The 54,843-nt window shown below is 69.7% G+C and carries 51 protein-coding genes and 4 riboswitches (2 of these 55 running past the window's edge); of the genes, 19 read left to right on the top strand and 32 right to left on the bottom strand.

Translation table 11 applies throughout. From position 1 onward, the window contains the following. Window positions 1-71, bottom strand: partial view of a GntR family transcriptional regulator gene (locus tag ACHAAJ_RS09090; RefSeq protein WP_435727766.1) — the 5' end (the start) only. 286 nt of this gene lie to the left of the window's left edge; only the first 71 of its 357 coding nucleotides appear in the window; the start codon lies at window positions 69-71; the stop codon falls past the left edge of the window. Next, a complete protein-coding gene (locus tag ACHAAJ_RS09085) occupies window positions 68-1,054 on the bottom strand; it encodes a hypothetical protein (protein WP_435727765.1) in 987 nt (328 codons plus the stop codon). Before ACHAAJ_RS09085 ends, ACHAAJ_RS09090 begins: the two co-directional genes overlap by 4 nt. Before the next feature lie 293 nt (window positions 1,055-1,347). On the opposite strand from ACHAAJ_RS09085, the gene ACHAAJ_RS09080 reads away from it, so the two are divergent. Next, a complete protein-coding gene (locus ACHAAJ_RS09080; protein WP_435727764.1) occupies window positions 1,348-2,670 on the top strand; it encodes an ATP-binding protein in 1,323 nt (440 codons plus the stop codon). A gap of 7 nt (window positions 2,671-2,677) precedes the next feature. On the opposite strand, the gene ACHAAJ_RS09075 is transcribed toward ACHAAJ_RS09080, so the two are convergent. Next, the gene (locus ACHAAJ_RS09075; RefSeq protein WP_435727768.1) at window positions 2,678-3,088 is read right to left on the bottom strand and encodes a YchJ family protein; all 411 of its coding nucleotides are present in this window, start codon (window positions 3,086-3,088) and stop codon (window positions 2,678-2,680) included. After that, window positions 3,085-3,213, bottom strand: a complete 129-nt coding sequence (locus tag ACHAAJ_RS09070) for a hypothetical protein (RefSeq protein ID WP_435727769.1) — start codon at window positions 3,211-3,213, stop codon at window positions 3,085-3,087. The genes ACHAAJ_RS09075 and ACHAAJ_RS09070 overlap by 4 nt, the downstream gene beginning before the upstream one ends. A gap of 178 nt (window positions 3,214-3,391) precedes the next feature. Here ACHAAJ_RS09070 and purS point away from each other — a divergent pair, with 178 nt between their 5' ends. Genes purS through purL form a run of 3 tightly spaced genes read left to right on the top strand, consistent with a single transcriptional unit; the run spans window position 3,392 to window position 6,695 of the window. Continuing rightward, entirely contained in the window at window positions 3,392-3,643 is a 252-nt protein-coding gene (gene purS / locus ACHAAJ_RS09065; RefSeq protein WP_435727763.1) for a phosphoribosylformylglycinamidine synthase subunit PurS, read from the top strand. Further along, complete coding sequence (gene purQ / locus ACHAAJ_RS09060; RefSeq protein ID WP_435727762.1) at window positions 3,643-4,398, top strand: phosphoribosylformylglycinamidine synthase subunit PurQ; 756 nt, start codon at window positions 3,643-3,645, stop codon at window positions 4,396-4,398. The genes purS and purQ overlap by 1 nt, the downstream gene beginning before the upstream one ends. Beyond that, complete coding sequence (purL, locus tag ACHAAJ_RS09055; RefSeq protein ID WP_435727761.1) at window positions 4,395-6,695, top strand: phosphoribosylformylglycinamidine synthase subunit PurL; 2,301 nt, start codon at window positions 4,395-4,397, stop codon at window positions 6,693-6,695. The genes purQ and purL overlap by 4 nt, the downstream gene beginning before the upstream one ends. A gap of 404 nt (window positions 6,696-7,099) precedes the next feature. Here purL and ACHAAJ_RS09050 read toward each other — a convergent pair whose 3' ends face one another. From ACHAAJ_RS09050 to ACHAAJ_RS09040, 3 genes are read right to left on the bottom strand one after another with little or no spacing between them, the layout of a single operon-like run. After that, window positions 7,100-7,798: a TetR/AcrR family transcriptional regulator gene (locus tag ACHAAJ_RS09050; protein WP_435727760.1), complete on the bottom strand. Its 699-nt coding sequence runs from the start codon at window positions 7,796-7,798 to the stop codon at window positions 7,100-7,102. Window positions 7,799-7,829: 31 nt separating this feature from the next. After that, window positions 7,830-8,738 carry an SDR family oxidoreductase gene (locus ACHAAJ_RS09045; protein ID WP_435727759.1) on the bottom strand — a complete coding sequence of 303 codons (909 nt, stop codon included), beginning with the start codon at window positions 8,736-8,738 and terminating at the stop codon, window positions 7,830-7,832. Window positions 8,739-8,747: 9 nt separating this feature from the next. Beyond that, complete coding sequence (locus ACHAAJ_RS09040; protein WP_435727758.1) at window positions 8,748-9,653, bottom strand: oxygenase MpaB family protein; 906 nt, start codon at window positions 9,651-9,653, stop codon at window positions 8,748-8,750. 50 nt (window positions 9,654-9,703) lie between these two features. On the opposite strand from ACHAAJ_RS09040, the gene ACHAAJ_RS09035 reads away from it, so the two are divergent. Next, entirely contained in the window at window positions 9,704-10,744 is a 1,041-nt protein-coding gene (locus ACHAAJ_RS09035; RefSeq protein WP_435727757.1) for a hypothetical protein, read from the top strand. A 7-nt stretch (window positions 10,745-10,751) separates the two neighbouring features. Here the strand turns inward: ACHAAJ_RS09035 and ACHAAJ_RS09030 are convergent, their stop codons facing one another. Together ACHAAJ_RS09030 and ACHAAJ_RS09025 are read right to left on the bottom strand one after the other, a co-directional pair. Then, a complete protein-coding gene (locus ACHAAJ_RS09030; RefSeq protein WP_435727756.1) occupies window positions 10,752-11,084 on the bottom strand; it encodes a putative quinol monooxygenase in 333 nt (110 codons plus the stop codon). Next, the gene (locus ACHAAJ_RS09025; protein WP_435727755.1) at window positions 11,081-11,395 is read right to left on the bottom strand and encodes an MmcQ/YjbR family DNA-binding protein; all 315 of its coding nucleotides are present in this window, start codon (window positions 11,393-11,395) and stop codon (window positions 11,081-11,083) included. Before ACHAAJ_RS09025 ends, ACHAAJ_RS09030 begins: the two co-directional genes overlap by 4 nt. Before the next feature lie 23 nt (window positions 11,396-11,418). Between ACHAAJ_RS09025 and ACHAAJ_RS09020 the strand changes: the two genes are divergently transcribed. Beyond that, window positions 11,419-12,222: a DUF1206 domain-containing protein gene (locus tag ACHAAJ_RS09020; RefSeq protein WP_435727754.1), complete on the top strand. Its 804-nt coding sequence runs from the start codon at window positions 11,419-11,421 to the stop codon at window positions 12,220-12,222. Here ACHAAJ_RS09020 and ACHAAJ_RS09015 read toward each other — a convergent pair. Genes ACHAAJ_RS09015 through ACHAAJ_RS09000 form a run of 4 tightly spaced genes read right to left on the bottom strand, consistent with a single transcriptional unit; the run spans window position 12,219 to window position 15,902 of the window. Further along, window positions 12,219-12,650, bottom strand: a complete 432-nt coding sequence (locus tag ACHAAJ_RS09015; RefSeq protein WP_435727753.1) for a CoA-binding protein — start codon at window positions 12,648-12,650, stop codon at window positions 12,219-12,221. The genes ACHAAJ_RS09020 and ACHAAJ_RS09015 overlap by 4 nt on opposite strands. 53 nt (window positions 12,651-12,703) lie before the next feature. After that, entirely contained in the window at window positions 12,704-13,591 is an 888-nt protein-coding gene (locus tag ACHAAJ_RS09010) for a carbohydrate ABC transporter permease (RefSeq protein WP_435727752.1), read from the bottom strand. 2 nt (window positions 13,592-13,593) lie between these two features. After that, the gene (locus tag ACHAAJ_RS09005; RefSeq protein WP_435727751.1) at window positions 13,594-14,535 is read right to left on the bottom strand and encodes a carbohydrate ABC transporter permease; all 942 of its coding nucleotides are present in this window, start codon (window positions 14,533-14,535) and stop codon (window positions 13,594-13,596) included. Then, window positions 14,532-15,902 carry an ABC transporter substrate-binding protein gene (locus ACHAAJ_RS09000; RefSeq protein WP_435727750.1) on the bottom strand — a complete coding sequence of 457 codons (1,371 nt, stop codon included), beginning with the start codon at window positions 15,900-15,902 and terminating at the stop codon, window positions 14,532-14,534. Before ACHAAJ_RS09000 ends, ACHAAJ_RS09005 begins: the two co-directional genes overlap by 4 nt. 166 nt (window positions 15,903-16,068) lie before the next feature. Here ACHAAJ_RS09000 and ACHAAJ_RS08995 point away from each other — a divergent pair, with 166 nt between their 5' ends. Together ACHAAJ_RS08995 and xylB are read left to right on the top strand one after the other, a co-directional pair. After that, window positions 16,069-17,025 carry a sugar-binding transcriptional regulator gene (locus tag ACHAAJ_RS08995; RefSeq protein WP_435727749.1) on the top strand — a complete coding sequence of 319 codons (957 nt, stop codon included), beginning with the start codon at window positions 16,069-16,071 and terminating at the stop codon, window positions 17,023-17,025. Further along, on the top strand, window positions 17,022-18,425 hold the full coding sequence (gene xylB / locus ACHAAJ_RS08990; protein WP_435727748.1) for a xylulokinase: 1,404 nt from the start codon (window positions 17,022-17,024) through the stop codon (window positions 18,423-18,425). The genes ACHAAJ_RS08995 and xylB overlap by 4 nt, the downstream gene beginning before the upstream one ends. 12 nt (window positions 18,426-18,437) lie before the next feature. On the opposite strand, the gene ACHAAJ_RS08985 is transcribed toward xylB, so the two are convergent. The 8 genes from ACHAAJ_RS08985 to ACHAAJ_RS08950 all read right to left on the bottom strand — a co-directional run bounded on the left by ACHAAJ_RS08985 (window position 18,438) and on the right by ACHAAJ_RS08950 (window position 29,754). After that, window positions 18,438-19,922 (bottom strand): mannitol dehydrogenase family protein, encoded by a 1,485-nt coding sequence (locus ACHAAJ_RS08985; protein WP_435727747.1) that lies wholly within the window; start codon window positions 19,920-19,922, stop codon window positions 18,438-18,440. A gap of 95 nt (window positions 19,923-20,017) precedes the next feature. Continuing rightward, window positions 20,018-21,451 carry an NtaA/DmoA family FMN-dependent monooxygenase gene (locus ACHAAJ_RS08980; protein WP_435727746.1) on the bottom strand — a complete coding sequence of 478 codons (1,434 nt, stop codon included), beginning with the start codon at window positions 21,449-21,451 and terminating at the stop codon, window positions 20,018-20,020. A gap of 2 nt (window positions 21,452-21,453) precedes the next feature. Next, entirely contained in the window at window positions 21,454-22,704 is a 1,251-nt protein-coding gene (locus ACHAAJ_RS08975; protein WP_435727745.1) for an acyl-CoA dehydrogenase family protein, read from the bottom strand. A 29-nt stretch (window positions 22,705-22,733) separates the two neighbouring features. Beyond that, on the bottom strand, window positions 22,734-24,365 hold the full coding sequence (gene nikE / locus ACHAAJ_RS08970; RefSeq protein ID WP_435727744.1) for a nickel ABC transporter ATP-binding protein NikE: 1,632 nt from the start codon (window positions 24,363-24,365) through the stop codon (window positions 22,734-22,736). A 15-nt stretch (window positions 24,366-24,380) separates the two neighbouring features. Beyond that, complete coding sequence (locus ACHAAJ_RS08965) at window positions 24,381-25,292, bottom strand: ABC transporter permease (protein ID WP_435727743.1); 912 nt, start codon at window positions 25,290-25,292, stop codon at window positions 24,381-24,383. Between the two features lie 17 nt (window positions 25,293-25,309). After that, window positions 25,310-26,269, bottom strand: coding sequence for an ABC transporter permease (locus ACHAAJ_RS08960; protein ID WP_435727742.1), 960 nt, complete (start codon window positions 26,267-26,269; stop codon window positions 25,310-25,312). A 6-nt stretch (window positions 26,270-26,275) separates the two neighbouring features. Further along, window positions 26,276-27,931, bottom strand: a complete 1,656-nt coding sequence (locus tag ACHAAJ_RS08955) for an ABC transporter substrate-binding protein (RefSeq protein WP_435727741.1) — start codon at window positions 27,929-27,931, stop codon at window positions 26,276-26,278. Window positions 27,932-28,024: 93 nt separating this feature from the next. Then, a riboswitch (SAM riboswitch) is annotated at window positions 28,025-28,114 on the bottom strand. A gap of 383 nt (window positions 28,115-28,497) precedes the next feature. Further along, window positions 28,498-29,754: an acyl-CoA dehydrogenase family protein gene (locus ACHAAJ_RS08950; RefSeq protein ID WP_435727740.1), complete on the bottom strand. Its 1,257-nt coding sequence runs from the start codon at window positions 29,752-29,754 to the stop codon at window positions 28,498-28,500. A gap of 8 nt (window positions 29,755-29,762) precedes the next feature. Further along, window positions 29,763-29,860, bottom strand: a riboswitch (SAM riboswitch). A gap of 225 nt (window positions 29,861-30,085) precedes the next feature. After that, window positions 30,086-30,176, top strand: a riboswitch (SAM riboswitch). Between the two features lie 5 nt (window positions 30,177-30,181). Between ACHAAJ_RS08950 and ACHAAJ_RS08945 the strand changes: the two genes are divergently transcribed. From ACHAAJ_RS08945 to ACHAAJ_RS08915, 7 genes are all read left to right on the top strand, one after another. Beyond that, window positions 30,182-31,012: an ABC transporter ATP-binding protein gene (locus ACHAAJ_RS08945; protein WP_435727739.1), complete on the top strand. Its 831-nt coding sequence runs from the start codon at window positions 30,182-30,184 to the stop codon at window positions 31,010-31,012. Between the two features lie 77 nt (window positions 31,013-31,089). Next, on the top strand, window positions 31,090-32,130 hold the full coding sequence (locus ACHAAJ_RS08940) for an aliphatic sulfonate ABC transporter substrate-binding protein (protein ID WP_435727738.1): 1,041 nt from the start codon (window positions 31,090-31,092) through the stop codon (window positions 32,128-32,130). Continuing rightward, window positions 32,130-32,972 (top strand): ABC transporter permease, encoded by an 843-nt coding sequence (locus ACHAAJ_RS08935; protein ID WP_435727737.1) that lies wholly within the window; start codon window positions 32,130-32,132, stop codon window positions 32,970-32,972. The genes ACHAAJ_RS08940 and ACHAAJ_RS08935 overlap by 1 nt, the downstream gene beginning before the upstream one ends. Before the next feature lie 145 nt (window positions 32,973-33,117). Further along, window positions 33,118-35,073 carry an acetate--CoA ligase gene (acs, locus tag ACHAAJ_RS08930; protein WP_435727736.1) on the top strand — a complete coding sequence of 652 codons (1,956 nt, stop codon included), beginning with the start codon at window positions 33,118-33,120 and terminating at the stop codon, window positions 35,071-35,073. A 581-nt stretch (window positions 35,074-35,654) separates the two neighbouring features. Beyond that, a complete protein-coding gene (locus tag ACHAAJ_RS08925; protein ID WP_435727735.1) occupies window positions 35,655-36,392 on the top strand; it encodes an ArsR/SmtB family transcription factor in 738 nt (245 codons plus the stop codon). A gap of 101 nt (window positions 36,393-36,493) precedes the next feature. Then, window positions 36,494-37,585, top strand: coding sequence for a YihY/virulence factor BrkB family protein (locus ACHAAJ_RS08920; RefSeq protein ID WP_435727734.1), 1,092 nt, complete (start codon window positions 36,494-36,496; stop codon window positions 37,583-37,585). A gap of 77 nt (window positions 37,586-37,662) precedes the next feature. After that, window positions 37,663-38,028: a lipopolysaccharide assembly protein LapA domain-containing protein gene (locus ACHAAJ_RS08915; RefSeq protein WP_435727733.1), complete on the top strand. Its 366-nt coding sequence runs from the start codon at window positions 37,663-37,665 to the stop codon at window positions 38,026-38,028. Here ACHAAJ_RS08915 and ACHAAJ_RS08910 read toward each other — a convergent pair. Then, window positions 38,025-38,642 carry a histidine phosphatase family protein gene (locus tag ACHAAJ_RS08910; RefSeq protein WP_435727732.1) on the bottom strand — a complete coding sequence of 206 codons (618 nt, stop codon included), beginning with the start codon at window positions 38,640-38,642 and terminating at the stop codon, window positions 38,025-38,027. The two genes, ACHAAJ_RS08915 and ACHAAJ_RS08910, sit on opposite strands and share 4 nt — an antisense overlap. Before the next feature lie 113 nt (window positions 38,643-38,755). Next, window positions 38,756-38,847: riboswitch (SAM riboswitch) on the top strand. Window positions 38,848-38,903: 56 nt separating this feature from the next. On the opposite strand from ACHAAJ_RS08910, the gene sfnG reads away from it, so the two are divergent. From sfnG to ACHAAJ_RS08895, 3 genes are read left to right on the top strand one after another with little or no spacing between them, the layout of a single operon-like run. Beyond that, on the top strand, window positions 38,904-40,100 hold the full coding sequence (gene sfnG, locus ACHAAJ_RS08905; protein WP_435727731.1) for a dimethylsulfone monooxygenase SfnG: 1,197 nt from the start codon (window positions 38,904-38,906) through the stop codon (window positions 40,098-40,100). Further along, on the top strand, window positions 40,100-41,473 hold the full coding sequence (locus ACHAAJ_RS08900; protein WP_435727730.1) for an O-acetylhomoserine aminocarboxypropyltransferase/cysteine synthase family protein: 1,374 nt from the start codon (window positions 40,100-40,102) through the stop codon (window positions 41,471-41,473). Before sfnG ends, ACHAAJ_RS08900 begins: the two co-directional genes overlap by 1 nt. Further along, window positions 41,470-41,970 (top strand): CoA-binding protein, encoded by a 501-nt coding sequence (locus ACHAAJ_RS08895; RefSeq protein ID WP_435727729.1) that lies wholly within the window; start codon window positions 41,470-41,472, stop codon window positions 41,968-41,970. Before ACHAAJ_RS08900 ends, ACHAAJ_RS08895 begins: the two co-directional genes overlap by 4 nt. A gap of 80 nt (window positions 41,971-42,050) precedes the next feature. On the opposite strand, the gene ACHAAJ_RS08890 is transcribed toward ACHAAJ_RS08895, so the two are convergent. The 3 genes from ACHAAJ_RS08890 to ACHAAJ_RS08880 all read right to left on the bottom strand — a co-directional run bounded on the left by ACHAAJ_RS08890 (window position 42,051) and on the right by ACHAAJ_RS08880 (window position 44,513). Beyond that, complete coding sequence (locus tag ACHAAJ_RS08890; RefSeq protein ID WP_435727728.1) at window positions 42,051-42,971, bottom strand: hypothetical protein; 921 nt, start codon at window positions 42,969-42,971, stop codon at window positions 42,051-42,053. Beyond that, entirely contained in the window at window positions 42,958-43,488 is a 531-nt protein-coding gene (locus ACHAAJ_RS08885) for an RNA polymerase sigma factor (RefSeq protein WP_435727727.1), read from the bottom strand. Before ACHAAJ_RS08885 ends, ACHAAJ_RS08890 begins: the two co-directional genes overlap by 14 nt. 239 nt (window positions 43,489-43,727) lie before the next feature. Then, window positions 43,728-44,513: a carbon-nitrogen hydrolase family protein gene (locus ACHAAJ_RS08880; RefSeq protein ID WP_435727726.1), complete on the bottom strand. Its 786-nt coding sequence runs from the start codon at window positions 44,511-44,513 to the stop codon at window positions 43,728-43,730. A 69-nt stretch (window positions 44,514-44,582) separates the two neighbouring features. On the opposite strand from ACHAAJ_RS08880, the gene ACHAAJ_RS08875 reads away from it, so the two are divergent. Continuing rightward, window positions 44,583-46,163 (top strand): FAD-dependent monooxygenase, encoded by a 1,581-nt coding sequence (locus ACHAAJ_RS08875; RefSeq protein WP_435727725.1) that lies wholly within the window; start codon window positions 44,583-44,585, stop codon window positions 46,161-46,163. On the opposite strand, the gene ACHAAJ_RS08870 is transcribed toward ACHAAJ_RS08875, so the two are convergent. The 7 genes from ACHAAJ_RS08870 to ACHAAJ_RS08840 form a co-directional block, all read right to left on the bottom strand. Next, a complete protein-coding gene (locus ACHAAJ_RS08870; protein WP_435727724.1) occupies window positions 46,117-48,624 on the bottom strand; it encodes an excinuclease ABC subunit UvrA in 2,508 nt (835 codons plus the stop codon). The two genes, ACHAAJ_RS08875 and ACHAAJ_RS08870, sit on opposite strands and share 47 nt — an antisense overlap. 38 nt (window positions 48,625-48,662) lie before the next feature. Then, on the bottom strand, window positions 48,663-49,952 hold the full coding sequence (locus ACHAAJ_RS08865) for an adenylosuccinate synthase (protein ID WP_435727723.1): 1,290 nt from the start codon (window positions 49,950-49,952) through the stop codon (window positions 48,663-48,665). Between the two features lie 206 nt (window positions 49,953-50,158). Beyond that, window positions 50,159-51,586, bottom strand: coding sequence for an SLC13 family permease (locus ACHAAJ_RS08860; protein WP_435727722.1), 1,428 nt, complete (start codon window positions 51,584-51,586; stop codon window positions 50,159-50,161). 105 nt (window positions 51,587-51,691) lie between these two features. Further along, complete coding sequence (gene bioD, locus ACHAAJ_RS08855; RefSeq protein ID WP_435727721.1) at window positions 51,692-52,417, bottom strand: dethiobiotin synthase; 726 nt, start codon at window positions 52,415-52,417, stop codon at window positions 51,692-51,694. Beyond that, window positions 52,414-53,508 (bottom strand): cytochrome P450, encoded by a 1,095-nt coding sequence (locus ACHAAJ_RS08850; protein WP_435727720.1) that lies wholly within the window; start codon window positions 53,506-53,508, stop codon window positions 52,414-52,416. Before ACHAAJ_RS08850 ends, bioD begins: the two co-directional genes overlap by 4 nt. Further along, window positions 53,505-54,680 (bottom strand): aminotransferase class I/II-fold pyridoxal phosphate-dependent enzyme, encoded by a 1,176-nt coding sequence (locus ACHAAJ_RS08845; protein ID WP_435727719.1) that lies wholly within the window; start codon window positions 54,678-54,680, stop codon window positions 53,505-53,507. The genes ACHAAJ_RS08850 and ACHAAJ_RS08845 overlap by 4 nt, the downstream gene beginning before the upstream one ends. Further along, window positions 54,680-54,843, bottom strand: partial view of an adenosylmethionine--8-amino-7-oxononanoate transaminase gene (locus ACHAAJ_RS08840; protein WP_435727718.1) — the 3' end only. 1,204 nt of this gene lie beyond the right edge of the window; 164 of the gene's 1,368 nt are visible here — the last part of the coding sequence; the start codon falls outside the window, past its right edge; the stop codon is at window positions 54,680-54,682. The genes ACHAAJ_RS08845 and ACHAAJ_RS08840 overlap by 1 nt, the downstream gene beginning before the upstream one ends.

Genomic DNA, 54,843 nt, shown 5'->3' with positions numbered 1-54,843 from the left:
ATCAGCGCCGCCAGCTGGGACCGGATCTGTTCAACCGGCGGGCTCGGCGAGGCGGGATCCACGGAGATCACGACGCGACCGAACGCGCGCCGCGGCGGTCTCCGGAGGCGACGGCCAGACCCTCCACCACGACGCCGCCCGCCCGGAAGAGGAGCACCAGTGCTGCGAGGCCGGCGACAAAGGCGCCACCGATCAGGAGCAGAGCAAGGATCGGGCCGTGGGAGCTCCGCAACGCCAGCCCGGCCATGAGGGACACCACCGCGACTTGGAAGAGGAGGACAGAGGTCGACGCGGACACAACGAACCGGGTTTGCACAACGCGCAAGGCGGTGTCGACGCCGAACAGCGCCTCGTCGGCGGGGCGGGCAGCCCGCGCCGCCCGACGCAGGACCCACCACACCCCGACCACCAGCACCAAAGTTCCCACCATCAGCGGCACACCGTAGAACCAGCCGGGAAAAGGCCCGGTTGTCTGCACGGTGACGCCCTCGCCGATCACCGGGATTCCGTCGACCAGCGGGATGACGACACTCCGCAAGAAGCGGTGCTGGCCGTCCTCGCCGGCAACGGACCCGAGCCCGGCGACGGCGAGGCCCACCACCAGGAGGCAGGCCGCGGCCAGCGGAAGCGCGAAGGTCCGGCCGCGGCCGAAGCTCGTGGATCCGCGCGGGGTCAAGTCCGCGACGACCACGCCTCCCCGCGCCTGGGGCCAGCGCGGGCTGGGCACGAGCGCGATGACCGGCAGGCCCGCCAGCGCGCCGGCCATGGCGGCAAGGAAGAACGGCAGCCCGTGGTGTTCGCCCCCGTCGAGTCCCCACCACGCGCAGGCGGCGGCAACAGCGAGCCCCGCGGCCAACGCGGCGGCTTCGGTCCGCGCCACCCAACGCACTCCGGGGTCGGCTTCTGCCCGCCGTCCACGATCCAGCGCCGCCAGCTCCCCTGCGAGACCCGTGGCACCGTGGGGGGTGCGCCGGAGCACCGCAACGAAGCCCCATAGGAGGAGCACCAGCGCGAGGGCGACCAGCAGGATCATGACTAGCTCGAGCATGGCCATGGGGTGGGTCCATTCGATCGTGGGTGACGACGGCTTGTGCCATCCAACTAATACAAACGAATCTCGCCTCTTGTGTCAACACCTTGGCACAACAGTTCCTTATTCGGGTAGGCGCGCGGGCTTGGCACCGGATGCGGTTCCACATATGTGCCGGAAGTACGGCACCCGTTTTCCCACAGCGCGAAGAATCGCCGTTCTTTCACGCGGAACCCCCTAGATCGCCGCGTGGATTTGCAGAAGAGTGGAGACCACGAAAGCAGCCGGGGCCGCGGCCCCAACGAACGGAGACGCTCATGACCACCTGGCGCATCAGGGACTTCCACTCGGCCGACCTCGACGGGATCCTTCACCTCTGGGAATCCCTCAAGGCCACCGGCGTCGAACCCGTCTACGCGCTCTCCGAGGTGCTGGCCTCCTGCGAGAAGGACCACGCCGTCGTCGCGGTCCAGGGCGAGCAGGTGGTCGGCGCCGCCGTCGGGCGCGCCGCGCACGACCAGGGCTGGATCGTCTTCCTCGCCACGCTGCCGGAATTCCGCGGCCGCGGCATCGGCACCTCGCTGCTCGCCGCCGTCGAAAACCGAATGGCCCCGCACGGGCTGAACAAGCTCTCAGCGCTGATGCCGGAGGCGGAGACCCGCGTGGACGCGTTCCTGGACCGCGGCTTCGTCGTGAAGCAGAACCTGCGCTACTTCGAACGGAAAATCCCGGTCCAGCGCCAGGAACTCGAACCGCTGGCCCAGCTGGGCGGCCGCATCCTCGCCCGGGACCTCTGGGAGAACGTGGCCGGCATGCGCAACGAAAAGGAATTGCTGGAGCGTCGCCTCGTCCTGCCCCTGGCCGAGGCGGATCTCGCCGACGAATACGGCGTGGTGCCCCCGCGCGCCGTCGTGCTGTTCGGCCCTCCCGGAACCGGCAAGACCACGTTCGCGAAGGCGATCGCCTCCCGGCTGGAATGGCCGTTCGTCGAGGTGTTTCCGTCCCGGCTCGCCTCCGATCCGCGGGGCCTGGCCGGCGCGCTGCGCGAAACGTTCCTCGAGATCGCGGAATTGGAGCACTGCGTCGTGTTCATCGACGAGGTGGAGGAAATCGCCGCCCAGCGCTCGGGCGAACCGCCGTCGCCCCTGCAGGGCGTCACCAACGAGCTGCTTAAGATCATCCCGGCGTTCCGCGAACAGCCCGGCCGCCTTCTGGTCTGCGCCACCAACTTCATTCGCGCCCTGGACTCCGCGTTCCTGCGCCACGGCCGCTTCGACTACGTCATCCCGATCGGACTGCCGGACAGCCAGGCGCGCGAGGCCATGTGGCAGCGCTTCATTCCCGCGCATGTGGTCGGCGGAGTGGACGTGGCCCTGCTGGTGGAGCGCACCGGCGGCTTTTCCCCCGCGGACATCGAGTACGCGGCCCGGAGTGCGTCCCAGCGCGCCTTGGAAAAGGCGGTGTACGTCGACGACAACGGCGGAGCGGCCACGGAGGGCGGCGCGGCGGTTTCGGGCCAGGCCCGCAAGGGACCGTCGACGCAGGACTACCTCGACTCGATCGCGGACACGCGGACCACCGTCAGCGACGAGGTCCACGGGAAGTTCCTCGAGGACATCGACGCGCTCGGCCGGGTGTGAGGGCGCGCTATTCGCCGTCCACGTAGTACCAGCGGCCGTCCTCGCGGACGAAGGCGCTGACCTCGCGCTGGGCGCCGCGTTCGCCGTCGTGCCGGTAATGCGCCGCGAACTCGACGACGCCGCGGTCGTCGAACGGTCCGCCGGCCTCGACCCGCACGACGTCGAGGCGCCGCCAGACGGTTCCGCCGTCGAGTTCCAGCGATTCCGGGCGCGTTGACGGATGCCAGGTGGCCAGCAGGTAGTCCACCCGGCCGGCCACGAACGCGCTGTAGCGCGAGCGCATCAGCCCGGCCGCCGTGGGAGGCCACACGCCGTCGTCGAAGCCCGCGTGGAAACGCCCGCAGCACGCGCCGTAGGCCTCGCCGGACAGGCAGGGGCAGGACGCGGCGTCAGCGGTGCCGGGGGCCGGCGGGGTCAGGACCCGCGCCGGTCGTCGGCGCGCTTGCGCAGGACCAGCCGCAGGAGCCCGGCCGCGACGGCGGCCGCCATGATGGGGAGCAGGAACGACGGCGGACGCCCGTCGGTCGATCGTTGTGTAGCCATGGCACCAGATTACGTCCCCCGCTCTCCGCACCCCAGTGGCACCGGTCACGGACGCCGGGCCGCCCGGCGTCGAGCCGGTAGACTGGGCGGGCAAGCTCGCGGAGCGCCGGCACCCTGGCGTGAGACGGCACCTCCGCAGGCGGCTTTAACCACACCCCTCGCGCACAGGAGACACCGGATGCCCCGGATCGTTGTTGATGTTATGCCCAAGCCCGAAATCCTTGACCCGCAGGGCAAGGCCATCGTGGGGGCGCTCCCGCGGCTCGGCTTCGACGCCTTTTCCGGCGTCCGCCAGGGCAAGCGGTTCGAACTCACCGTCGAGGGCGAGGTGACCGAGGCCGTCCTGGCGCAGGCCCGCGAAGCCGCCGAGACGCTCCTGTCCAACCCGGTGATCGAGGACGTCGTCAACGTCGAGGTCGTCGCCGAATAATGAGCACCGGAATCCCCCTGATCGGCGACTATTCGCCCGCGCCAGGCGCCGCGCTCTCCGGCGCACGCATCGGCGTCGTCACCTTCCCCGGAACGCTGGACGACCGCGACGCCGCCCGCGCCGTGCGCCTCGCCGGCGCCGAGGCAGTGCCGCTCTGGCACGGCGACGACACCCTTTCCGACGTCGACGCCGTGGTGATCCCCGGCGGCTTCTCCTACGGCGACTACCTGCGCGCCGGGGCGATCTCACGCTTCGCGCCCATGATGGGCCGCATCATCGACGCCGCGAAGTCGGACGCCAAGCTGCCCGTGCTGGGCATCTGCAACGGCTTCCAGATCCTCACCGAGTCCCACCTGCTGCCGGGTTCGATGATCAAGAACGACCATCTGAAGTTCCTCTGCCGCGACCAGACGCTGCGCGTCGAGAACGCCGCGACGTCCTGGACCAACCAGTACGACGCCGGCCAGGAGATCTCGATCGTCCTGAAGAACCAGGACGGCCAGTACATCGCCGACGAGAAGACGTTGGACGCGCTCGAGGCCGAGGGCCGCGTGGTGTTCCGCTACGTCGGCTGGAACCCGAACGGCTCCCGCCGCGACATCGCCGGCATCTCCAACGCCGCCGGAAACGTCGTGGGCCTCATGCCGCACCCCGAGCACGCCGTCGAGGCCGGCTACGGTCCCGACCACACCGGAACCGACGGACTGGGCATGTTCACCTCCGTCCTGACCACCCTCGTTGGAGGAACCAAGTGACCCAGCAGTTCAACATCGACACCGTTGAGCACGCCGCCACCACCCCGGACACCGAGCTTCCCTGGGCCGAACTGGGCCTGAAGCAGAACGAGTTCGAGGAGATCATCAAGGTCCTGGGCCGCCGCCCGACCGCCGCCGAGCTCGCGATGTACTCGGTCATGTGGTCCGAGCACTGCTCCTACAAATCCTCCAAGAACCACCTGCGCCAGTTCGGCGAGAAGGTCACCGAGGAGATGAAGAAGGACATGCTGGTGGGCATCGGCGAGAACGCCGGCGTCACCAACCTCGGCGACGGCTGGGCCGTGACCTTCAAGATCGAGTCCCACAACTCGCCGTCGTTCGTGGAGCCCTACCAGGGCGCGGCGACCGGCATCGGCGGGATCGTGCGCGACATCATCTCCATGGGCGCCCGCCCGGTTGCCGTGATGGACCCGCTGCGCTTCGGCGCCATCGACCACCCGGACACCGCCCGCGTCATGCACGGCGCGGTCGCCGGCATCGGCGGCTACGGCAACTCCCTGGGCCTGCCGAACATCGGCGGCGAGATGGTCTTCGACTCCGTCTACCAGGGCAACCCGCTGGTCAACGCCCTGGCCGTGGGTGTCATGCGCCACGAGGACATCCGCCTGGCCAACGCCTCCGGCAAGGGCAACAAGGTGGTCCTGTTCGGCGCCCGCACCGGCGGGGACGGCATCGGCGGCGCCTCCGTGCTGGCCTCCGAGTCCTTCGACGACACCAAGCCGTCCAAGCGCCCCGCGGTCCAGGTCGGCGACCCGTTCGCCGAGAAGGTGCTCATCGAGTGCTGCCTGGAGCTGTTCAAGGGCTCCCTCGTGGAGGGCATCCAGGACCTCGGCGCCGCGGGCATCTCCTGCGCCACGTCGGAGCTGGCCTCCAACGGCGACGGCGGCATGCAGGTGGAGCTCACCTCCGTCCTGCTGCGCGACCCGACCCTGACCCCGGGCGAGATCCTGATGTCGGAGTCGCAGGAACGCATGATGGCCGTCGTCTCCCCGGAGAACGTCGAGGCGTTCGAGGCCGTCATGGAGAAGTGGGCCGTCGAGTACTCCTGGCTCGGCGAGGTCACCGACACCGGCCGGTTGATCATCACGTGGAACGGCGAGACGATCGTCGACGTCGACCCGAAGACGGTCGCGCACGAGGGTCCGGTCTACGACCGCCCGTACGCGCGCCCCGAGTGGCAGGACAAGCTGCAGTCCGAGACCTTCCGGTCCTCCGACGCCGGCGCCGGGCTTCCGGCCACGGGCGAGGCGCTCAAGGCCGCGGTGCTGGAGCTGGTGGCGTCCCCGAACATGTGCGACAAGTCCTGGATCACCAACCAGTACGACCGCTACGTCGGCGGCAACACCGCCCTGTCCGCTCCGGACGACGCCGGAGTGATCCGCGTCGACGAGGAGACCGGTCTGGGCGTGGCGCTGTCCACCGACGCCAACGGCCGTTACGCGTTCCTGGATCCCTACACGGGCGCGCAGCTAGCCCTGGCCGAGGCCTACCGCAACGTCGCCACGTCCGGCGCCGTGCCGATGGCCGTGTCCGACTGCCTGAACTTCGGCTCCCCCGAGGACCCGGACGTGATGTGGCAGCTGGCCGAATCCATCCGCGGCCTCTCCGACGCGTGCATGGAGCTCGGCGTCCCGGTCACCGGCGGCAACGTCTCGCTCTACAACCAGACGGGTTCGACGCCGATCCATCCCTCCCCCGTGGTGGCGGTGCTCGGCAAGTTCGACGATGTCGCGCGCCGCACGCCCTCGGGCTGGCGCGACGACGCCGACGGCCAGGCCATCTACCTGCTCGGCACCACGCGCGACGAGTTGGACGGGTCCGAGTACGCGAACATCCGCGGGCAGCTCGGCGGCCTCCCGCCGAAGATCGACCTCGCCGCGGAGAAGACGCTCGGCGCGATCCTGATCAACGCTTCCCGCGACGGCATGATCGACTCCGCGCACGACCTCTCCGAGGGCGGGCTCGCGGCGACCCTGTCCGAGATGTCGCTGCGCTACGGCGTCGGCGCCCGCGTGGCGCTGGACGATCTCTGCGACCGGGACGGCGTGGACGCGTTCACGGCGCTGTTCTCCGAGTCCCAGGCGCGCGCCGTCGTGGCGGTGCCCCGCTCGGAGGAGGTCCGCTTCAACGACATGGCCACGGCCCGCCGGTACCCGGTGGTGCGCCTCGGCGTCGTCGACACGGAATCCGATGCGCTCGAGGTGCAGGGCCAGTTCACCCTGGACCTGTCGGAACTGCGCGAGGCCCACGAGGGGACGCTGCCGAAGTACTTCTAACTTCGACAAAGCCACCTGCCTCCCCTCGCGTTTCGACGAAGGTAGATGTCGGTTTCGGCCACGAATCCGACATCTACCTTCGGTCAAACGGGGGCGGGGGGCATCTGCCTTCGTCGAAAATAGGCGCGCAACAGAAGAGACCCCAGCCGAATACGGCCGGGGTCTCTTCGTAACTACTCCGAGGGACGTTCTAGATGGCCGAAGCGATCCAGATAACCAGGGCAACAGCCACCAGCACGCCCACGATGGTCCAAACAAGGTTGTTTCCGCGCATGTTGATTCCTCCGATTCTTTGTCGTTACCCCCCATTATGGTCATAGACATGCGCCAAACCGGCATCGAAGGGCTGGCGTGTTTCTCGAATCACCAGAAGGCGGGGGAAAACTTCGGCGCAATGGGCCGATTCAGCGCAGCAGCGCCAGCCTGTTCAACAGGCTTTCGAGCGCCTCCTCGAACTCCTCCGTGGTGCGGTCGTCCGAAAGCGGGCCCTTGAGCCGAAGTATCACCGGGTAGTCGCTCAGGTCGGATTCGGCCATCTCCTCCGGCGTTCCGGTCTCCACCGGGGTGATGTCCGCGCCCAGTGCCGCCACCTCCAACAGCAGGTGGCCCAAGAGGAAACTGCAGAACGCCCGGTAGGCCGCCACCGATTGCTGGTCGCCGAAGCCCGAGCTGGTGAGCGCGCCCAGAAACGATTCGATCCACTTCAGACTCCGCAGCGGCGGCTGGATCCAGGGAGCCTGCGGTGGCTGGGTGGCGATCAGCGGAAAGATCTTCGGGTGCTCCAGGGCGATGCGCCGGACGCCGTGCGCGAGCCGGACCAGGTAGTCCTCCCAGCCGTCCTGCGGCTCCACATGCACCTCCGCGTCGGCGGACAGCCCCTCCAGCACCTGTTCCACGATCCCGTCGAGCAGATCGTCGCGGGAGGGGACGTAGCGGTAGAGCGACATCGCCTCGACGCCCAGTTCGGCGCCCAGGTGGCGCATGGACAGCTGCCGGAGGCCGTGCTGGTCGATGTACGCGGTGCCGGCCTGGAGGATCATGCGCCGGTCCAGCCGGCGTTTTGGCGCGGGCTTCTTCGGCTGCTGGTTTCCTGGTGAAGTCACGGACTTACCCCTAAGTAGGCTGTTGGAAATTCTACGCGGGAAAACCGATCCCGGCCATGCCTGCCGTCACGTCGAACAGCCGGCCACGGTCCGCGTCCCGGCGCGCGGCGAGCGGCAGCCGGGCGGCCACCGGCGTACCGGCCAGCCCCAGCGCGCCGTTCGGTCCGAAGTACATGGCGCCGTCCGGGTCCGTGGCCGCCATCAACACGGGCAAGGCACCGGCGTCGGCCTCGTGTCCGAATTGGGACCATCCCACCCCTGCGCCGAGATGCCGACGCAGCCCGCCGTCGCGCCCCTTGCCGTCCAGGGGCCCGTTGTTCACCAGCTCCGTGCGCGCCAGGCCCGGGTGCGCGGCCCGCGCCGAGATACCCCATCCCAGCTCCCGGCTGCGCGCGTCGAGTTCCAGCGCGAACATGACGTCCGCGAGCTTCGACTGGGCGTAGGCGGACCACGGCGAGTAGCGGCGCCGGAGGTTCGGATCGTTCCAGTGGATGCGACCGCGCCACGCGGCGACCGATCCGAGCATCACCACCCGCCCGGCGGCCGCCCGCAACCCGGGCAGCAGCCGGGCGGTCAGCGCGTACGGGCCCACGTAGTTGGTCGCCCACTGCTGCTCCAAGCCGTCGGGGCTTTCCCTGCGCTTCGGGATGGCCATCACGCCCGCGTTGTTGACCAGCAGATCCAGCGGGCGTCCGGCCTCGCGTTCCGCGAACGTGCGCACGGAATCCAGCGACGCGACGTCGAGTTCGGCCAGCTCCAGCCGGGCATCCGGTTGGTCGCGCCGCAGGCGTTCAAGCGCGTCCCGGCCTTTCGCCGCGTCGCGCACCGCCAGTACGACGCCGGCCCCCGCGCCGGCCAACGCTTTGGCCGTTTCGAGGCCCAGCCCCGAGTTAGCACCCGTGACGATGGCGCGCTTGCCTTGCAGATCCGGTAGCAGCATGCCGTCAGGCTACCCGCTGGCGGCGGCCCCGAGGCGGGCGAGTCGACGCCGGGCCGCCAGTTCGCTGGGGCTCCGTTTGCCGAGGGCCGCGCCGACGACGGCGAGCGCCGCCCGCCCCGCCGGAACGAGCGGCAGCCGCACGCGCGGCCGGCGCAACCCCAACAGTTCCCGGTACCTCGGCGGCAGCGTGTCCACGACGGCGGCGAACAGGAGCCGGTACCCGGGGAGCAACAGCGGATCGAGCGGCGGGTTCCGCAGGAAGGACACCACCTCCTGTACCCGCGGTCCGCCGGCGAGTTGGCCATCGGCGTCGTACTCCCCCAGGCGCGCCCGCAGCGCGGCCTCCGTGCGCGGCGGGTCGGCGATGCCCATCAGTTCCCCGGCGACCGCCCATTCGCGGACGTATGCATCGGCTCCCCCTGGCACCGGGCCGCGGAAGAGTTCGTGGCTACGCAGGAAGGCGTCCGTGAACGCCAGGTGCACCCATTCGGCCAGCGCCGGGTCGTTGGCCGAGTACGCCTGTTGTGTCCCGTGTCCGTCAATGTAGGTTCCCGTGACCGCAACGTGCAGTTTCCGGACGTGGTCGCAGGCCCGGCGCCCGGCGACCGTGTCCCCGTAGGTCACCGTGAAGATCCAGCGGATGGTTCCCGCGAGACGGGCGAGCGGATCGGCGCGGTAGTCGGAGTGCTCGACGACGCCGGCCAACGCCCCGGGATGCAGCGCCTGCACCAGCAGCGCCCGGATGCCCGCGGCGATCGGCGTCATGCCGCCGTGCACGGCCCAGACCGCGGAGTCCGGCGGGAAGTGCCCGGCGTCGTCGCCTTCCGCCAGGGCGGTCTCCCAGGCCGGAATGCCGTCGGTCTGGCCCGCGAACGTGAGCTGGAGACGGGTGCGCAGGGGTGCCAGGACGTCCATCCCCCGAGCCTACGCCGCCGCGGACTTCCGCGGTTGGCTAGGCTGTGTGCATGGACAGCAGCCGGGCCGCAACGGACCACCACCAGGGCACGACGGCGGCGCGGCGGGCGGCGTTCACGACCGCCATCGCGGTGCTGGCGGTGGTCGCGCTGACGGGCTGCGAGACGGCCCGCGGCGTGTTCCCCAAGGCGTTCCCCTCCGAATCCGCGACCTCCGCACCGCCCGTGCGTGCCTCCCCCGCCGCCGACGATGCGTGGAAGACCGTCACCACGCGGGCCGGGGACCTGTCCTTCCGGATCCGCGACGGCTGGTCCGTGGAGTCGGCCGCCGCCACGCCCGGCTCGTCCCTCACCGGCATCCCGGCGTACGCCGTGCTCAACGCCGAGGGAACCGAGATCGCCCGGCTGCAGCAGAACCCGGGCCCGCAGACCGAGGGCGCCCTGCCCGGTTCGACGTTCACGCACCTCGACGCCGTTCCGGCCCCGGACGCCGACCTGCTGGTCGACTCGGCGAAGGCGCAGGTGCGGTTCGACCTCACCACCCATCCGAACGCGGACAGCGAGGCCGCCTACGGGCTCACGTCGGGCGTGGCGGTCACCGCCAAGACCGCCCCCGGTGGCCGCGTTCCGCTGGGCGGCGGGATCGACGGGACGCCGAAGCTCGCCGGGCCGCTGGTGTTCCAGGGGATCTTGGTGCTCGGCCCCAACGAGCACACGCCGAGCCAGCAGGACAAGGCGCTGGCGGCGGCTAAGGCGTATGTCCTCACCCAGGAGTACGCGGACCTGACGGCCATGTTCCAATCTCTCGCCTACCACCCGGATCGCGCCACGGGCACCGAATGCGGCGGCTCCACCTTCACGTACTCCACCGTGAACATCGACTGCGACACGGTCCTGGAGGTCTACCACACGGCCCGGATCGCCGAGCGCTACGATGCCCGCTCCGGGTCCAACGTGCGCGTGCTCGGCGCCTACTCGTGCACGCTCAAGGAACTCGGCGCGAAGCTCGACGGAATCCGCAAGGGAGAGGGCATCGACGGCGTGTGCCGGGTCGACGGCGGCTACGGCTCCTTCACAGCCACCTGGCGGTAGCCGGGAACTACTCCGGGGAACCGTCGATCCGCAGCTCGCCCATGCGGTCCCAGCCGTCGCCGTCGATCTGCCGGCTGATGATCCGCGGTGTCTCGGCCAGTGCGGGGCGCATGGCGTCCAGTCCCGCGGCGAAGTGCTCGCTGGAGACGTGGGCCTCGGCGGCGCCGTCGCGGAACGCCTCCACGAGGACGAACTCCTCCGGGTGCTCCACGCTGCGGGACCAGTCGAACCACAGGTTCCCCTCCTCGGCCCGCGTGGCCTCGGTGAAGGGAGCCGCGATGTCCAAAAAGCGTTCGGCGTATTCGGGCCTGGTCCGGAATTTGACGACGATGAAGATCATTCACCCAGCCTAGCGAGAATCTCCCTGTCGGCCCGCGGCATCCGCTCGACGACGAGGTCGTAGGAGTCCTCGATCATGTCCCGGACTGCACGCTCGCCCAGGGCCCCGCCGCAGTCGACCGTGTTCCAGTGCCGCTTGCTCCTGTGGAAGCCGGGGGTGATTTCCGGGTGCGCCATCCGGAGCTGCTCGGCGAGCGCCGGGGACGCCGTCCGGCCTCGGACCCTGAACACCGCGGCCTCCTGCCCGAACGGAAAGTCCTCGAAGGCCGCGGGCAACGCCAAACAGGTCCGGCGAATCCACTGGTAGTCCACGCGCAAGATCCTATGCTTAGGTTATGGGAAAACCACGCGAAGCCGTGAATGCGGCGAAGAAGGCCTCCGACCACCCCTGGTTCGAACGCGTGGCGCGGATCGGATACGTCGCCAACGGAGTGCTCCACGGCCTCATCGGCGTGTTGGCGCTAAACGTCGCGTTCGGGAAGTCGGGCGAGGCGGACCAGGGCGGCGCCCTGGACACCCTGGCCCGGCAGCCATTCGGCGCGGCCATCCTCTGGGTGTGCTTCCTCGGATGCATCGTCCTCGGGCTCTGGCATTTCGCGGAGGCCGGCTTCGAATCGCACGCGAAACTGACGCGGCGCCTCAAGGACGCGGGTACCGGCGTCGTGTTCATTGCGGTGGGTGCGGCGTTCGGGCGCTACGCCATGGGCGGCAGCGAGGACTCGGGCGAGAAGACCAGCGCCGTCAGCGCCGAACTGATGAAGAACCCCGCGGGGATCGTGGTCCTGGTCGCGCTCGGCGCGGCGTTGATCGCCGTCGCCGGCTACTACGTCTACAAGGGAGCCACCCAGCGCTTCCGCCGGGATCTCCGCCTGCCGTCCGAGCCCAACGTGCGGCGGGCCATCACGGTCACCGGGACGGCCGGGTACGTCGCGAAGGGCCTGGTGCTGGCCGCGCTGGGGCTGCTGTTCATCGTCGCCACCATCCAGCACGACCCGGAGGACTCCACCGGAATCGACGGCGCGCTGAAGTCGGTCCGCGACCAGCCGTTCGGGCTCCCCGCACTGGTGACGATCGGCGTAGGGCTGATCGCCTACGCCGTGTACCTGGTGCTCCGGTCCCGCTACGACAAGATGGACTAGCGCAGCCGGGCCGCCTCGATTTTGGGGCAGGTGTCCATGACGACGTCGACGCCGGCCGCCTTGGCGCGGGCCGCCGCCGCCTGGTCCACGACGCCGAGCTGCAGCCACACGGCCTTCGCGCCGACGGCGATGGCCTGGTCCACGACGGCGCCGACCTTGGACGAGTTCACGAAGCAGTCCACGACGTCGATGTCCCCGGGGACGTCCGCCAGACGGGTGTAGCCCCGCTCGCCGTGCACGTCGTCCCCCTTCAGCGACACCGGAACGATCCGCATCCCCAGCGTGTCGCGGATGAACAGCGAGACCGAGCGGGCAACGCGGCGCGGGTTGTCCGAGAGGCCCACCACGGCCCAGCGGGCCGGGGTGGTCATCAGCCGGACGATCGTGTCCGGGTCGTTGGCGTGGCGGGTGTGCTCGGCGTCCGTCATGGGACACACGCTACCCCCGGCCGCGGCGGCCCGGGCTACTTGACGGCCTTGGGCTACTTGACGGCGCCCATGGACAGGCCGCGGACCAGCTGCTTCTGCGCCAGCCAACCGGCCAGGACCACGGGCAGCGAGGCCAGAACGGACGCGGCGGACAGCTTGGCGAGGAACAGCCCCTCGCTGGTCATGGTGGACATCAGGAACACCGGGACCGTCGCCGCCTGCGCGGCCGTGAGGTTCAGCGCGAAGAAGAACTCGTTCCACGAGAAGATCACGCAGATCAGCGCCGTCGCCGCGATGCCGGGCGTGACCATGGGGATCAGCACCGAACGCAGGGTCTTGATCAGGCCCGCCCCGTCCATCGACGCGGCCTCCAGGACCTCGTGCGGAACCTCGGAGAAGAAAGACCGCATCATCCACACGGCGATCGGCAGGTTCATGGCCGTGTAGAGGACCACGAGGGTCCAGATGTTGTCCAGCACCCGCAGCTGTCCGGAGATGACGTAGATCGGCATGATGACGGCCACGACCGGCAGCATCTTGGTGGAGATGAAGAAGAACAGCACGTCGGACGTCTTCTTCACGGGCCGGATGCTCAGCGCGTATGCCGCCGGGATGGCCAGGAGGATCACCAGGCCGGTGGAGACGCCGGTGGCGATGATCGAGTTCAGGAAGAACGGCGCCGCGTCGGAGGAAAGGACGGCGCGGTACTGCTCCAGGGTGGGCTCGAAGAAGAACGTGGGCGGGTTGGACGCGGCCGCGTTCTCCTGCTTGAAGGACGTCGCGACCATCCACATGACCGGCGCGAAGAACACGAGTGCCAGGATCCAGGTGGCGGCCGTGAGGATCGGGCCGGCGGGGAGCCGGCGCCTGCGCGGCGCCGGGGCCCCGCTGGTGCCCGAGGGGACGCGGTTTTCCGTGGTTGCTGTGCTGGGGGCTGCCATGGCTAGTCCTTCGTGTCGAAGCTACGGAAGATCAAACGCAGGGCGAACGTCGCCACCGCGATCGTTGCGATGACCACGACGACGCCCATCGCGGCGGCCTGCCCGATGTCGAAGCCGAGGAACGCCCGCTGGTAGATGTAGAAGGGCAGGTTCGCGCTGGCCGTTCCCGGCCCGCCCGCGGTCATCAGGTAGATCTGGTCGAACGTGTTGACCACGTAGATGGCCCCGAGCAGGACCGCCAGTTCGATGTAGCGGCGGAGCTGGGGCAGGGTTACGAACAGGAACGTCTTTCCCCAGCCGGCGCCGTCGATCGACGCGGCCTCGAGCACGTCCCGCGGCTGCGCCTGCAGTCCGGCGAGCACCAGCAGCATCATGAACGGCGTCCACTGCCACACCAGCGCCATCACGACGGAGAGCAGCGGGGCCTGCGAGGTGAAGTCGATGGGTCCGGCGCCGAAGAGGCCGATCACCCAGTTCAGGAGCCCGTAGCTGGGGTTGAGCATCGAGACGCCCCAAAGCATGGACGAGGCCACCGGCATGATGAGGAACGGCGTGATCAGGAGCGTGCGGACGATCCCACGTCCCTTGAAGTCGCGGTCCAGCAGGATCGCGAACAACGTCCCCAACACCAGTGCGACGGCGACGCAGCCCAGCGTGATGAGCACCGAGTTCAGCGCGGCGCCCCGGAACGTGGAGTCCCCGAAGATGTCAACGAAGTTCCGCAACCCCACGAAGGTGTTGCCGTCCGGGCGCAACAGGTTCCACGACCGCAGCGAGTACCAGATGGTCATCAGGAACGGCAGCTGTGTCACCAGGATGGTGAAGATCAATGCCGGGAGCAGCGGCAGCCGCCGACTCCATCCTTCGCGGCGTGCCGCTCGGCGCGTCTCCCGGACCCGTCCGGCGTCAACCGGCCGTTCCCTGCGCATTGTCGTGGCGCTCATGCCTGGCCCTCCGTCTGATAGGTGCGTGCAACGGTCTCCGCGAAGCCCTGCGCCTGGGCGAGGGCCTCGTCGACGGTCTGGTTGCCCGCGATGGCCGCGGAGATCTGCTGGGCCACCCGGGTGCCCAGGTCCTGGAACTCGGGAATGCCCACGAACTGCAGGCCCTCGTAGGGAACGCTGCCGACGATCGAGTTCTCTTGGGTGGCGTTGCCCATGGCTTGCAGCGTGGGTTCGGCGTAGGCGCTGGCGATGTCCGCGTACTCGGGGATCTCGTACGTGGACCGCCGGCTCCCCGGAGGCAGCCGCTCCCATCCCAACGAGTTGCCGACCAGGTGCATGTAGTCCTTGTTCGTCATCCAAGAGACGAAGTCCCAGGCGGCCTGTTTGTTGCGGCTGCTCTCCGGGACGGCCAGCGCCCAGGTGTACAGCCACCCGGCCGATTTCGTGTCGCGGACCGGCGCCAGCGCGTAGTTGGTCTTGCCGACCACCGTGGAGGACCCCGGATCCTCGATCGAGGAGACCATGGCGGTCGCGTCGTACCACATGGCCGCGTTGCCCTGCGCGAAGCGGGTCAGGCAGTCGCCGTACCCGGACGTCGCCGCGCCGGGCTGTCCGTGGGAGCGGACCAGGTCGACGTAGTCGCCGACGGCCTCGCGCACCTGCGGGCTCTGCAGCTGGGGGTTCCAGTCCTCGTCGAACCAGCGACCGCCGTAGGTGTTGATGACGGTGTTCAGTGGAGCCATGACCTCGCCCCACCCGGCCAGCCCGCGCAGGCAGATTCCCGAGAAGTCGCGCTCCGGGGCGTGCAGCCGCTCCGCGAAGGTGCGGATGTCGCGCCACGTCGGCTGCTCCGGCATGGTGAGGCCGGCGTCGTCGAAGAGGTCCTGGCGGTAGACCACGAAGGAGGACTCGCCGTAGAACGGGACGGAGTACTGCGAACCCTCGTAGGTCAGCGCCTCGCGGATGGTGGGGAGGAAATCCGCGGCGTCGTAGCCGGCCGTCGCGTCCATGTACGGCGTGAGGTTGGCCAACCAGCCGTTCTCGGCCCACATCGGGGTCTCGTAGTTGGAGATCATCACGACGTCGAACTCGCCGCCGCCGGTCGCCACGGACGCGGTGATCTTGGCGCGGGCCTCGTTCTCCGGCAGGGACACGAAGCGGACGTTGATGCCGGGGTGCTTGGAGCGGAAGTCCTCCATGAGGCCGACGGCGTCCGTCATCTGCGGGTTGGAGACGATCGCGACCACGATGACGGTCGCCCCTTCCCCGGCGGACGCCCCGCAGGCGGTCAGGCCGGCCGCGGCGAAGGCGCCCGCACCGAGGCCCAACAGCCGGCGGCGGTCGAGTGTCACGTTGGGTATCTGCATGGAACGGCTCCTCGTTGGTCCGGCCTGGCTGGTGTCCGGTCCGAACCGGCGCTCATTTGATTGTCGAATATCGCTCATTTGAATTGTGACTCTAGTCATATAAGATCAAATGAGCAAGGCCGTGACGCTCAGAAGTGGCAATCCGGCCCAAAACTAGGAGCGATGCATGCACGCACGGCACCAGCGGATGCTGGCCGATATCGCGGCGCTCTACTACCTGGACAACGCCTCCAAGGTGGAGATCGCGCGCACCCATGGAATCTCCCGTTTCCAAGTGGCCCGCTACCTCGAAGAGGCGAAGCGGGAGGGGATCGTGAACATCACCATCCACCGTCCGCATCTGGTCGCCGCCGGCGCCGAGGGACTGGCGGAGGCGCTCGGCCTGCTCTCCGTCGAGGTCGCACGGGCACCGCAGCCGGGCGACGACGGCCGCGACACCCTGGCCCGCGCCGCCGCCGGCGTCTTGGCGGACATCGTGGTCCCCGGCGCGACGGTTGGCGTCTCCTGGTCCCGCACCCTGAACCTGATGGCCGCGCACCTGCCCTCCCTGCCCGGTTGCGACATGGTCCAGCTGGCCGGGGACCTCACCATCGGGAACGACGGCGGCTCCGGGCAACTCCTGCACCGCCTCGGGCTCGTATCCGGCGGTAGGGTATGGCCGCTTCCGGCCCCGTTGTTGGTGGAGAGCGCCGAAACCGCCGCGAGCCTGCGCCGCCAGCCGGAAATCAGTGCGGCCCTCGACCGTGCCGACTCGCTGGACATCGCCGTCGTCGCACTCGGCACGTGGACGGAGGGCCATTCCACGGTGTGGCAGCGCGTCGGGGAGGCCGAACGGCTCGAGGCCCTGCGAGCCGGGGCCGTTGGGGAGGTCTCCGGGCGGTTGATCGCCGCCGACGGGTCCGCGGTCGCGGGGACACTCGACGGGCGCGTGATCGCCGTCGGACTGGACCAGTTGCGCCGGACCCCGGCCGTCCTGGCGGTGGCGCGCGGCGCGAACGGGGCGCCCGGCGTCTTCGCGGCCGTGCGGGCCGGACTGGTCAACCACCTCGTGGTCGACGAGCCCCTGGCCGCCGCGCTGCTTGCGGAACTGGAATCAGCCGAACCGAGCGAAGGAGAAGCATGATGGACGCCGTGGTCGGGGTGGATTCGTCCACCCAATCCTGCAAGGTACTGGTCGTCGACGCGGAAACCGGCGAGGTGCTGCGTTCCGCGAGCGCGGCCCATCCCGACGGCAGCAGCGTCGATCCGCGCGTCTGGATCGCCGCCCTGCGTTCCGCATGGGAGCAGGCGGCACCCGGCAGCCGGGAGCGGATCCTCGGCGTCGGGCTGGCCGCACAGCAACACGGCATGGTCGCGCTCGACGACGCCGGCGAGCCCGTCCACGACGCCCTGCTGTGGAACGACGTGCGCAGCGCGGACGCCGCCCGGGCCATGGTGGACGAGCGCGGCGCGGAGTTCTGGGCCGAGGCCGTGGGGTGCGTCCCGGTGCCGTCCTTCACGCTGACCAAGCTGGCGTGGATGGCGAAGCACCGCCCGGACGCCGCCGCGCGGACCGCGCGCGTGGTGCTCCCCCACGACTACCTGAACCACGCGCTGACGGGGCAGTGGTTCACGGACCGCTCCGACGCGACCGGCACCGCCTACTTCAGCGCCCGGGACGGGTACCGCGAGGACCTCCTCGAGGAGTACTTCGGGCGGGTTCCTGAGTTGCCGGAGGTGATCGCGCCGGGTGCGGCCGGGGGAACGCTGCTACCGGAGTGGAACGCCGGTCCGGTGCCCGTGTCCGCGGGGGCCGGGGACAACGCCGCCGCGGCGCTGGGGTTGGGGATGGCCTCCGGGGAGGTGGCCGTCTCCATCGGCACCTCGGGGACCGTGTTCGCCTCCGTCCCGGACGCACCCGCCCCGGACCCGAGCGGGGCGGTCGCGGGGTTCGCCGACGCCGGGGGCGGGTTCCTGCCGCTGCTCGCCGTCATCAACGCGGCCCGGGTCATGTCCACGACGGCGGAGCTGCTGGGGGTGGGACTCCAGGAATTCGACGCCCTGGCCTGCGAAGCAGATCCCTCCGCCGCGGCACCGCTGATGATGCCCTACTTCGACGGCGAGCGCACGCCGAACCTGCCCGCCGCGCGCGGCGCCCTGACCGGAATCAGCCGCGCGGGCCTCACCCGGCCGAACGTGGCGCGGGCGTCCGTGCTGGGCGTCCTCAATTCGCTGGCCGACGCCGCGGATGCCCTGGAGTCGGCGACGGCTCCGGCGGACAGGGTGCTGCTGATCGGTGGCGGGTCCAGGTCCCACGCGTTGCGCACCGCCGCGCCGGAGATCTTCGGCCGCACGGTGGACGTCCCCGCCGCGGGAGAGTACGTGGCGCTCGGGGCGGCGCGGCAGGCCCTTTGGGCGGCCACCGGCACGCTTCCGACGTGGGAACGCCGGCTCGACGCGACGCACGTCCCCGCGGGCGCGGGCTGGGGCCGCGAAGTGCGCGAGCGGTACGCCGCGGAGCGGCTGCGCCTGTACGGGGTGTAGCCGGAGGCGCGGCTAGCGCCAGCCGGCGTCGCGCAGTCGGGTGACGAGCGCCGTCGCACCCTCCGAACGCAACGTGTCGAGGGCGTCGGTGTAGGCCCGGGTGAACTCCGGACGCTCGGTGAGGTCCCCGAAGAGGCCGCGGTCGCGCAGGAACGCCAACGGGTCCTCGCCGTTCCGGCCGGCCGCCGCCATGACCCGGTCGCGGAGACGGTCGACGACCTCAATGGGACGGCCCTGTTCGTCGGTCCCCTCCGCGTAGCGGGCCCACGACGCGACGATGGCCGCGCTGAGGCGCACCGCACCGCCGTCGTGCAGGTTTTGCCGGATGACCGGGACGAGCCAGGTGGGGATGCGGTCCGAGGATTCGGCGGCGAGGCGGGCCAGCGTGTCCTTGACCTGCTCGTTGGCGAAGCGTTCGATCAGTTGGAGCTTGTAGGCCGCGAGGTCGATTCCCGGGACCGGCTGCAGGGTGGGCGTCGCCTCGAGGTCCATGTAGGCGGTCAGGAAGCCGACGAAATCCGGGTCCTGGCAGACCTCGTGCGCGTAGCGGTACCCGGCCAGGTAGCCCAGGTAGGCCATCCCCTGGTGGCTGGCGTTAAGCAGGCGGAGCTTCATGAGTTCGTAGGGCTCGACGTCGGAGACCATCTGGACGCCGGCCTCCTCCCAGGCGGGGCGGCCGGCCGTGAAGTTGTCCTCGAGCACCCACTGGAGGAAGTCCTCGCTGACCACGGGCCAGCGGTCGTCGATCCCGTACTCGGAGGCGACCGTCTCCCGGTCCGCGTCCGTGGTCACGGGCGTGATGCGGTCCACCATGGAGCTCGGGAAGGCGACGTTGGCGCGGATCCATGCGGCCAGTTCGGGGTCACGCAGCTCGGCGAAGGCCGTGAAGACCCTGCCCGCGAGGTGGCCGTTGCCCTGGATGTTGTCGCAGCTCAACACGGTGAACGGCGGCGTTCCGGCCTCCCGACGTCGGCGCAGCGCCTCGACCACGAAACCGAAGGTGGTGCCCGGGACGGCGCCGGGGCGCAGGTCGGCGGCCACGGCGGGGTTCTCGGCGTTGAATTCGCCGGTGGCCTGGTTGTAGTTGTAGCCCCCCTCGGTGACGGTGAGGGAAACGATGCGGACGTCCGGGTCGGTCAGCTGGGCAAGCACGGCCTCCGGGTCGTCGGGCGCGAAGAGGTAGCGGGCGATGGACCCGATCACCCGCGCTTGGCGCGTGCCGTCCGGGGCCTTCTCGACAAGCGTGTAGAGGTGGTCCTGGGCGGCGAGGGCGTCGCGCATGGCGGAATCGTGCGGCATCAGTCCGACGCCGCAGATGGCCCAGTCGAGGTCCCGGCCGGCCGACATCAGCCGGTCGAGGTACAGCGCCTGGTGCGCGCGGTGGAATCCCCCGACGCCGAAATGGACGATCCCGACCCGGCGCTTCTCGAGGGCGTAGGTCGGGACCGCCACGGCGGCGTCCAGTTGGTCGAGCGTCTGGTTGTTGAGCTGGCCCATCACACGTTCCCGTCGGTCGGAGAGACGAAAGTGAGACGAGCATAACATTTGAGCCATGTCGGATGCTCAGATGAGCGAGCGGGTTGGCTCAGGTGTCAGCGGGCCGCGTCGATCCCGCTCGCCTCCAACGGGGCCTCGGTTGCCGCTGCGGAGTGCCGGGCGAAAGCCCCGCGGTACCGGGCCGCGGGGTGGCTGGACTCGAGGTGAGCGCCGCGGCCGAAGACCTTTTCGCGCAACGTCCCCGGGGCGTACTCGGTTTGGGCAAGCCCGCGCCGGCGGAGCTCCGGCAGCACCCCCTCGATGAAATCGGTGTAGGACTCCGGGAGGATCTGGTTCATGACGTTGACCCCGTCCGTGCCAGCGTCCTGCCATCGCTCCAACTCGTCGACGATCTGTTCCGGCGTTCCAGCGATCTGCTGCGCCTTGGCCCGGTAGCGGGCCAGATCGCCGATCGTGGGCTTGCCGCCGGGCACGGCTGCGATCGCGGCCTCGAGCACGCCGCGCGCACCCTCGGTCTCCAGCTCGCCGAGCGGCGTGTCGAGGTCCAACCCGCCCAGGTCGACGCCGATGCCGCCGCCGATGTGGGCGATGATCGCGTGCGGATCCAGGTACTCGTCGAACTCGGCCTCCTTGCGCCGCGCTTCCTCCTCCGTGCTGCCGACAACGAAGGAGAGCCCCGCGAAGACCTTGACATCGCCGGCGGACCGTCCGGCTTGCGCCTCCAGTACGCGTAACTGGTCCACCTGCTTCCGCACGTAGTCCGTATGCGGGGCGAACAGGAACGTCGCCTCGGCGTTGGCGGCCGCGAAGGCACGGCCCCGGGTGGAGCTGCCCGCCTGGAACAGGAACGGCGTGCGCTGCGGGCTCGGGATCGCCAGGTGCGGTCCCTCGATCGAATAGCGGGCACCCTTGTGGTGGATCTTGTTGACCTTGGACGGGTCGGCGAAGACGCCGCTGTCCTTGTCGGCGAGGACCGCGCCGTCGTCCCAAGACCCTTCCCACAGCTTGTAGGCGGCCTCCATGTACTCGTCGGCCCAGTCATAGCGGTCGTCGTGGGCCGTGAGGCCGTCGGCGCCGAAGTTGCGGTGCGAGTTCTCCAGCACGCTGGTCACCACGTTCCACGCCACGCGTCCGCCGGAGATGTGGTCCAGGGTGGAGAGCTGACGCGCCAACTGGTACGGCTCGGACTGGATCACGGAACTGGTCATCGCCAGGCCGATGTGCTCGGTGGTGGCGGCCAGCGCGGACAAGAGAACCAGCGGGTCGTGCGAGGGGACCTGCATGCCCTTGCGCACGTGGGATGCCCAACCGCCCTCGTGGTTCCCGTAAAGACCAACCACGTCGGCGAAAAACAGGTTGTCGAACTTCGCCTCCTCCAGCTCGCGGGCCAGGTCGGTCCACAGCGAAAGTTCGTGGAAGCGGTGCTGCTGTGCCCGCGGGTGCCGCCACTGGCCACCGAGGATGTGGCTGGGCGTGTTCATGAGGAACGCGCTCAGCAAAAGGCGCGGCCTGTTCTCGAAGGTTCCCATGTCTACTTGTTCCCTTCTGTGGCGGCGACGGCCGAACCGGCGGTCGCCTCGCCGATGCTGTTCAGCCCGGTCGGAATGGTTCCGTTGATGTGGAAGTCGCCCACGGACCTCGCCTTGAACACCACCGGGTTGTGCGTGGCGACGGTGCGGGCGTTGCGCCAGTAGCGGTCGAGGGCCTTGCCCCGGGAGGTGGCGGAGGCGCCCGTCACATCGAACAGCGCGCCCGCGGCGTCCAGGACCAGCTTCGGGACGGTGACGTGGGCGGACTGCACCGCGAGTTCCGCGCGCAGGAACGCGGAGGCCTCGTCCAAGCCCAGACCGGGGTCGACGGCGGCGTCCAGATCGCGCGCCGCGGCCGCGACAATGGCTTCGGCCGCGTACACTCCGGCGGCGATTTGACCGACGCGTTCCTGGATCAGCGGATCGTTGCGGAACAGGTCGCCGGATCCGGTGTTGAACGTCCGCGTCCGTGTGCGCACGATCGCCGAGGCCTCCCGCAGGGCCGCGCGCCCGATCCCCGCCAGGACGGAAAGCAGGACCAACTGGAAGAACGCGGGTTCCAGCGTGCTGGATACCTTGCGGAGGATGATGTCCTGCTCGGCGACCTCGACGTCGTCGAAGATGGCGGTTCCGGTGCCGGTCAGGGGCTGACCGAAGCCGTCCCAGTCGTCGAGGATGGTGACCTTGGGATCGTCAACCCGAACCAGCGCGTACTGGCGGCCCTCGACACCCTCCGTGCTGGCCATGACGACCACCCAATCCGCGAAGATGCTGCCGGTGGTGTAGAACTTCTCCCCGGCCAGTAACCAGTGCCCTTCCGCGCGGCGCAGCTTGGTCGCCGTCGTGCCCAGGGCGTTTCCGGAGCGCTCGGTGGCGGCGTTTCCGAAGATTTCTCCGTCGAGCACCCGCGGGAACCAGCGCTCCTGGAACTCCAGGGGCTGCAGCGCGACGGTCTCGCCGAACGCGAAGTGGCTGCGCAGCAGATGGGACACGTTCGAGTCGGCCTCGGCCAGCTCGACGAGCAGGCGGAAGAGGTGCTCGTGGCTGATTTCCGCTCCGCCGTGCACGGCCGGGACACGAAGTGCCGTGAATCCGGATTCCTTCAGCCACCGCACCTGCTCGAACGGCAGCGTGCGGGTTGCTTCTCGCTCCTGCGCGCCCGCGGCGATGCGGTCGAACACGGGGCGGAACCGAGCGGCGAGTCCCGCGTAGTTGGCTTCGGTTGATTGCCGTTGCTTGAGACTGGTGGCCATGTGACTTCCTTCGGATTCGATGTTGTTCTCTAGAGGGCCGCGAGTTCGCGCAGCCTGTGCCCCGGGTTCGCGTCCAGCAGCAGCGACGTGTATTCGCTCTGCGGATCCGCGAAGACGCCCGCCGTGGGACCGGTTTCAACCAGACGTCCGCGGCGCATGACCCCGACGTCGTGCGAGATGCGCTCGACAATGTGCAGGTCGTGCGAAATGAACAGATAGGACAGGCCGAGCCGCGACTGCAGGTCCTCAAGGAGCGCGAGGATCTGCGCCTGCGTGAGGACGTCCAGTGCCGAAAGCGCCTCGTCCAGCACCAGCGTGCGGGCGCCCAGGGCCAATGCCCGCGCGATGGCTACACGCTGCCGCTGGCCACCAGACAGCTCGCGGGCGCGCAGCGGTGCGACCCGTGTCGGCAGGCTCACCTGGCCGAGGAGCTCGGCGACCTTGGCTTTGCGTTCGGTCCGGCTGCCCACGCGGTAGCTGTTCAGGGGTTCAGCCACGAGGTCCTCCACCGAGAGCCTCGGGTCCAGAGCGGAATCGGGGTTCTGATACACCAGCTGCAGTCCGCGCCAGAGCTCCCGCTTGCCGGTTCCGCGGAGTCCGGTGACGTCGCGTCCGTCGATCCGCACGGTCCCCCCGGTGGGATCGAGCAGCCTCATTATCATCCGAGCGGTGGTCGACTTTCCGGATCCGGATTCGCCGACGAGCGCGAACGTGGTGCCCGGGCGAACGGCGAACGAGACGCCGTCGACGGCCAGGTGTTCGGACTTTCCCCGGCCGAACGCTTTGGCGAGTCCGGAGACCTCGATCGCTGGGGCTTGCGTTCCGGCGTCGTTACCTGGCCGCTTGATCGGCGCCGTCGGGGCCGCCTCCGCCAACAGGCGAACCGTGTATTCGTCCTCCGGACGGGTGAGGATGTCCAGCACGGGGCGGTCCTCGCGGATCCTCCCCCGCTGCATCACCACGATCCGGTCGGCCAGGTCCGTTGCGACGGCCAGGTCGTGGGTCACGAAAATGACGGCGGTTCCGCGTTCCCGGGCCAGCCGCGTGAAGACGTCCAGAACCGTGCGCTGCACCGTCACATCCAGTGCGGACGTCGGTTCGTCGGCGATCAACAGCTGGGGATTGAGGCAGAACGCGATGGCGATCAGCACACGTTGCTTCAATCCACCGGAAAGCTCGTGGGGATACTGTCCCAGTCTCTCCTCGGGGCGGTCGATCCCCACCGTCTCGAACAGGCGGACCACCTCGGCGCGGAGTTCCGCCCGTGAGCGCCTGCGGCCGTCCGGGTGGAGCCGGAACACCTCGGCGACTTGGGAACCCACGGTTTGCACGGGGTCCAGCGAGGCGCCCGGATCCTGCGGGACCATTCCGATGCTCTTACCGCGCATGCGTTCAAGTGTCCGCTCCGGAAGGGAGAGCAGGTCGGCGCCCGCGAAGTCGATGGCACCGTCGAGGTGGGCGTTCGCGGGGAGCAGCCCGATGATCGCTTTGGCCAGGGTGCTCTTCCCGGAGCCGGACTCGCCGACCAGCGCGACGATCTCGCCAGTGCGCAGCGTCAGGTCCAGACGGTCGCCCGCCAGCACGGCCTCCCTTCCGGAGCCGTAGGTGATGCTCAGTCCGCGCACGCTCAGTAGCGCTCCTGTGGGGGTTGTGGTGGTCATGGTGTTCCCTCGTCCCTAGAAACGGAAGATTTTTTGTAGCTGCCGGCCGAGCCCCGCGAGCAGGATGACGGCGGCGACAATGACAACGCCGGGCAGGCTGGTCAGCCACCAGGCGGTGGCCAGGTACTGCCGGCCCTCGGCGATCAGGAGGCCCCACTCGGGCGTGGGAGGCGGAGAGCCGAACCCGAGGAAACCCAGGCCGGAGATCGCCAGGATCGCCGCGCCCAAATCCACGGCCAGCAATGCCAGTACCGGCCCGCAGGCGTTGGGAAGGATGTGCTTGACGACGACGGACGCGCACGAACCCCCGTTGAGGAACGCCGCCTCCACGTAGTCCAGGTTGCGAACGCGCAGGACCTCGGAGCGGACGACGCGGGCGAAGGACGCGATGGAGGCGATGCCGACGCCCACGCCGAGCGAAATCGGTCCCGGCGCGTACGCCGTGACGATGATCAGCGAAATGAGGAAGCCGGGAACGGCGAGCAGCACGTCCACCAGCCGCATGGTGGCCGCGTCGGCGAAGCGTCCCGCCGTGGCTGCGGCCAGCCCGATGGCCGTGCCGACCACCAGTCCGATCAACACGGCCAACCCCGCCGTCAGCAGGGTCTGCGAGGTGCCGTGCACCACGCGCGCGTAGACATCACGACCAAGGTGATCCGTGCCGAACCAGTGTTCGGCTCCCGGGGCCTGGAACTTCTCGGCCGGCACTCCTGTGACGGGGTCGAAACCGGTGAAGAGTCCGGGCAGGAGCGCCCATCCCAGCACCAGTAATAGCGGGGCTGCGGTCAACCACAGCGCCGGCAAATGCATGGCGCCGCGGTGCCGCCCACCCGTCGGTCCCGGGTCGGGGGTGGATGCCTGCGTCGCAGCCTCGGGTGGGAACGCCACCGCGGCGACCGGGGCGATCGTATCCGGCTTGGTGCTCATGTTCGCTCCGTTTCTTATCAGGCGGCCAGCGCACGGGGTGCGCCGTGGGTGCTGCTTTTCAGGATCCGCGGGTCCAGCAGCGGGTACAGCAGATCCACGGCGAGGTTGACCCCCACGAAGGCGGTCGCGGTCAAAAGCACGAGCCCCTGGACAAGCGGCACGTCCTGGGCGGTGACCGCCTGAAGGACGACCTGCCCCAGGCCGGCGCGGGCGAAGACGGTCTCCGTGATCACCGATCCGGCCAGCAGCGTGCCGACCGTGATACCGCTGATGGTCATCGCCGGCGCCGCCGCGTTCTTCAGTGCGTGCCGGTAGAAGATCCACGCGGGAGAGGCCCCCTTTGCCCTCAGCACGTCGATGAAGGGTTGCGCGTAGACGGCGTCGAGACTCTTGAGCAGGACCTGGGCGATCGGCGCCGAGACATGCACGGCGAGCACCAGGACCGGGACGGCCAGCGACGCGAACGAACCGTCCGGGAAGAGCGACATCACTCCCCACTGGATGGCGAGCACCTGCAGCAGGATCAGTCCAAGCCAAAAGACCGGCACCGCGGCGAAGAGCGGGGGAAGGTTCAGAATGGTCCGCTTGAGCCAAGTGGCCCGTGCCAGCGTGGCGGTCGCGGCGAGCGCGACCGCCAACAGGACCGCGCCGACGAACGCACTGCCGGCCAGCGCCAGCGTGGACGCGATGACGGAGCCGATGCGTTCCGAAACGGGTTGCCCCGAAGCGAGCGAGTAGCCCACGTCTCCGCGGAGGATGTCCGCGAGCTGGCCGACGTACTGCACCAACAGCGGCTGGTCATAGCCGTACTGGGCCTTCATGGCGGCGATTGTCGCCGGGTCGGCCGCCGCATCGGCGGAGAGGAAGATCGTCACGGGATCGTTGGGCAGGAGCTGCACGGCCAGGAAGACCAGCGTGTAGGCGAGCCAGACGACCAGCAGGGACTGTCCGATCCTTCTCGCGATGTAGGCGGCCACGGCGGACTACTCCCCGGTCTTCCAGGCGCCCTGGAATATGGGCGCGGTTCCGGAGGTGAATTCCACGTGCGAGCCCGGGGCTCCCCCGTAGACCTGCACCTCGTCCCACAAGACCAGCGAAAGTGCCTGGTCGACAACCAGTTGGCGCTGTTCCTCGGCCACGAGTTCCAGATGTTCCTCGTCGCTGGCCGCGGCGCGTTCCTCGGCGAAGAGTGAGTTGAGGTCCTTGTCCGCGTTGAGCGTCTGGGTGTTGGTCTCCGGTCCGAAGACCGGGCCGAGTCCCCCGTAGGCGAACTGCCGGGTGCCGAAGAACTCGATGTTGGGATCGATCATGGCCGTGGCGAGGAACGTGTTGTCCGCTGCTCGGTTGACCAGCTTCACGCCGATCTGGCGCCACTGCTGCTCGATCAGTTCGAAGGCGGGTTTGATCACCACGGAGTTGTTGGAGGAGGTGACGGTGACCTGCAGCTTCTCGCCGTCCTTTTCGCGGATGCCGTCTGTTCCGACCTTCCAACCCGCCTCGTCGAGCAGCTGCTTGGACTTCTCGGGCTCGTAGGCGAGTTCCGCGGAAAGGTCGACGTATCCGGGTGCCGCGCGGTTGAGCACCGACCCGGCGATCTCGTAGCTATCCGAAAGCACGGTGTCCTTAATGGTCTGGCGGTCAATGCCGACCTGCAGTGCCTGACGCACCTTGACATCGGCGAGCTTGCCGCTGCCGATGCGCACGGCGGCCATGTTCGCCGTTAGGTCCACGCCCTTCGCGGGAAGCACCTGCGCTCCTCCGGCTGCCAGCGCCGCCTCATCGGCAGGCTGCAGGCCGCGGACGAGGTCCACCTGGCCGGACTGCACGGCGCCGGCACGGTGGGCAACCTCCGGCAGGTACTTCACGGCGAGCTTGTCCAGATAGGCCGCACCCTGGTTCTCGGCCGTCTCGGGGGCCCACGCGTAGTCGGCTCGCTTGGCGAACACGACCTCCTCGTCCGTCTTCTCGGACTCGAACACAAACGGGCCCGAGCCGACGATCTTCGAGATTGCGGACTGGCCCGCGTTGTCCAGCTTCAAAGTTTCCGGGGAAACCAGTCCGGCGGTCACCGAAGAGGTCGCCCGGAGGAAGTTGGCGTCCGGGCTCTTCAGCGTGACCTTCACCTGGTTGTCGGCAAGAACCTCGGCGGACTTGTAGGACGCGAAGTCGACGTTCGGCTGCACCTGGGCGGCCTCGACCCCCAGACCCAGGGCGTCGAGGTTGGCCTTCACGGCCTGCGCGTCCAGCGGCGTCCCGTCGGAGAACGTCACGCCATCGCGGATGGTGAATGTGAACTCGGTCTTGTCCGCGTTGGCCTCGAACTTGCTCGCAATCCATCCGACCAGCTCGCCGTTCTCAGCGTCGAAGTAGGTGAGGCGGTCGAGCACGCTGTTGAGGACGTTCGCCTTCTCGTAGAAGCGCGCGGCCTGGGTCTGCCAATTGTTGATCGGAGTGACCTCGGCATAGGTGAACGTTCCGCCCTGCACCGGCTCGCCGGCGGCGGCCGACGGCTGGTTGCCGGACGCGCCCGATCCGCAGGCCGCCAATGCCAGGGAGGCGGCTCCCAACAGTGCGACGAGTGCGGAGGCGCGGCGAACGGTGCCGCGGCCGGGACGGGAAATACGGGGTGTGGGTTCCATAGTGGATCCTCTCGGTTGTTACCGAGGAACGCTCTGTCCGCGGCTGTGTGGACGTCGGCGGACCGACGTTTGAGAACCTGCGGAGTCTGGCAATCTCCATCGGTCCTGGCATGAGCACCGGCCCCGAGGGGGTGGTTGCTGCGGCGTCAATGAGCCAGGTCTCTCAGCCGCTCTGGATGGTTGTCGTGTGACTGCGGAACCGCCGCGGTCATGTTTAAAGTGTCTTGCAGGATCTTCGATGTGACCAAGGATTACGGCGATATGGCGAAACAAACGGACACGAACCGGCTTGGTGACGTCTCATTCGTTCAATGTTGCTCCAGATGACGCCGGGTTACGTGAGAGTGCGGCGCCGAGTAGCCGGACCGCGTTTTTGCGAGGAGTCGGACCGCGACTAGGCGAGGCCAGCGGTCCTCGTACTCGCGATGGGAGGTGGGAGGTGCTCCAGACCGGGTGAAAATATCGAGACCTCACGGAATTTCGGCAGGTCTCGGCAATATTGGGCGGTCTCGGCTGCAGGAGGGCGGGAGCGGTCGCGGGCGCGGCACCACCAACCGACCAACCGCTCAACGCGCGAAACCCACCTGGGCCACGTCTCCCACGGCGTCGAACTTCCGCGGGGCGGTTCCATTGACCTCGTAGTCCCCGACGATCCGCGCCTTGTAGATGGTCGGGTTGTGGGTCGCGACCGTGCGCGCGTTCCGCCAGTGGCGGTCCAGGTTGCACACGCGCGCCGTGGACGAGGCGCCGAGACCGTCGAAGAGCTTGGACGCCGCGGAGAGCACCAGCGGCTGGACCACGGTCTGCGCGCGGTTGGCGGCCAGCTCGCACACGGCCCACCGCTCGGCCTCCGTCAGCCCCGACTCGCCATCCACGGACTCGACCTCCGCGACGGCGGCCAGCACCACGGCGTCGACCGCGAACGCCGTGGAGGACATCTCCCCGATGAGCTGCAACACCTGCGGCTCCTCACGGACGGGAACGCCCGTACCGGTGCTGAATGTCCGGGTCCGTGCCTGGACGGCTGCGCGGGCGTCGGCCAGCGCGGCCCTCGAGATCCCGGCCAGCACGGCTAGCAGAACCAGTTGGAAGACGGCCGATTCCACGTGCGCCTCGAGCTCGGCCGGCCGAAGCAGGGTGTCGACCGGAACGTCGTCGAAGGTCGTAGATCCCGTGCCGGTCAACTGCTGGCCGAAGCCGTCCCAATCGTCGAAGATCCGCACGCCGGAGTGCTGCGTCGATACGACGGCGATGTGGCGCCCGGCGACGCCCGGCACCGTCGCCGCGACTGCCGCCCAATCGGCGAAGATGGTGCCGGTGCAGTAGTACTTTTTGCCCGTCAGCCGCAACAGGCCGTCGTGTTCCAGGAGCCGGGTGTTGAGCGTTCCGAGTTCATTGCCTCCGCGCTCGGTGTACGCGTTGCCGACCAGCTGTCCCCCGACGAAGCGGGCAAACCAGCGGTTGCGGACCTCCGCGTCGTCCAGCGTCAGGACGGATTCGACGAACCCGACGTGCGAACGGAGCAGGTGGGACACCTGCGAGTCCGCCTCGGCCAACTCGATGAGCAGCCGGAAGGTGTCCGCCAGCGATGCCCCGTAGCCGCCGTCCGCCTCCGGCACGCGCAGGGCGCCGAACCGCAGCTGGTTGAGCCATCCGACCTGCTCGTAGGGCAGCACCCGCTCGGCGTCGCGCACCGCGGCGCCATCGGCGATGCGCTCGAAGACGGGCCGAAACACGCCGGCCAGCTCGTCGTAGTGGCTGGTTGCGGGCACGCCCGGAGTCAGTTTGATCAGGTGGCGGGCGGGGACAGGGAACTGCTCCACAGTGAATCACTCCATCGGACCTGGCGTGAGCACCTACCTCCCGGCGGACGGGAAGGGGTTGCTGCGGCGTCATGGAGCCAGGACTCTCGGCCGCTCTGGATGGTTTATTGACTCATTTGTACCCGGCCATCGCGGGCTCGCCAAACATCGGACTGCCTCTCCGGGCGCGATTCCGGGATCCAGCGCCCCGTAAATACCCTGAAGATTCGGTGCAAGAACACGCCTTTGCCGAAGTTTCTTCGAAAAATGCGCACACCGAAGTATTACGCCGAATGTTTCGGGGATGCGTCGTAACTTGCCGAATGCGTCGGGATGACATTAAGTTGACTCAATACCATCCCGAGCGGCCGAGAGATCTGGCTTGTTGACGCCGCAGCAACCACCCCGTCCGGGGACGGTGCTAACGCCAGGACCGATGGAGTTGAGCATGAGCACCACCACCGCGCCGGACAACCGGCGGACATCCACTTCCACCCGCCAGCCGGGTTCCGCGCTGCCCGTCTCGTTCTCCGGCCTCGGCCGCGCGTTCGGCGACGGCGACGCCCGCCGCGCCGTCCTCGAATCCATAGATTTCGACGTCGTTGCCGGCGAGGTGCTGGCCATCCTCGGTCCCAGCGGCTGCGGCAAATCAACCCTCCTGCGAGCGGTCGCGGGCCTCGACCGTCCGACCAGCGGCGGGGTGTCCATCGACGGACGCGACGTCCACGGTCTCGACGACCGCTCCGCCGTCGCCTTCCAGGAACCGCGGCTGCTGCCGTGGCAGACCGTCCGGCGGAACGTCGCGCTCGGACTCCCGCGCGGGACGCCCAAGGCAGAGGGTGCGGAACGGATCGCGGAACTGCTGGACCTCGTCGAACTGTCCGGACACGCCGACCACCGCCCCCGCGAGATCTCCGGCGGCATGGCCCAGCGCGCCTCGCTGGCGCGGGCGCTGGCCCGCCGTCCGGGCGTGCTCCTGCTGGACGAGCCCTTCGGCGCGCTCGATGCCCTCACGCGGCTGAAGATGCAGGACCTGCTCCTGGACATCCACCGCGCCCACCCCGCCACGGTCCTCCTGGTCACGCACGACGTCGACGAGGCCCTCCAGCTCGCGGACCGCGTCCTGGTCCTCGGCCGGGTTCCCGGGCAGGAGGGCGCCGGCATCACCCAGGTCCTCACGGTCCCCGGCGAGCGCCCGCGCGACCGCGCGTCCGCCGAACTGGCCCGTCTGCGCTCGTCCCTGCTCGAAAGCCTCGGCGTCGACTCCCACCGACACTGACACCGGCTTACCCACCGACACCCCCGGCCGACGTCGGCCACCATCCGCATCCCAGACCGCATCCCCGAAGGAACCCCATGATTTCCCACGCCCTGTCCCCCGTCTCCCGCCGCCGTTTCCTCGGACTCGGCGCCGCCGGTGCCGCCGCCGCGCTCCTGACCGCCTGCGCGGGCGAGGGCTCCGGTTCGGAGGCCGCGGCCGGCGCCGCCAAGACGCTGAACATCGACTTCGCCACCTACAACCCGCTCAGTCTGGTCATCAAGGAAAAGGGCTGGCTCGAGGCCACGCTGAAGGAGCAGGGCGTGACGGTCAACTGGCTCCAGTCCGCCGGGTCGAACAAGGCCAACGAGGCCCTGCGCGCCGACGCCATCCAGGTGGGTTCCACGGCAGGATCGGCTGCCCTGCTGGCCCGCGCCAACGGATCCCCCATCAAGGTGATCAGCCTCTACTCGCAGCCGGAGTGGTCCGCGCTGGTGGTGCCGAAGGATTCCACCATCAAGTCCGTGGCCGAGCTCAAGGGCAAGCAGATCGCGGCGACGAAGGGCACCGACCCCTACTTCTTCCTGGTCCAGTCGCTCGAGGAGGCCGGGCTGTCCATCAACGACGTGACCGTGCAGAACCTCCAGCACGCGGACGGGCGCGCGGCCCTGGACAACGGCTCCGTGGACGCCTGGGCCGGGCTGGACCCGATCATGGCCGGCGCCGAGCAGGCCGGGGCCACGCTGCTCTACCGAAACCTCGACTTCAACACCTACGGCTTCCTCAACGCCACCGAGAAGTTCCTCACCGACTCCCCGGAGCTCGCGCAGACCGTCGTCGACGCCTACGAGAAGGCCCGCGGATGGGCCGCGGAGAACCCGGAGGAGACCGCCGCGATCCTTGCCGACGTCGCCTCCCTGGACCAGGCCGTCGCCAGCCAGGTCATCCTCGAACGCTCCAACCTCGACGTCGACGGCGTTCCGGGCGATGCCCAGACCAAGGTCCTGACCACGGTCGGCCCGATCTTCGTCGAGACCGGCGACGTGTCCGACCAGGCGGACATCGACGACGCCGTCGCGACTATCGTCGACGACACCTTCGCAAAGAAGGCGGACGCCTCGACCATCAAGGACGCGTGATGACGCTCGGCCCGAACACCAAGGTCTCCGACGGGGCGGTCGCCGGCCGCGCCTCGTCGACCCGCGGCACGACGCCGGCCCGCCCCCGGGGTGCCACCGCGCGCCGGGTGGCGATCGGCGCCGTCGTGCCGGTGGCCCTGCTGGCGTTGTGGCAGGCGGCCAGCTCGCTGGGATGGGTCTCCGCCGTCGCGCTTCCGGCGCCCGGGGCCGTGTTGGCCGCCGGCGCGGAACTCGTCGAGCGCGGCGAGCTGACCCGGCACATCGGGATCTCGCTGCAGCGCGTGCTGCTGGGCTTCGGCATCGGCGCGGCGCTCGGGCTGGCGCTGGGTTCGCTCGTGGGCCTGTCCCGGTGGGCCGACGCGCTGCTCGGCCCGACGGTCGGCGCGTTCCGCGCGGTGCCGTCCCTGGCTTGGGTGCCGCTGCTGATCCTGTGGATGAAGATCGGCGAGGACTCGAAGGTCACGCTGATCGTCATCGGTGCGTTCTTCCCGATCTTCACCACCGTGTACCTGGCGCTGCGCCACGTGGACAAGAACCTGGTGGAGGCCGCGCGCGCCTTCGGCGTCAACGGTCTGCGGCTGCTGACCACCGTGCAGCTGCCCGCCGTCGTTCCGGCGATCTTCTCCGGGCTGCGGCTCGCGTTGGCGCAGGCGTGGCTGTTCCTGGTCGCGGCGGAGCTGATCGCCTCGTCCATGGGGCTCGGCTTCCTGCTGACCGATTCGCAGAACAACGGCCGCACCGACCGCCTGCTCCTGGCCATCATCCTGCTCGCCGTGATCGGCAAGATCACCGACGGGCTGCTGGGGATTCTCGAGCGCTGGGCCGTGAACCGCTGGGCGTAGGAACACGCCGCGCGGGACGTGCGCCCACGGCCGCATCCCGCCTCCGCGCGCCGGCGCGAATGTTGCGTTTTGCGCGGCACCGGTTTGCGGCCGCGGCCCCGCGGGACCTTTAGTAGTGCTACCGCCAGGACCGATGGAGCTGATGATGACGATCCAGAACGAAACCGAGCGCCTCGCCTTCTGGGAGGAGGCCGCGTCCCGCCTCGAGTGGACCGAGCCCTGGCACACCACCCACTCGGCCACGCCCGCGGACGCGGCCGCCCGCCGCGGCCCCGAGCTGCGCTGGTTCGACGGCGGGAAGCTCAACGCCGCCGTCAACTGCGCCGACCGCCACGTCGCCGCCGGCCGAGGCGACAAGGTGGCCCTGCACTTCGAGGGCGAGCCGGGCGACACGCGGACCGTCACCTACCGCGAACTCACCGCGCTCGTTTCCCAGGCCGCCAATGCGCTGACGGAACTCGGCATCGGGAAGGGCGACCGCGTCGTCGTCTACCTGCCCGTGCTGGTGGAGACGGTCGTGATCACGCTGGCGTGCGCGCGGATCGGCGCCGTCCACTCGCTGGTCTTCGGCGGCTTCTCCGCCGAGGCGCTGCGGTTCCGCGTCGAGGACACCGGGGCCAAGCTGCTGGTCACCACGGACGGCCAATTCCGCCGCGGCACCGCCGTGCCGGTCAAGTCGCAGGCGGACGAGGCCGTGTCCGGGGACAACGCGATCGAGCACGTCCTGGTCATCAACCGCACCGGACATACCGACGTCGACTGGGTCCAGGGCCGCGACGTGTGGTGGCACGACGTCGTCGACTCCCAGCCCACCGAGCACGCCGCGGAGGCGTTCGACGCCGAAACGCCACTGTTCATCATGTACACCTCCGGCACCACCGGGCAGCCGAAGGGCCTGGTCCACACCACAGGCGGGTACCTGACGCAGGCCTCCTGGAGCCACGAGTTCCTGTTCTCCCACCCCGATCCGGCGCAGCGCGAAAACGACGTCCACTGGTGCACCGCTGACCTCGCCTGGGTCACCGCCCACACCTACGAGATCTACGGACCGCTCTCCAACGGCGTCACCCAGGTCATCTACGAGGGCGTGCCCAACGCGCCGCATCCGGGCCGGCATTTCGAGATCATCGAACGCTACGGCGTCACGAGCTACTACACGGCGCCCACGCTGGTGCGCTCGCTCATGGGCTGGTTCCCGGACGGCATCCCGGCCCCATACGACCTCTCCTCCATCCGCCTGGCCGGAACGGTCGGCGAGGCCGTCAACCCCGAGGCCTGGCGCTGGCTGCGCACGCAGGTGGGCCGCGACGCCGTCGTTCCCGGGGACCCCGATTCCGGCGTGCCGATGGTGGACACCTGGTGGCAGTCGGAGACGGGCGCGACCGTCCTCTCCCCGCGCCAGGACGATCCCGCCTTCAAGCCCGGCTGCGCCACGCGCGCGCTGCCCGGACTCGCGACGGACATCGTGGACGACGCCGGAGCGCGGGTTCCGGCGAACACGCAGGGGAACATCGTTCTCACCCGGACGGGGCCGGCGATGGCGCGCACCGTGTGGGGCAACCCCGAGCGCTACTTCACGTCCTACTGGGAGAAGTACGCGGCGCAGGGCTGGTTCCTCGCCGGGGACGGCGCCCGGTTCGACGACGACGGCCACACCTGGATCCTGGGCCGGACCGACGACGTCATCAACATCTCCGGGCACCGGCTCTCCACGATCGAGATCGAGTCCGCGCTGGTGTCCCACGCCGCGGTGGTCGAGGCCGGCGTGTGCCCGACGTTCGATGCGAAGACCGGCCACGCGGCGACCGCGTTCGTGGTGCCTCGCGACGCGTCCCTGATCGGCGGGACGCTGGCCGACGCGCCGGCGGACGTCCGCGACTCGGTGGTCGCCGCCCTGCGGGCCCACGTGTCCACGCAGATCGGACCAATCGCCAAGCCGCGCGACGTCGTGTTCGTGCCCGACGTGCCGAAGACCCGCTCGGGGAAGATCATGCGGCGCCTGTTGACCCAGCTGTTCGAGGGAAGCACGCTTGGCGACACCACCAGTCTGCAGAACGAGCCGTGCATCGAGCGGATCAAGGAGATCTGCGACGCCCGGTAGGCCCGGCGTCGTGCCGTGCCGTGCCGTTGCGTGCCGTCGTGAGCAACTATGGCACAACTCCGGCACAACGCCCCTAGTCAGAGCGCCGGGGAGACCGCAAAGCCGTTCACGGGGGCCCAAAGCCGCTCAACTCGGTACGGCTGCGGACGCGCTACATGCAGCCGCCGGACTGGGCATGGAACATCGGGCCTCCTCCGGCGGTCGAATTCAACGTCCATGGCCGCGCCTTCGCGCCACGAATGACGGATGCGGCGAACGACGGCGGCCCGACGGTGCGGAGGCTGCCGCCGTCCGGGCGGCGATAGATGCGACGGCTGCGGCCGAGTCATCTATCGTGTTGCTGATTATTGGGGAGCTGGTGTGCGTTGTCATGCCAACAGAATCGATCCGGCGAGGGCGGCACGCCACGATTTGGCGAGGACCGAATCCGGGAATACTCCGCGCATCCCCAGGCTGGCCCAGGCGCCACCCGGACCCGGCGGGCGCGGCGGGCGCGGCGGGCGCGGGCCACTCGCCCACCGCCAGGATTCGGCGTCAGCCGAATCCTCGCGTCCGGGTGTGCATCGCCCTACCCTGATTCCATGCACATCACGCTCACCAGCGGGGACCTCACGAAGATCCGCTTCGAGGCCTCGCCCATGTGGGAAACGGTGACCAGCCTGCGCGCGCTCCAGGTGGGCACGCCCATCCACCGTCCGTGGATCGAATCGGCCAAGCGGAGCATCGCGGCGTCCATGGACCCACGCAAGGGCGCCCACCTGAGGCTGTTGAGCACGGTGGTCCGCCCGCGGGGCTTCATGGCGGACGGGCTGACCCCCACGCCCCGGCACCAGGATTCGTTCGAGGAGATGCCGGCGGCGGTGGCCGTGACTGCGCTCCGTGCTGTTGGCGGACATCGACGCCCGCCTGGCGCAGATCTCGCGGAGCGGCATCGAGGAGGTGTTCCGCTCGCTGCACCCCAGTGTGATCCCGACTCCGACCGGGCTGGAGATCGTCCGGGGGTGCGACAGGTGGTCCCGCCGGATCCCGGGCAGGGGCTGATCCTGGTGCCCAACGCCTTCATCTGGCCCAATACGCGCGTGTTGAACGCCCGCCCGGTGGCCCAGCTGCCCGGCCTGCCCCGGGCACAGATCCTCGCCCAGCTGGACGTCCCCATGACCACCACCCAACTGGCCTGCGCGCTGGACCTCGCCGCCGGGACCGTCAGCGGCCACCTCAAGAACATGGCCGCGGGCGGGCTGGCGTCCTCGCTCCGTTCCGGGCGGGAGGTCTTCTACCAACGGGCCGACATCGGCGAGGCACTCATCGCGCGCGTGTAGAAGGCGCGCCGTCCTTTCCCTTGAACGCGCCGCGGGCCCGTGCTTTGCTGGCGGCGATCACCACCGAGGAAACGCGATCACGACAGAGGAAAGGCGGGGCCATGGCCGAGCGCAGCACGAAGGGCACGAGCGCGGAAAAGGCTCACACCGCCCCGGATCCGAACGACGATAGGAAACCGGACAGCCCCCGGGACGTCGGCAAGCCCGCCTGGAAGTACATCCTCAAGCGCACGCTCCGGGAGTTCTCGCGGGACCAGTGCACCGACCTGGCCGCCGCGCTGACCTACTACGGAGTCCTGTCCCTGTTCCCCGCCCTGTTGGCGCTGGTCTCCCTGTTGGGGGTGGTCGGCCAGGCCGAGCAGACGACGCAAACCCTCCTGCAGGTCGTCGAGGGCGTCGCCGACCCGTCCGTCGTGGACAGCATCCGGCCCACGATCGAGCAACTGACGGGTTCGTCGGCCGCCGGGTTCGCGCTCGTCGCGGGCCTTTTGGGCGCCATCTGGTCCGCGTCCGGCTACGTCGGAGCCTTCGGGCGTGCCATGAACCGGATCTATGAGATCGACGAGGGGCGACCCTTCTGGAAGTTGCGGCCCACGCTGCTGGCCATCACGGTGGTCCTGCTTCTGCTCGCCGTCGTGATGGCGTTGCTGCTGGTCCTCTCCGGACCGGTTGCGGAGGCCATCGGCGGTGCGATCGGCCTGGGCGAGACCGCCCTCCTGATCTGGAACATCGCCAAGTGGCCGGTGATGGTGGGCTTCGCCGTCCTGATGATCGCCGTTCTCTACTACGCGACACCCAACGTCAAGCAGCCCAAGTTCCGCTGGACCAGCATGGGTTCCCTGATTGCGTTGGTTGTCCTGGCCATTGCGACGCTCGGCTTCTTCTTCTACGTCTCCAACTTCGGCAACTACAACAGGACCTACGGGGCCATCGCCGGCGTCATCGTCATGCTGCTCTGGCTGTGGCTGGCGAACATCTCGCTGCTCTTCGGCGCGGAGTTCGACGCGGAGATGGAACGCGGGCGCCAGCTCCAGGGCGGGCTGGAGGCCGAGGAGAGCATCCAGCTCCCGCCGCGGGACACCAAGGCCAGCGACAAGAAGGCCGAGAAGGAGCGCCAGGACGTCAGCGACGGCCGTTCGCTGCGCCGGAAATCCGGCCGGGGCTCCGGCCTCGGCTCCGAGCGCGACTCGTAGTCCGGCGGCGGTGCCGCACGCCGGATCCGTGCAACAGTTGGAGTCAAACCGACAACCCGGCAGGAAGAGGCCACACCATGAGCGGCGAACCGAAGAACCCGAACACACCGGCAACCCCCACCACCCCAACGCCGACGGCGCCTCCGGCGCGCGAAACCCCGGACAGGAAGCACGCCACGCGCACCGGAATGATCTGGGCAGCGACCATCGCGGCCCTGGTCCTGCTGGTGTTGCTGATCGTCTTCATCGCACAGAACCAAACGACCGTTCCGCTGCGCTACTTCGCGGTGGAGAGCACGGTTTCGCTGGGGCTGGCGCTGCTGGCCGCGGCCGTGGCCGGCGGATTCGTGGTGGCCAGCGCCGGGGCGGCGCGCATCATAGCGCTCCGCACCCAGGCGAGCCGCGAGAGCCGCAAGCGCGCCAAGACACAGGGCCGCCGCTAGGCCCCCACCGGCGTCGCCGTCCCGGCCGCGCCCGGGGCGAGGTGCACGACGTCGGGCGGGTCGCCCTCGGGCGCACCGCGGCGTGCGCCAGCGAACAGCCCGGCGTCGAGTTCAACGATTTGGCCGTTGCGGAACCGCGGGTGGTCCGCGCCGAGGATCCTGGTCAAGGTGAGGCGCAGCAGCGTCCCGTGCGCGACGGCGACGACGTTTCGCCCGGGGTACCGCTCCACGAGTCCGGCGAGGGACCGCACCCCGCGGTCGGCCACCTCGTCCTCGGGTTCGGCGGATTCAAGCAACCGGTCGATGTCGTGCCGCGGGAGCCCGGCCACCACGCGACCCTCGCAGCGGCCGTAGTCGCGCTCGGCCAGGCCGGCCAGGGTCTCCGTGGGTTCGAGCCCGAGCACCACACCGGCCAGGGAGGCGGTCTCCGCGGCGCGGGCCAGCGGCGAGGATACCAGCACGTCCCACCCGCCTGCCGCCAGCAGTTCGCGGCCGGCGGCCCGCGCCTGGCCGCGGCCCACCTCGTTCAGGGCGATGTCCATCCGGCCCTGCAGGCGGCCCTCCGCGTTCCAGTCGGTCTCCCCGTGACGCACCAACGCAAGTTTCGATCCCATCCCTCCAGCCTATCGCCCGCGTTCCGGGCCGCAGGATATTCGATCCGGCAACCCAGCGACGCAATCCGGCTCAACATTCTTTGATCGCGGCCCCGTTCTTGCCACAATGGAACGAACCATCCCGAGCGGCCGAGAGATCTGGCTCGACGACGCCGCAGCAACCATCCGCCCCCCGGAAAGGTGCTACCGCCAGGACCGATGGAGAGCGCGCAAGCGATCTTCCGCCCAGCGCCCGCGGCGCCCGTCCCCAAGGAACCAGCCATGAGCACCAATAACCCCGTCAGCCCCGTGGCCGATCTCGAGACCCCGCTCAAGTTCGCCTATTGGGTGCCGAATGTCTCCGGTGGGCTCGTCGTCTCCACGATCGAGCAGCGCACCAGTTGGGACTTCGACTACAACAAGAAGCTGGCCCGCATCGCGGAGAACTCCGGCTTCGAGTACGCGCTCACGCAGACGCGCTACGCCGCCAGCTACGGCGCCGACAAGCAGCACGAGGCCACCAGCTTCTCCCTCGCCCTGCTCGGCGCCACGGAACGCCTCAAGGTCATCTCGGCCGTCCACCCCGGCATGTGGCACCCCGGCGTGCTCGCCAAGTTCATCATCACCGCCGACCACATCTCGGGCGGCCGTTCCGCCGTGAACATCGTCTCCGGCTGGCTCAAGGACGAGTTCGTGAACTTCGGCCTCGAGTGGCTCGAGCACGACGAGCGCTATGTCCGCACCGAGGAGTTCATCAACGTCCTGCGCGGGCTGTGGACCGAGCAGAACTACAGCCAGTCCGGCAAGTACTACAACATCAACGACTTCACGCTGAACCCGGCGCCCGTGGACATCCCCGGCCGCGCCCACCCGGAGATCTTCTTCGGCGGAAACTCCACAGCGGCCCAGGCCGCCGCCGGGCACGCCGCCGACTGGTACTTCTCCAACGGACGCTCCCTGGAGGGATTCAAGGACAACATCTCCGGCGTGGTGCAGGCCGCGAACGACGGCGGCCGCACCGCGGCGGCGAAGCCCCGCTTCGGTCTCAACGGCTTCGTGATCGCCCGCGAGACGGAGAAGGAGGCTCACGAGACGCTGCGCGAGATCATCGCCAAGGCGCACCGCCCCGCCGTCGAGGGCTTCGCCAACGCCGTCAAGGAGGCCGGGCAGTCCACCAAGGACGGCAAGGGCATGTGGGCCGACTCCACGTTCGAGGACATGGTCCAGTACAACGACGGCTTCCGCTCCGAGCTCATCGGCACCCCCGAGCAGATCGCCGAGCGCGTGATCGAGTTCAAGAAGATCGGCGTGAACCTGATGCTCACCTGCTACCTGCACTTCCAGGAGGAGGTCGCCGCGTTCGGCCGCGACGTCCTGCCGATCGTCCGCGAACTCGAGGCGGACCTCGCGCGCAAGAACGGCACGGAGCTGAACACGGACCTGCTGCCGACCACCAACCTCGAAGGGGCCACCGCCTAATGGCAGACCACCAGTTCGGATTCCGCACGCGCGCCCTGCACGCCGGCGGCACGCCCGACGCTGAGCACGGCGCCCGCGCCGTCCCGATCTACCAGACGACGTCGTTCGTCTTCAAGGACACGGACGACGCCGCCAACCTGTTCGCGCTGCAGAAGTACGGGAACATCTACTCGCGGATCGGCAACCCGACGGTCGCCGCGTTCGAGGAGCGCATCGCCTCCCTCGAGGGCGGCATCGGCGCGGTCGCCACCGCCTCCGGCATGGCCGCCGAGTTCATCACGTTCGCGGCGCTGACCCAGGCCGGCGACCACATCGTGGCCTCCTCGAAGCTCTACGGCGGAACCATCACGCAGCTGGACGTCACGCTGCGCCGCTTCGGCGTGGAGACCACGTTCGTGGACAGCAACGACGCCGCCGACTTCGCCGCGGCGATCCGGGAGAACACCAAGGCCGTCTACACCGAGGTCGTCGCCAACCCCTCCGGCGACATCGCGGACCTGAAGGGCCTGGCCGAGGTCGCGCACGCGGCGAACGTGCCGCTGATCGTGGACTCCACGCTCACCCCGCCCTACATCCTGCGCCCGATCGAGCACGGCGCGGACATCGTCATCCACTCCGCCACCAAGTTCCTCGGCGGACACGGCACCACGCTCGGCGGCGTCGTCGTGGAGTCCGGGACGTTCAACTGGGGCAACGGCAAGTTCCCCACCATGACCGAGCCCGTGGCCAGCTACGGAAACGTCTCCTGGTGGGACAACTTCGGCGAATACGGCTTCCTGACGAAGCTGCGCTCCGAGCAGCTGCGCGACATCGGCCCGGCCCTGTCCGCGCAGTCCGCGTTCCAGCTGCTGCAGGGCGTCGAGACCCTGCCCCAGCGGATGGACAACCACCTCTCCAGCGCCCTGGCCGTCGCCCAGTGGCTGGAGGCCGATCCGCGCGTCACCTACGTGAACTACGCGGCGCTGCCGTCCCATCCCCAGCACGCGCGCGCGCAGGAACTGCTGCCGCAGGGCGTCGGATCCGTCTTCAGCTTCGGCGTCAAGGGCGGCCGCGAGGCCGGCGGCCGGTTCATCGAGGCGCTCCAGCTGGCCAGCCACCTGGCCAACATCGGCGACGCGCGCACGCTGGTGCTGCACCCGGCGTCGACCACCCACCAGCAGCTCTCGGCCGGGCAGCTGGAGGCGGCGGGCGTCCCCGGGGACCTGATCCGCCTGAGTGTGGGCCTCGAGGATGTCGAGGACATCCTGTGGGACCTCGACCAGGCGCTCGAGGCGTCCCAGCAGGACGTGGCGGGCGGCGGGCTCGCGGCTCCGGAGTACGACGGCGAGGCGTGCGCCGTCCCGGCGCCCGCCCAGATCGGAGCGGCACAGTGAGCGCAACCACCGAAGAGCGCACCTGGGAGGGCCCCTCGGCCCCCGAGCGGCTCAACATCCTGCGGAACACCAAGTCCATCGCGATAGTCGGCGCGTCCAACAAGCCGAGCCGGGCGTCGTATTTCGTGGCGACCTACCTGCTGTCCTCCACCCGGTACAAGGTGTACTTCGTGAACCCGGTATTGGACGAGATCCTCGGCCAGCCCGTGTACAAGTCGCTGGCGGACCTGCCGGAGACGCCGGACCTGGTGGAGGTCTTCCGCAAGCACGACGACCTTCCCGGCGTGCTCGACGAGGCCGTTGCCGTCGGGGCCAAGACGATCTGGCTCCAGCTGGGTTCATGGCACGAGGACGTCGCGGCGGACGCCGAGAAGGCCGGGCTGAACGTGGTGATGGACCGCTGCGTGAAGATCGAGCACGCCCGGTTCCACGGCGGGCTCCACCTGGCCGGGTTCAACACCGGCGTGGTCAGTTCGAAGCGGCAGGTCCTCGCCTAGGCGGGAACGCACAAGGGCCCCGTGCGCGGCCGGCACCACCACGGTGCCGGGCCGGGCACGGGGCCCTTGCCGTGTTGGTGCTAGCGCGGCAGGTTGAGCTTCAGCTTTTCGACGGGGCGCTTCACCATTGCCGGAGCCTTGGACACGGATCTCTTGACCGAGGTCGTCGCCTTCTGCGCGGCCTTGCGGGCCGCCGCCTTCTTGGCTTGTGCCGCGGCTAGAGCGCGGGCGGACTGTCCAGCGGCCTTCGCCTTGGCTTGTGCCTCCCGCTTCGCCTGCGCCACTTTCTGCGACTGCGTCTGTGCCTTGCGCTCTGCCGCGGCTTGTCGCTGCGCCGCCGACTTCTGGGCCGCTGACTTCTGGGCAATCGACTTCTGTTGCGCCGCTGCCCTTTGCTGGGCCGCGGAGTTCGCCCCAGCCTGGGTGAGGGCCTTCGCCGCGCCGGCGCTCGCTGTCTTGCTTTGGGCTTGCGCCTTCTCCTGCTTCGCGGGAATTTTCGGCGCCGCGGCCGGTGCCGCCGCGGAACGTGTCTGGAGTCCTGGAGGGTCCACCTCGCGCGGGACGCTGGAGGGCACGGCCACGGGAGCGGGCGTGGGGGCCGGGACGGACGTGACCCTGGCTCGGGGATATTCCGTGACGGCACCCGCCGCGACGCCCACCGAGGAAACGGTCGGCGCCTTGTCCTGCCACGACGTTGCGGCCGCGACACCTCCGAGGCCGGCGGCAAGGGCCAAGGCCAGGGCGGTTCCTGCGGCGGTCGAGCCGCGCCGTCGGCGCATCGGCACCACGTTGGACTTCCCGCCGTCGGGCTTCCCCCCGGCAGCGTTCTCGCCGATGCCGTCGAGCAGCGCCTTCAGTTGGCCGGTGGGGCGGGGAGCTTCGCGATCCGCGTAGGTCTCGAGGGACATGAGCGCCTTTTCCAGGCGCGGGTCCGACGGGACGCCACTCTCCGCGAGCAGACGGGCCACGTTCGCAGCGCTGTTGCCGTCAATGCGTGTCATTCGTGTCCGCCTCCTCCAAAGTCTTCTTCATGGCCAGCAGCCCGCGCCGCTGCAACTGCTTGATGGCCCCCGGGCTTTTGCCCATGATGTTGGCCGTTTCTTCAATGCTCATTCCCGCCACGACCCGGAGCAGGACGCACTCCCGCTGGTCCGTCGGCAGTCCGTCGACGACTGCGCCGAGGGGGCCGGAATCAAGCCGCTCCAAGATGGTTTCGTGTGCGGAAGAGGCCTTGCGCGGATCCGTGTCCGCCTCGTATTCGTCGAGGCGGGGCGCGCGGACCCTGGCCCGGGTCGCGTCAACCATCCGCGCGTGGGCCACCGAGAACGTGAACCTCTTGAATCCAGCGATGCCTCCCTCAAGCTTGGCCAGCTGGGTAAAGACCGCCAGGAACACATCCTGCGTCACACCCTCGGCGTCTTCCACGCCCTTGGCCTCGAGATAGCCGCGGACTTGACCTGCCAGACCCCCGTACAACACGGACAGAGCCTCGGCATCACCTTGCCGGGCCCTGTTCATTACCTCATCCGTGAGGACGGGGACCAAGACACTCCTGAAATCGTTTGGGACGGTTTGGGCTAGAGTCTAGTCGCCCCTAGCCGCCCGTCGACGAATCGTCCGGCCGGAGATGTTCAGAAGCCGGGCCGAGACTCGTTGGGGGGAACCCTCGGCCCGGCTTCTTCACTTCGGTAATCGCGGCCACACCCACGGAAGTTACGCGCGGCCGAAAACTTTCGATCCGCGGCAACCGGCCCCGTTCACACGCCGATTCGGCGGTTCTTGAGGACGGGCAGGAACTCCCGCACCTCGTCGATCCGCCGCCGCGTCACGTCCACGGTCACCAGTTCCTCGCGCTCCTCGTCGAGGAAACCGACCGGAATGCCCAACGGATCCAGGATGGCGGAGTGCCCGATGGTGTTCGTCGAGCTCGTCCCGGCGGCCGCCACCCACACGGTGTTCTCCACGGCCCGCGCCTTGAGCAGGGTTTCCCAGTGGTCGATCTTGTGGTCTCCCTTGAACCAGGCCGCGGCGACCAGCAGCACGTCGGCGCCGTCCACGGCCAGCTTCCGCGCGAGTTCCGGGAACCGGATGTCGTAGCAGGTCATGACGCCGAACTTGAGGTCGCCGATCTCGAACGTCCCGGTGGCCTCGGGGTCGCCCGCCTTGATCTTCGTGGACTCCTGGTAGGAGAACGCGTCGTAGAGGTGCACCTTGCGGTAGGTCCCCACGATCCGTCCGGTCGCGTCGACGACAACAAGCGTGTTGTACGGCTGCGGCTCACCGCTGGCCTCGTAGCCGCCGGCAACGATCGCGATCGAGTTCTCGGCGGCGATGAACGAGACCTGCTGCACGAACGTCGACCAATCCCGCTCGACGGCGGAGGCAAGGTCGCCCTCGACCTTGCGCACGGTGAACATCGTCTCCTCGGGGAAGAGCACGAGTCCGGCGCCCTCGGACGCCGCGCGTCCCGCCAGCCTGCGGACCACATCCAGGTTTTCCTCGAGGGTTCCGGCCGGAGAAAACTGACCAACACTGATTTTCATCTTGCTGCCTTCCGCTGGGGGACTGTTTCCAGCGTACCCAGACCGCGTCGCCGAGCGTAGCCTGTGGTCATGGGCACTGCCTTGTTGCGCACCGAGGTCGTGGTGGTCGGCGCCGGACCGACCGGCCTGATGGCCGGCAACTGGCTGGAGAAGCTGGGGATCCACGCCATGGTCATCGACGCCAAGCCGGGCCCCACGCGGGAGTCCCGCGCACTCGGCGTGCATTCGCGGACCATGGAGATCTACCGGCAGCTCGGGGTCGTCGACGAGGTGCTGCGGCGGGCGGTTCCGGCGTCCGAATTGCGCCCGGGGGTGGGTGTGCGCACGCTCGGAGCGCTTCCGCTGGGGCGGATGGGCCACGGGCTGACGAAGTACCCCGGTATCCACATCCTCGAACAGAGCGACAACGAGGAGATCCTGTCCCGGCGCCTCGCCGCGCGCGGCCGCGCCGTCTGGTGGAACCACGCCTTCGTCTCGCTGGAGCAAATGCACGACGACGGCCGCGTCGCCGTCGAAGCGGACGGCCCCGAGGGGCGCATCAGGATCCTGGCCCGGTACGTGATCGGCGCCGACGGCGCGTCCTCCCCCGTCCGCCGCGCACTCGGCATCGGGTTCCAGGGCGCCACGAGCGAGCAGGTCTTCTACGTGGTGGACGCCAACGGCGTGTCCGGGACGGGGTCCGGCATCAACCTGCGCGTCAGCGAGGAGAACTTCATGCTCGCCTTCCCCATGGGCCCGGACGGCTCCGGCGGCGAACGTGTGCGGCTGCTCGGGATCGTTCGCCAAGAAGACGATGCCGCGCCGATCGGTCAGGAAGCCGCCGCCGTCGACGAGGGGCGGGCACGCGCCACGCTCGCCGGCGACTTCGGCATCCGCTACACCGGCGCCGGGTGGTTCGCGACGTACCGGGTGCACCACCGTGTGGCCGACGCCTTCCGTCACGGCAGGGTGTTCCTGGCCGGGGACGCGGCCCACATCCACTCCCCGGTCGGCGCGCAGGGGATGAACACCGGCCTCCAGGACGCCCACAACCTGGTCTGCAAGCTGGCCGATGTGCTGTGTGGCCGCATGCCCCGGGACTATCTGGACCGCTACGGAGCGGAACGCCGGCCCGTGGCACTGCGGCTGGTCTCGACGACGGACCGGGTGTTCACCGCGGTGACCTCCACCTCCCGGGCGGCGCGTGCCCTGCGGACCGTGGTGCTGCCGCGCGTGTGGCCGGTGGCCATCAGGCTGGTGCCGCGGTCGCCGGCCGGCGGCAGGATGTTCGGGTACGTGTCCCAGATCCGGATCCACTACTGGATGACGGAGTCGGAGCGCCGCGCCGCGGAGGCCACCCGCGGTCTGGCGCGGTGGAACCGCCGCGGCAGGCTGGTGGGTCGCCGGCTCCCCTGGGTCCCCGACAACCACGCCCCGCTGCAGGACGCCTGCTGGCAGGTCCACGCCTACGGACCGTCCGCGGCGGCGTTGGGCGGCGAGGTTGGGCGGCGCCACGGCTTTCCGTTGCATGGGTTCGCCGCCGCCCCGGGACGGCACCTGCCGGACGGCACCGTCGTCGTCGTGCGGCCGGACGGGTTCGTCGCCGAGGCGCACCGCGCCGCCGCTAGGATTCCGTCCCCGGAAGCCTCGCGGCGAGGTAGGGCGCGGTAGCGCTTCCCTTGGCGACGGCGACCTGCGCGGGAGTGCCCGCGGCCACGAGCCGCCCGCCCTTGTCGCCGCCGGACGGGCCCATGTCGATCACCCAGTCGGCGGCCGCCACCACGTCCATGTTGTGTTCGACCACCACCACCGTGTTCCCGGCGTCCACCAGCCGGTCGAGTTGGCGCATCAGCCGCACGACGTCGGCCGGGTGCAGCCCCGTCGTCGGCTCGTCCAGCACGTAGAGCGTGTGCCCGCGCTGCAGCCGCTGCATCTCGGTGGCCAGCTTGATCCGCTGCGCCTCGCCGCCGGAGAGCTCCGTGGCCGGCTGTCCCAGCCGGAGGTACCCCAGGCCCACCTCCCGCAGCGTGGCGAGGCTCCGCGCGGCCGCGGGAACGTCCGCGAGGAACTCGGCGGCGTCGTCGACGGGCAGGGAAAGGACCTCCGCGATGTTCCTGCCCCGGTACGTGACCTCCAGCGTTTCGGGGTTGTAGCGCGCACCGTGGCAGTCTGGGCAGGGGCCGTAGCTTCCGGGCAGGAACAGGAGCTCGACGGCGACGAAGCCCTCGCCCTGGCACGTGGGGCACCGCCCCTCGGCGACGTTGAAGGAGAACCGGCCGACGCCGTATCCCCGCCGCCGCGCCTCGTCCGTCCCGGCGAAGGCCTTCCGGACGGAGTCGAATAGGCCGGTGTAGGTGGCCAGGTTGGAGCGCGGCGTCCGCCCAATGGGCTTCTGGTCCACCGTCACCAGCCGGTCGAGGGTCTCCAGCCCGGCGACGTGCGCCACGGACGCCACCGCCTCGGGGACCTCGGGCTCGCCGTCCGCCGGTCCGTCCGCGGCCGCGGCGCGAGCCTCCGGCCTGACGTGCCGGCGCACCGAGTCCGCCACGACCCGCACGAGCGAGGACTTCCCGGAGCCCGAGACGCCTGTCACCGCGGTCATCACGCCCAGTGGGAACTCGGCGGTCAGCGAGCGCAGGTTGTGCAGTTCGATGCCCTCCAGGCGGATCCGGCCCACCGCCTCGCGCGCGCCGCCACCCCCGGCGGAATCCGGGCGCGCTCCGGAGGCCGACCCGTCGCCGTCGAACAGGAAGCCGCGCGTGATGGAGGCGCCGACGTCGGCCAGCCCCTCCACCGGCCCGCTGTAGAGGACGTCGCCTCCGCCCTCGCCGGCGTGCGGCCCGACGTCGACGATCCAGTCCGCCCGGCGCACCACGTCCATGTTGTGCTCGACGACGAAGACCGAGTTTCCGGCCTCCTTGAGCTGCTGCAGTACGGCCAGTAGGGGTTCGGCGTCCGCGGGATGGAGTCCGGCGGACGGCTCGTCCAGCACGTAGACGACGCCGAAGAGCCCCGACCGCAGCTGGGTGGCGATGCGCAGCCGCTGCGTTTCGCCCGGGGAGAGCGTGGGCGTGGTCCGGCCGAGCGCGAGGTAGCCGAGCCCCAGGCCGAGCAGCACGTCGACGCGCCGCACCAGATCCTCCGTGATGGGCGCGGCGATGTCCGCAATGTTGGGCCCGCCGGCGCTGGCCGGATCGCAGGAGCGCAGCCGCTCGGCGAGCACGGTCATCGGCAGGGCGTTGAGGTCCGCGATGGTGGCGCCGTCGAACGTGACGGCCAGGGCCTCGGCGCGCAGGCCGCTGCCGCCGCATTCGGCGCACGGGCCGGATTCCATGTAGCGGAGCACGCGGTCGCGCATGGTCTGGCTCTTCGAGTCCGCGAGCGTGTGCATGACATAGCTCTTGGCGCTCCAAAACCGGCCCTTGTACGGCTTCGCCACGCGGTCCCGCTCCGGGTTCACCTCGACGACCGGCTGTTCCTCGGTGAAGAGGATCCAGTCGCGCGTCTTCCGCGGCAGCTTGCGCCAAGGGACGTCGACGTCGTGGCCCAGGACGGTGACGATGTCGCGGAGGTTCTTGCCCTGCCAGGCGCCGGGCCACGCCGCGATGGCGCCGTCGCGGATGCTCAGCGAGGGATCCGGGACCAGGGACGCCTCGGTGACCGTGTGCGCGACGCCGAGTCCGTGGCAGACCGGGCAGGCCCCGGCGGCCGTGTTGGGCGAGAACGAGTCCGAATCCAGCCTAGTTGCGCCTTCCGGGTACCTGCCGGCACGGGAGAACAGCATGCGCAGCGAGTTGGAGAGCGTGGTGATCGTCCCGACGGTCGATCGCGAACTGGCCGTTCCCCGGCGCTGCTGGAGGGCGACGGCGGGCGGCAGCCCGGTGATCTCCTCCACCTGCGGGTTGTGGCCCTGGGTCAGGAGCCGGCGCGCGTACGGGGCCACGGATTCGAAGTACCGGCGCTGGGCCTCGGCGTAGATCGTGCCGAACGCGAGCGAGGACTTGCCGGATCCGGAGACCCCCGTGAACGCCACCACGGCGTCCCGGGGGACATCGACGTCCACGTTGCGCAGGTTGTTTTCGCGGGCGCCTCGGACGCCGACGAAACCGGAAGCGGGGGAACTGGTTGCCATTCCCCCGACTCTAGCCGCGAATCCCTGCCCGTCGAGGCCTAACCGTTGACGAGGTCGTGACGCACGATCGTCTGGTCGCGGTCCGGACCGACGCCGATGGCCGAGAACCGCACGCCGGACATCTTCTCCAGCGCCAGGACGTAGTTCCGCGCGTTCTCCGGAAGATCCTCCAGCGTCCGCGCCCCGGTGATGTCCTCGGTCCAGCCCTCGAAGTGCTCGAAGATCGGCTTCGCGTGGTGGAAGTCGGTCTGCGTCATCGGCATCTCGTCGTGGCGCACGCCGTCGACGTCGTACGCGACGCACACCGGAATCCGCTCGATGCCCGTCAGGACGTCCAGCTTCGTCACGAAGTAGTCCGTGAATCCGTTCACCCGCGCGGAATAGCGCGCCAGAACGGCGTCGTACCAGCCGCAACGGCGCGGGCGGCCGGTGTTCACGCCGAACTCGCCGCCGGTCTTCTGCAGGTATTCGCCCATCTCGTCGAAGAGCTCCGTGGGGAACGGTCCGGCGCCGACGCGGGTGGTGTAGGCCTTGACGATGCCGATGGACCGGGTGATGCGCGTGGGGCCGATGCCCGAGCCGACGGACGAGCCGCCCGCCGTCGGGTTCGAGGACGTGACGAACGGGTAGGTGCCGTGGTCGACGTCGAGAAGGGTGGCCTGGCCGCCCTCCATGAGGACCACCTTGCCCTCGTCCAGGGCCGTGTTCAGCTCGAGGGTGGCGTCGATCATCAGGGGGCGCAGGCGTTCGGCGTAGGAGAGGAAGTACTGGACGATCTCCTCCGTCTCCACGGTGCGGCGGTTGTAGATCTTGACCAGCAGCTCGTTCTTCTGGCGCAGAGCCCCTTCGACCTTCTGGCGCAGGATGGATTCGTCGAAGACGTCCTGGACGCGGATGCCGAGGCGTCCCACCTTGTCCATGTACGCCGGGCCGATTCCGCGGCCGGTGGTGCCGATGGCGCGCTTGCCGAGGAAGCGTTCGGTGACCTTGTCCATGGTCTGGTGGTACGGGGCCACGAGGTGGGCGTTGGCGGAGACGCGGAGCTTGGAGGTGTCGGCGCCGCGGGCCTCGAGTCCCTCGATCTCCTCGAAGAGCGCCTCGAGGTTCACCACGCAGCCGTTGCCGATGATCGGGATGGCGTTCGGGGAAAGGATGCCCGCGGGAAGGAGCTTGAGCTCGTACTTCTCGCCGCCGACGACGACGGTGTGCCCGGCGTTGTTGCCGCCGTTGGGCTTGACGACGTAGTCGACGCGCCCCCCGAGCAGATCGGTGGCCTTGCCTTTGCCCTCGTCGCCCCACTGGGCTCCGACGATCACGATTGCTGGCATGGGATCCTCCCCTTGCTGGTTCGGCCAGACCGGTTCGCACCGGGTTCCGGCGGTGCCGGACACAAGAACGCCCCTGACCACTCGCCCGCGCCCCGTCCCGGGGGCGCGCGTAAGAGATAGGGGCTCTTACGCGCCGAGTTTACCGGAGTGGGCCACAACATGCGAGTTATCCACAGGAGGCGGCGTCCGGCCGGTGCCGCGTTCTGTCAGTAGACGAGCCCGAAGACCCAGGCGGCGAGGGTGAGCGTGGTGATCGTGGTCAGGACCAGGGCGATGAGGTTCAGCCAGACGCCGGCCCGGACCATGTCGTTGATCTGGACGTGGCCGGAGGCGAAGGCGATGGCGTTGGGCGGCGTGGCCACCGGCAGCATGAACGCACAGGTCGCGGCGATCGCCACGGGGATGACCAGCAGCATGGGGTCGATGCCGAGTCCGATGGCGACGCCGCCGATCAGGGGCAGGAAAGTCGCGGCGGTCGCGGTGTTGCTGGTGAGTTCGGTGAGCAGGAGGACCAGTCCGGCGATGACGGCGACGAGCAGGATCAGTGGAAGCGCCTCGAGGCCTGCGACTTTCGTGCCGATCCATTCGCTCAGGCCGCTGGATCCGAACTGGGAGGACAGCGCCAGGCCGCCGCCGAAGAGGATGAGGATGTCCCAGGGCAAGGCCTTCGCGCTCGACCAATCCAGCAGGGGAACGCCCTTCCGGACATCCGCCGGGAGGACGAACAGCACGACGGCGACGGCCATGGCGATGACGGCGTCGGCGATGTTGGACTCCGGCCAGAGGAACGGCACGCAGATCCAGGCCGCGGCGGCGAGTACGAAGATCACCAGGACCTGTTTTTCGCCGACGCTCATCGAACCGAGCTTCTTGTACTCACTGTTGATCAGTTGACGGCCGCCGGGGATCTCATCCATTTCGGGCTTGTAGATGACGCTGGTGAGCAGAAACCAGGCGATGGCCATGAAGACGATGGACATGGGAACGCCCACCAGCATCCATTGGCCGAACCCGACCGTGATGTCGTGGTTCTCGGCCAGGTAGCCGACCATCAGCGCGTTGGGCGGGGTCCCGATGATGGTGCCGAGCGAACCGATGGACGCCGCATACGCGATACCGAGCATCAGGGCGATGCTGAAGTTCTTCGGCGCGCGTGTGCCGTTGCCGGACTCCGCGACGAGCGTGATGACCGAGAGCCCGATGGGAATCATCATCACGGCGGTGGCCGTGTTGGAGACCCACATGCTCAGGAATCCGGTGGCGACCATGAATCCGGCAATGAGCATCTTCGGCTTGGTGCCCACCAGCAGGACCGTCGCCAAGGCGATGCGCCGGTGCAGGTTCCAGCGTTGCAGGGCCAGGGCAAGCAGGAAGCCGCCCATGAACAGGAAAATGATGGGATTGGCGTAGGGCGGCGCGACGTCGTCGATCGGCGCCACGTTGAGCACGGGAAAGAGCACCAGGGGCAGTAGCGCGGTCACGGCCAACGGAACGGCCTCGGTCATCCACCAGACGGCCATCAGGGCCGCGATCGCCGCCGTCGTCCGGCCGGCCTGTTCAAGGTCCGCCGGGAGCAGGAAGTACACGGCCACGGCCAACAGCACGCCGGCTGCCAGTCCGATGCGTTTGCGCATGATGACGCGGGGATCCTCCGCCGGAGCGCGCATCCCGGGCGCGACTGAATGGTCAATTCCAGTGGACGGCGTTGTCATGGTGGAACCTTTCAACTCGGACAAAATTCATGAATCGGCTCCGTTCGAGTATACGACCGCCGCCCGCCCCAGCAACGAAGCGGCCCGTGCGCGGAACTTCGCCGGGGAAAGCCCGGCGGATCCGGCGGGCAGCTTCCCCCACCACTCGATGCCCCGTTTCAGGCACGCGTCCCGCAGGAACTCCTCGTTGGACAACTCCACCGCGGTCGGGACGGCGGGCCAGGCCCCGATCAGCACTCCGGCGACCGGCACCCCGCGCGCGCCCAGGGCCTCCAGCGTCAGCAGCGTGTGGTTCAGCGTCCCCAGGCCCGCCCGCGCCACCACCAGCATCGCGCCGCCGGCGGCCAGCGCCAGGTCCGCGATCGTCTCCCCGGCTGCGGTCAGCTCCACCAGGACGCCGCCCGCCCCCTCGACCAGCACGCCGTCGTTCGCCCCGCCCAGCGCCGCAACGCGCCCCGCGTGCTCCGCGAGCGTGGGCAGCCCGGCCCCTTCGGCGGCGGCCGCCGCGACCGGAGCCATGGGTTCGGCCAACCGGGCGCCCTCCGCCACCCCAATGCCCGGCCCGGCCAACCGCGCCACCTCGCCGATGTCGCCACCCGGGTGTTCGGCTCCGTGCCCCGCGGCCGGCTCCCCGGTCTGCACAGGCTTGTAGACGGCCGTGCGCCGCCCGGCCGCGTCCAGCGCGGCCGCCAGTGCCGCCGTCGCAACCGTCTTGCCGACGCCGGTGTCCGTTCCCGTGACCATGAGGATCATGCGGACCCCTCCCCGGCCATCCGGGCGGCAACCCGCAGCGGCGCCTGGAAGGACAACAACCGCAGCCACGGCGGCTCCGGCCCCGTCCCCACCGCCGCGGGAAGCAGCCGCGCCGCCTCCCGCAGCGCCACCACGGCCTCCAGCTCGGCCAGGCGCGCGCCCAGACACCGGTGCAACCCGTAGCCGAACGCCAGGGCGTAGCCGCTGGAGTCGCCCGCGGCGTGGTGCCCGCTCAGCTCCAGAACGATCTCCGCCCCCGCCGGCAGGCTGTGCCCGTCGACGACGGCCGGCGTGACGGCCCGGCGCCGCCACGTGTGCACGGACGACTCGCTCGCCAGGATCCTGCGGACCTGCGCGCGGGCCGCCGGTTCCTCGCGGCACGCCGCCCACGCCTCCCGGTCCCGCAGCGTCCGGTACAGCACGGTGTTGATCAGCAGGGCGGTCGTTTCCTGACCGGCGATGACCAGGAAGTACCCCAGCGAGCAGATCCGCCGGACGTCGAGTCCGGCGTCGTGCAGGACGCCGAACAGGTTTCCGCTCCCCCGCGACGCCTCCACCTCGCCCCGAAGCCACGCGTAGAACTCCGCCGCGCTGCGGGCCAGCTCCACCTGCCGTGCGGGGTCCGGCCACCCCCAGAACAGCTCGAGCGAGTCGCGGCTCCACCGCTGCAGGGCGTCGCCGTCGGGGACCGCGGTTCCGGTCAGCCGGGCCATGATGGCCGGCGGCACCACCGACGCCAGCGCCTCCCCCAGGTCCACGTCGTCCCCGACAGTCATCCGTTCCCGGGCGGCCTCCGCGGCGTCAGCCGCCAACGCGGCGATGTCCGCCTCCAGCGCGCCGACCTTCCCCGGGCTGAAGAACGCTGCGACCGTCCGCCGAACGTCCAGATGTTCCGGACCGGACGCCGACGCGAGCACCGGAGGCAGCGAGAAGCCGACGCGCGCCAGCACCCGCAGCGCCTCGGGACACAACGGCACGACGGCGGTGAGCGCGTTCTCCGGCAGGAACTCCTCGGTGCGCCGCAGGACATCGCGTACCGTGTCGGGGTCCCGCACGCGCAGGTAGCGTCCGTCGGTGTCGGTCCTGGTCATGCGGTGGCTTCCTCACGGGACGGGCGGTCGCTGGCGCACCGGTCGCTGCGGCGCAGGACGTCGGCGACCTCGGCGAGCGCCCGGTCGAGGTCCGCCGCGTTCTGGTTGGCGCGTGCGGTCACGCGGAGGCGGGAGACGCCGTCGGGCACGCTGGGCGTCCGGAAGCAGCCGACGGCGATGCCCCGGGTGCGCAGTTCCCCGGCCGCCGCGGTGGCCACGGCGGCGTCTCCCACGCGGACCGAGTGCACGGCGCCGGTCCCGGATTCGAAGCCCGGGCCGGCGAGCGCGGCGGCGATCCGGTCCGACCGTTCGGCGAGCAAGCCGGGGAGCCCGGGTTCGGAGGCGACGATGCGGGCCGCCTCCGCCGCGGCCGCGGCGGGTCCGGGGGCCAGCCCGGTGTCGAACAGGAAGGTGCGCGCGGTGTTGACCAGGTGTTCGCGCAGGGCCTCGGCGGGCGGCCCGGCGGCCAGGACGGCGCCGCCCTGCGCCCCGAGTGCCTTGGACAGCGTCGCGGTCACGACGACGTCGGGGTCCCGCGCCAGCCCGGCCGCGTGGACGGCCCCGGCCCCGTGGACCCCGAGCGAGTGCGCCTCGTCGACCACCAGCAGCGCGTCCAGTTCCCGGCAGGCGCGGGCCAGTTCGCGCAGCGGCGCCGCGTCGCCCAGGACCGAGTACACGGACTCCACCACGACGACGGCGCGCGGCACCGTGCGGCGCGCGAGCAGCTCGCGGACGTGTGCGGCGTCGTTGTGCCGGGCGGTTTCGACCGGGCTGCGGGAGAGCCGGGCGCCGTCGATGAGACTGGCGTGCGCGTGGGCGTCCAGCACCACCAGCGTCCCGGGTCCCCCGAGCGCGCCGAGCACGCCCAGGTTGGCCGTGTATCCGCTGGAGAACACCAGCGCGGCGTCCCGGCCGGTCAGGGTGCGAAGGGCGGACTCGAGCTCGTCGTGCACCGGGAGGGTTCCGGTGACCACCCGGCTGGCGGCGGCCCCGGCGCCGAACTCCGCAACGGCCCGGCGCGAGGCCTCGGCCAGCCGCGGATCCCGGGCCAACCCGAGGTAGTCGTTGGACGCCAGGTCGTAGAGCCCGGCGGCGCCGCGGGTGTCGCGGACGGTGCCGCGGTCCGCCCGCACCCGGGCGCGTCCGGCGATCCAGTCGTGCATGGAACCCATCAGTGGTCCTCTCCGGCGCCGTCGTGAACCTCGGCGATCGCGGCGGTCACGGCCGCACCCAGTACGGCGATGTCCTCCGGCACACAGACATAGGGGGGCATCACGTAGACGAGGTTCCGGAACGGCCGCACCCAGGCGCCGTGGCGGACGGCGGCGCGGGTGA

It is taken from the genome of Arthrobacter arnarulunnguaqae, from assembly GCF_051262515.1.
Lineage (GTDB): Bacteria > Actinomycetota > Actinomycetes > Actinomycetales > Micrococcaceae > Arthrobacter_N.
This window is presented reverse-complemented; position numbering and strand designations above follow the sequence as displayed.

What these genes read in the sequence shown, in the direction of transcription:
- ACHAAJ_RS08900 (WP_435727730.1), top strand. Translation starts at nt 40,100, where the DNA reads ATGGCAGACCACCAGTTCGGATTCCGCACGCGCGCCCTGCACGCCGGC.
- ACHAAJ_RS08880 (WP_435727726.1), bottom strand. Translation starts at nt 44,513, where the DNA reads ATGAAAATCAGTGTTGGTCAGTTTTCTCCGGCCGGAACCCTCGAGGAA.
- ACHAAJ_RS09080 (WP_435727764.1), top strand. Translation starts at nt 1,348, where the DNA reads ATGACCACCTGGCGCATCAGGGACTTCCACTCGGCCGACCTCGACGGG.
- ACHAAJ_RS09070 (WP_435727769.1), bottom strand. Translation starts at nt 3,213, where the DNA reads ATGGCTACACAACGATCGACCGACGGGCGTCCGCCGTCGTTCCTGCTC.
- ACHAAJ_RS08945 (WP_435727739.1), top strand. Translation starts at nt 30,182, where the DNA reads ATGAGCACCACCACCGCGCCGGACAACCGGCGGACATCCACTTCCACC.
- ACHAAJ_RS08915 (WP_435727733.1), top strand. Translation starts at nt 37,663, where the DNA reads ATGAGCGGCGAACCGAAGAACCCGAACACACCGGCAACCCCCACCACC.
- ACHAAJ_RS09085 (WP_435727765.1), bottom strand. Translation starts at nt 1,054, where the DNA reads ATGGCCATGCTCGAGCTAGTCATGATCCTGCTGGTCGCCCTCGCGCTG.
- ACHAAJ_RS08995 (WP_435727749.1), top strand. Translation starts at nt 16,069, where the DNA reads ATGCACGCACGGCACCAGCGGATGCTGGCCGATATCGCGGCGCTCTAC.
- ACHAAJ_RS08965 (WP_435727743.1), bottom strand. Translation starts at nt 25,292, where the DNA reads ATGAGCACCAAGCCGGATACGATCGCCCCGGTCGCCGCGGTGGCGTTC.
- bioD (WP_435727721.1), bottom strand. Translation starts at nt 52,417, where the DNA reads ATGATCCTCATGGTCACGGGAACGGACACCGGCGTCGGCAAGACGGTT.
- ACHAAJ_RS09035 (WP_435727757.1), top strand. Translation starts at nt 9,704, where the DNA reads ATGGACAGCAGCCGGGCCGCAACGGACCACCACCAGGGCACGACGGCG.
- ACHAAJ_RS09000 (WP_435727750.1), bottom strand. Translation starts at nt 15,902, where the DNA reads ATGCAGATACCCAACGTGACACTCGACCGCCGCCGGCTGTTGGGCCTC.
- ACHAAJ_RS08865 (WP_435727723.1), bottom strand. Translation starts at nt 49,952, where the DNA reads ATGCCAGCAATCGTGATCGTCGGAGCCCAGTGGGGCGACGAGGGCAAA.
- ACHAAJ_RS08845 (WP_435727719.1), bottom strand. Translation starts at nt 54,680, where the DNA reads ATGGGTTCCATGCACGACTGGATCGCCGGACGCGCCCGGGTGCGGGCG.
- acs (WP_435727736.1), top strand. Translation starts at nt 33,118, where the DNA reads ATGACGATCCAGAACGAAACCGAGCGCCTCGCCTTCTGGGAGGAGGCC.
- ACHAAJ_RS08925 (WP_435727735.1), top strand. Translation starts at nt 35,655, where the DNA reads ATGCACATCACGCTCACCAGCGGGGACCTCACGAAGATCCGCTTCGAG.
- nikE (WP_435727744.1), bottom strand. Translation starts at nt 24,365, where the DNA reads ATGACCACCACAACCCCCACAGGAGCGCTACTGAGCGTGCGCGGACTG.
- ACHAAJ_RS09040 (WP_435727758.1), bottom strand. Translation starts at nt 9,653, where the DNA reads ATGGACGTCCTGGCACCCCTGCGCACCCGTCTCCAGCTCACGTTCGCG.
- ACHAAJ_RS09005 (WP_435727751.1), bottom strand. Translation starts at nt 14,535, where the DNA reads ATGAGCGCCACGACAATGCGCAGGGAACGGCCGGTTGACGCCGGACGG.
- ACHAAJ_RS08975 (WP_435727745.1), bottom strand. Translation starts at nt 22,704, where the DNA reads ATGGCCACCAGTCTCAAGCAACGGCAATCAACCGAAGCCAACTACGCG.
- ACHAAJ_RS08885 (WP_435727727.1), bottom strand. Translation starts at nt 43,488, where the DNA reads ATGAACAGGGCCCGGCAAGGTGATGCCGAGGCTCTGTCCGTGTTGTAC.
- ACHAAJ_RS08860 (WP_435727722.1), bottom strand. Translation starts at nt 51,586, where the DNA reads ATGCGCAAACGCATCGGACTGGCAGCCGGCGTGCTGTTGGCCGTGGCC.
- ACHAAJ_RS08955 (WP_435727741.1), bottom strand. Translation starts at nt 27,931, where the DNA reads ATGGAACCCACACCCCGTATTTCCCGTCCCGGCCGCGGCACCGTTCGC.
- ACHAAJ_RS09030 (WP_435727756.1), bottom strand. Translation starts at nt 11,084, where the DNA reads ATGATCTTCATCGTCGTCAAATTCCGGACCAGGCCCGAATACGCCGAA.
- ACHAAJ_RS08850 (WP_435727720.1), bottom strand. Translation starts at nt 53,508, where the DNA reads ATGACCAGGACCGACACCGACGGACGCTACCTGCGCGTGCGGGACCCC.
- ACHAAJ_RS08980 (WP_435727746.1), bottom strand. Translation starts at nt 21,451, where the DNA reads ATGGGAACCTTCGAGAACAGGCCGCGCCTTTTGCTGAGCGCGTTCCTC.
- ACHAAJ_RS08875 (WP_435727725.1), top strand. Translation starts at nt 44,583, where the DNA reads ATGGGCACTGCCTTGTTGCGCACCGAGGTCGTGGTGGTCGGCGCCGGA.
- ACHAAJ_RS09020 (WP_435727754.1), top strand. Translation starts at nt 11,419, where the DNA reads ATGGGAAAACCACGCGAAGCCGTGAATGCGGCGAAGAAGGCCTCCGAC.
- xylB (WP_435727748.1), top strand. Translation starts at nt 17,022, where the DNA reads ATGATGGACGCCGTGGTCGGGGTGGATTCGTCCACCCAATCCTGCAAG.
- ACHAAJ_RS09045 (WP_435727759.1), bottom strand. Translation starts at nt 8,738, where the DNA reads ATGCTGCTACCGGATCTGCAAGGCAAGCGCGCCATCGTCACGGGTGCT.
- sfnG (WP_435727731.1), top strand. Translation starts at nt 38,904, where the DNA reads ATGAGCACCAATAACCCCGTCAGCCCCGTGGCCGATCTCGAGACCCCG.
- ACHAAJ_RS08910 (WP_435727732.1), bottom strand. Translation starts at nt 38,642, where the DNA reads ATGGGATCGAAACTTGCGTTGGTGCGTCACGGGGAGACCGACTGGAAC.
- ACHAAJ_RS08920 (WP_435727734.1), top strand. Translation starts at nt 36,494, where the DNA reads ATGGCCGAGCGCAGCACGAAGGGCACGAGCGCGGAAAAGGCTCACACC.
- ACHAAJ_RS08940 (WP_435727738.1), top strand. Translation starts at nt 31,090, where the DNA reads ATGATTTCCCACGCCCTGTCCCCCGTCTCCCGCCGCCGTTTCCTCGGA.
- ACHAAJ_RS08935 (WP_435727737.1), top strand. Translation starts at nt 32,130, where the DNA reads ATGACGCTCGGCCCGAACACCAAGGTCTCCGACGGGGCGGTCGCCGGC.
- purQ (WP_435727762.1), top strand. Translation starts at nt 3,643, where the DNA reads ATGAGCACCGGAATCCCCCTGATCGGCGACTATTCGCCCGCGCCAGGC.
- ACHAAJ_RS08985 (WP_435727747.1), bottom strand. Translation starts at nt 19,922, where the DNA reads ATGGGCCAGCTCAACAACCAGACGCTCGACCAACTGGACGCCGCCGTG.
- purS (WP_435727763.1), top strand. Translation starts at nt 3,392, where the DNA reads ATGCCCCGGATCGTTGTTGATGTTATGCCCAAGCCCGAAATCCTTGAC.
- ACHAAJ_RS09015 (WP_435727753.1), bottom strand. Translation starts at nt 12,650, where the DNA reads ATGACGGACGCCGAGCACACCCGCCACGCCAACGACCCGGACACGATC.
- ACHAAJ_RS08870 (WP_435727724.1), bottom strand. Translation starts at nt 48,624, where the DNA reads ATGGCAACCAGTTCCCCCGCTTCCGGTTTCGTCGGCGTCCGAGGCGCC.
- ACHAAJ_RS09010 (WP_435727752.1), bottom strand. Translation starts at nt 13,591, where the DNA reads ATGGCAGCCCCCAGCACAGCAACCACGGAAAACCGCGTCCCCTCGGGC.
- ACHAAJ_RS08890 (WP_435727728.1), bottom strand. Translation starts at nt 42,971, where the DNA reads ATGACACGCATTGACGGCAACAGCGCTGCGAACGTGGCCCGTCTGCTC.